This window comes from Acinetobacter nematophilus (assembly GCF_026344175.1).
Taxonomy (GTDB): Bacteria; Pseudomonadota; Gammaproteobacteria; order Pseudomonadales; family Moraxellaceae; genus Acinetobacter; species Acinetobacter nematophilus.
In genome coordinates this window covers 518,901-576,571 of record NZ_JAPKMY010000001.1, presented here as the reverse complement: position 1 = coordinate 576,571, position 57,671 = coordinate 518,901, and the positions used below count along the sequence as shown (strand labels likewise).

54 protein-coding genes and 1 pseudogene (1 of these 55 only partly in view) are annotated in these 57,671 nt (G+C 37.9%); 38 read left to right on the top strand and 17 right to left on the bottom strand.

Annotation, left to right across the window (positions count from 1 at the left end):
* Nucleotides 1-218 precede the first annotated feature (218 nt).
* From OSH00_RS02750 to OSH00_RS02705, 10 genes are all read left to right on the top strand, one after another.
* A complete protein-coding gene (locus OSH00_RS02750; protein ID WP_266129134.1) occupies nt 219-869 on the top strand; it encodes a YiaD family glycine zipper/OmpA-like lipoprotein in 651 nt (216 codons plus the stop codon).
* Between the two features lie 315 nt (nt 870-1,184).
* Nucleotides 1,185-3,224 carry a UvrD-helicase domain-containing protein gene (locus OSH00_RS02745; RefSeq protein WP_004828034.1) on the top strand — a complete coding sequence of 680 codons (2,040 nt, stop codon included), beginning with the start codon at nt 1,185-1,187 and terminating at the stop codon, nt 3,222-3,224.
* Nucleotides 3,225-3,333: 109 nt separating this feature from the next.
* Entirely contained in the window at nt 3,334-3,786 is a 453-nt protein-coding gene (gene dut, locus OSH00_RS02740; protein WP_266129133.1) for a dUTP diphosphatase, read from the top strand.
* Between the two features lie 235 nt (nt 3,787-4,021).
* Nucleotides 4,022-5,461 carry a phosphomannomutase/phosphoglucomutase gene (locus OSH00_RS02735; protein ID WP_266129132.1) on the top strand — a complete coding sequence of 480 codons (1,440 nt, stop codon included), beginning with the start codon at nt 4,022-4,024 and terminating at the stop codon, nt 5,459-5,461.
* Nucleotides 5,462-5,520: 59 nt separating this feature from the next.
* The gene (gene argB / locus OSH00_RS02730) at nt 5,521-6,429 is read left to right on the top strand and encodes an acetylglutamate kinase (RefSeq protein ID WP_196074707.1); all 909 of its coding nucleotides are present in this window, start codon (nt 5,521-5,523) and stop codon (nt 6,427-6,429) included.
* 168 nt (nt 6,430-6,597) lie between these two features.
* A complete protein-coding gene (locus OSH00_RS02725) occupies nt 6,598-7,383 on the top strand; it encodes a GNAT family N-acetyltransferase (protein WP_266129131.1) in 786 nt (261 codons plus the stop codon).
* Between the two features lie 204 nt (nt 7,384-7,587).
* A complete protein-coding gene (locus OSH00_RS02720; RefSeq protein WP_266129130.1) occupies nt 7,588-8,436 on the top strand; it encodes a class II glutamine amidotransferase in 849 nt (282 codons plus the stop codon).
* A gap of 284 nt (nt 8,437-8,720) precedes the next feature.
* Complete coding sequence (locus OSH00_RS02715) at nt 8,721-9,176, top strand: bacteriohemerythrin (protein ID WP_004828043.1); 456 nt, start codon at nt 8,721-8,723, stop codon at nt 9,174-9,176.
* Nucleotides 9,177-9,376: 200 nt separating this feature from the next.
* Entirely contained in the window at nt 9,377-10,459 is a 1,083-nt protein-coding gene (locus OSH00_RS02710; protein WP_266129129.1) for an SLC5/6 family protein, read from the top strand.
* A gap of 5 nt (nt 10,460-10,464) precedes the next feature.
* Complete coding sequence (locus tag OSH00_RS02705; RefSeq protein ID WP_266129128.1) at nt 10,465-10,800, top strand: RnfH family protein; 336 nt, start codon at nt 10,465-10,467, stop codon at nt 10,798-10,800.
* 80 nt (nt 10,801-10,880) lie between these two features.
* Here the strand turns inward: OSH00_RS02705 and OSH00_RS02700 are convergent, their stop codons facing one another.
* Entirely contained in the window at nt 10,881-11,279 is a 399-nt protein-coding gene (locus tag OSH00_RS02700; RefSeq protein WP_004828048.1) for an outer membrane protein assembly factor BamE, read from the bottom strand.
* A gap of 112 nt (nt 11,280-11,391) precedes the next feature.
* Between OSH00_RS02700 and fur the strand changes: the two genes are divergently transcribed.
* Nucleotides 11,392-11,829 (top strand): ferric iron uptake transcriptional regulator, encoded by a 438-nt coding sequence (gene fur, locus OSH00_RS02695; RefSeq protein WP_009585810.1) that lies wholly within the window; start codon nt 11,392-11,394, stop codon nt 11,827-11,829.
* A gap of 72 nt (nt 11,830-11,901) precedes the next feature.
* Here fur and OSH00_RS02690 read toward each other — a convergent pair whose 3' ends face one another.
* Both OSH00_RS02690 and OSH00_RS02685 read right to left on the bottom strand, forming a co-directional pair.
* Nucleotides 11,902-13,020 carry a PilT/PilU family type 4a pilus ATPase gene (locus OSH00_RS02690; protein WP_196074711.1) on the bottom strand — a complete coding sequence of 373 codons (1,119 nt, stop codon included), beginning with the start codon at nt 13,018-13,020 and terminating at the stop codon, nt 11,902-11,904.
* A 27-nt stretch (nt 13,021-13,047) separates the two neighbouring features.
* Nucleotides 13,048-14,085, bottom strand: a complete 1,038-nt coding sequence (locus tag OSH00_RS02685) for a type IV pilus twitching motility protein PilT (RefSeq protein ID WP_005030845.1) — start codon at nt 14,083-14,085, stop codon at nt 13,048-13,050.
* A gap of 447 nt (nt 14,086-14,532) precedes the next feature.
* Here OSH00_RS02685 and OSH00_RS02680 point away from each other — a divergent pair, with 447 nt between their 5' ends.
* From OSH00_RS02680 to OSH00_RS02660, 5 genes are all read left to right on the top strand, one after another.
* Nucleotides 14,533-15,225, top strand: a complete 693-nt coding sequence (locus OSH00_RS02680; RefSeq protein WP_266129127.1) for a YggS family pyridoxal phosphate-dependent enzyme — start codon at nt 14,533-14,535, stop codon at nt 15,223-15,225.
* A 125-nt stretch (nt 15,226-15,350) separates the two neighbouring features.
* On the top strand, nt 15,351-16,184 hold the full coding sequence (locus OSH00_RS02675) for an undecaprenyl-diphosphate phosphatase (RefSeq protein WP_266129126.1): 834 nt from the start codon (nt 15,351-15,353) through the stop codon (nt 16,182-16,184).
* A gap of 177 nt (nt 16,185-16,361) precedes the next feature.
* A complete protein-coding gene (locus OSH00_RS02670; protein WP_266129125.1) occupies nt 16,362-17,147 on the top strand; it encodes a hypothetical protein in 786 nt (261 codons plus the stop codon).
* Between the two features lie 230 nt (nt 17,148-17,377).
* A complete protein-coding gene (locus tag OSH00_RS02665; RefSeq protein WP_266129124.1) occupies nt 17,378-18,133 on the top strand; it encodes a hypothetical protein in 756 nt (251 codons plus the stop codon).
* 91 nt (nt 18,134-18,224) lie between these two features.
* Nucleotides 18,225-18,623, top strand: a complete 399-nt coding sequence (locus OSH00_RS02660) for a hypothetical protein (protein WP_266129123.1) — start codon at nt 18,225-18,227, stop codon at nt 18,621-18,623.
* A 42-nt stretch (nt 18,624-18,665) separates the two neighbouring features.
* On the opposite strand, the gene OSH00_RS02655 is transcribed toward OSH00_RS02660, so the two are convergent.
* The 3 genes from OSH00_RS02655 to OSH00_RS02645 all read right to left on the bottom strand — a co-directional run bounded on the left by OSH00_RS02655 (nt 18,666) and on the right by OSH00_RS02645 (nt 24,168).
* Nucleotides 18,666-22,262 carry an AAA family ATPase gene (locus tag OSH00_RS02655; RefSeq protein ID WP_266129122.1) on the bottom strand — a complete coding sequence of 1,199 codons (3,597 nt, stop codon included), beginning with the start codon at nt 22,260-22,262 and terminating at the stop codon, nt 18,666-18,668.
* 9 nt (nt 22,263-22,271) lie between these two features.
* Nucleotides 22,272-23,525, bottom strand: coding sequence for an exonuclease SbcCD subunit D (locus OSH00_RS02650; protein WP_266129121.1), 1,254 nt, complete (start codon nt 23,523-23,525; stop codon nt 22,272-22,274).
* Nucleotides 23,526-23,790: 265 nt separating this feature from the next.
* Nucleotides 23,791-24,168, bottom strand: a complete 378-nt coding sequence (locus OSH00_RS02645) for a VOC family protein (RefSeq protein ID WP_266129120.1) — start codon at nt 24,166-24,168, stop codon at nt 23,791-23,793.
* A 107-nt stretch (nt 24,169-24,275) separates the two neighbouring features.
* Between OSH00_RS02645 and OSH00_RS02640 the strand changes: the two genes are divergently transcribed.
* Nucleotides 24,276-24,908 (top strand): hypothetical protein, encoded by a 633-nt coding sequence (locus OSH00_RS02640; protein ID WP_266129119.1) that lies wholly within the window; start codon nt 24,276-24,278, stop codon nt 24,906-24,908.
* A 582-nt stretch (nt 24,909-25,490) separates the two neighbouring features.
* Here the strand turns inward: OSH00_RS02640 and ntrR are convergent.
* The 3 genes from ntrR to prs all read right to left on the bottom strand — a co-directional run bounded on the left by ntrR (nt 25,491) and on the right by prs (nt 28,806).
* Entirely contained in the window at nt 25,491-26,237 is a 747-nt protein-coding gene (ntrR, locus tag OSH00_RS02635; protein WP_266129118.1) for an ADPR responsive transcriptional repressor NtrR, read from the bottom strand.
* A gap of 160 nt (nt 26,238-26,397) precedes the next feature.
* Nucleotides 26,398-27,894 carry a nicotinate phosphoribosyltransferase gene (locus tag OSH00_RS02630; protein ID WP_266129117.1) on the bottom strand — a complete coding sequence of 499 codons (1,497 nt, stop codon included), beginning with the start codon at nt 27,892-27,894 and terminating at the stop codon, nt 26,398-26,400.
* Nucleotides 27,895-27,912: 18 nt separating this feature from the next.
* Nucleotides 27,913-28,806 carry a ribose-phosphate diphosphokinase gene (gene prs / locus OSH00_RS02625; protein WP_266129116.1) on the bottom strand — a complete coding sequence of 298 codons (894 nt, stop codon included), beginning with the start codon at nt 28,804-28,806 and terminating at the stop codon, nt 27,913-27,915.
* 908 nt (nt 28,807-29,714) lie between these two features.
* On the opposite strand from prs, the gene OSH00_RS02620 reads away from it, so the two are divergent.
* The 5 genes and pseudogenes from OSH00_RS02620 (at nt 29,715) to OSH00_RS02600 (ending at nt 35,170) form a co-directional block, all read left to right on the top strand.
* Complete coding sequence (locus OSH00_RS02620) at nt 29,715-30,956, top strand: DcaP family trimeric outer membrane transporter (protein WP_266129115.1); 1,242 nt, start codon at nt 29,715-29,717, stop codon at nt 30,954-30,956.
* 517 nt (nt 30,957-31,473) lie between these two features.
* Entirely contained in the window at nt 31,474-32,709 is a 1,236-nt protein-coding gene (gene gltS / locus OSH00_RS02615) for a sodium/glutamate symporter (RefSeq protein ID WP_196074879.1), read from the top strand.
* A 643-nt stretch (nt 32,710-33,352) separates the two neighbouring features.
* A pseudogene (locus tag OSH00_RS02610) lies at nt 33,353-34,171 on the top strand (patatin-like phospholipase family protein); the annotation flags it as partial.
* Between the two features lie 145 nt (nt 34,172-34,316).
* Nucleotides 34,317-34,499 carry a hypothetical protein gene (locus tag OSH00_RS02605; RefSeq protein ID WP_266129113.1) on the top strand — a complete coding sequence of 61 codons (183 nt, stop codon included), beginning with the start codon at nt 34,317-34,319 and terminating at the stop codon, nt 34,497-34,499.
* A 149-nt stretch (nt 34,500-34,648) separates the two neighbouring features.
* Nucleotides 34,649-35,170: an acyl-CoA thioesterase gene (locus OSH00_RS02600; protein WP_004828090.1), complete on the top strand. Its 522-nt coding sequence runs from the start codon at nt 34,649-34,651 to the stop codon at nt 35,168-35,170.
* A gap of 105 nt (nt 35,171-35,275) precedes the next feature.
* On the opposite strand, the gene OSH00_RS02595 is transcribed toward OSH00_RS02600, so the two are convergent.
* A complete protein-coding gene (locus OSH00_RS02595; RefSeq protein WP_266129112.1) occupies nt 35,276-35,617 on the bottom strand; it encodes a hypothetical protein in 342 nt (113 codons plus the stop codon).
* Nucleotides 35,618-35,900: 283 nt separating this feature from the next.
* Between OSH00_RS02595 and OSH00_RS02590 the strand changes: the two genes are divergently transcribed.
* From OSH00_RS02590 to OSH00_RS02575, 4 genes are all read left to right on the top strand, one after another.
* The gene (locus tag OSH00_RS02590; RefSeq protein WP_266129111.1) at nt 35,901-36,479 is read left to right on the top strand and encodes a TetR family transcriptional regulator; all 579 of its coding nucleotides are present in this window, start codon (nt 35,901-35,903) and stop codon (nt 36,477-36,479) included.
* On the top strand, nt 36,472-37,674 hold the full coding sequence (locus OSH00_RS02585; RefSeq protein WP_266129110.1) for an MFS transporter: 1,203 nt from the start codon (nt 36,472-36,474) through the stop codon (nt 37,672-37,674). Before OSH00_RS02590 ends, OSH00_RS02585 begins: the two co-directional genes overlap by 8 nt.
* 11 nt (nt 37,675-37,685) lie before the next feature.
* The gene (locus OSH00_RS02580) at nt 37,686-38,579 is read left to right on the top strand and encodes a LysR substrate-binding domain-containing protein (RefSeq protein WP_266129109.1); all 894 of its coding nucleotides are present in this window, start codon (nt 37,686-37,688) and stop codon (nt 38,577-38,579) included.
* A gap of 114 nt (nt 38,580-38,693) precedes the next feature.
* Nucleotides 38,694-39,302: a glutathione S-transferase family protein gene (locus OSH00_RS02575; RefSeq protein ID WP_266129108.1), complete on the top strand. Its 609-nt coding sequence runs from the start codon at nt 38,694-38,696 to the stop codon at nt 39,300-39,302.
* 124 nt (nt 39,303-39,426) lie between these two features.
* On the opposite strand, the gene OSH00_RS02570 is transcribed toward OSH00_RS02575, so the two are convergent.
* Together OSH00_RS02570 and OSH00_RS02565 are read right to left on the bottom strand one after the other, a co-directional pair.
* Nucleotides 39,427-41,070: a bifunctional 3-(3-hydroxy-phenyl)propionate/3-hydroxycinnamic acid hydroxylase gene (locus OSH00_RS02570; RefSeq protein WP_266129107.1), complete on the bottom strand. Its 1,644-nt coding sequence runs from the start codon at nt 41,068-41,070 to the stop codon at nt 39,427-39,429.
* A 420-nt stretch (nt 41,071-41,490) separates the two neighbouring features.
* Nucleotides 41,491-41,718, bottom strand: coding sequence for a hypothetical protein (locus OSH00_RS02565; RefSeq protein ID WP_266129106.1), 228 nt, complete (start codon nt 41,716-41,718; stop codon nt 41,491-41,493).
* A gap of 446 nt (nt 41,719-42,164) precedes the next feature.
* Between OSH00_RS02565 and OSH00_RS02560 the strand changes: the two genes are divergently transcribed.
* The 12 genes from OSH00_RS02560 (at nt 42,165) to OSH00_RS02505 (ending at nt 53,709) form a co-directional block, all read left to right on the top strand.
* Complete coding sequence (locus OSH00_RS02560; protein ID WP_266129105.1) at nt 42,165-43,178, top strand: CobW family GTP-binding protein; 1,014 nt, start codon at nt 42,165-42,167, stop codon at nt 43,176-43,178.
* 56 nt (nt 43,179-43,234) lie between these two features.
* Entirely contained in the window at nt 43,235-43,765 is a 531-nt protein-coding gene (locus tag OSH00_RS02555; RefSeq protein WP_266129104.1) for a YaeQ family protein, read from the top strand.
* Between the two features lie 109 nt (nt 43,766-43,874).
* Nucleotides 43,875-44,498, top strand: a complete 624-nt coding sequence (locus tag OSH00_RS02550) for an MgtC/SapB family protein (RefSeq protein ID WP_266129103.1) — start codon at nt 43,875-43,877, stop codon at nt 44,496-44,498.
* Between the two features lie 297 nt (nt 44,499-44,795).
* Nucleotides 44,796-45,011: a hypothetical protein gene (locus tag OSH00_RS02545; protein ID WP_266129102.1), complete on the top strand. Its 216-nt coding sequence runs from the start codon at nt 44,796-44,798 to the stop codon at nt 45,009-45,011.
* A 38-nt stretch (nt 45,012-45,049) separates the two neighbouring features.
* The gene (locus tag OSH00_RS02540; protein WP_266129101.1) at nt 45,050-45,388 is read left to right on the top strand and encodes an FKBP-type peptidyl-prolyl cis-trans isomerase; all 339 of its coding nucleotides are present in this window, start codon (nt 45,050-45,052) and stop codon (nt 45,386-45,388) included.
* A 485-nt stretch (nt 45,389-45,873) separates the two neighbouring features.
* The gene (gene pgaB, locus OSH00_RS02535) at nt 45,874-47,907 is read left to right on the top strand and encodes a poly-beta-1,6-N-acetyl-D-glucosamine N-deacetylase PgaB (protein ID WP_420909496.1); all 2,034 of its coding nucleotides are present in this window, start codon (nt 45,874-45,876) and stop codon (nt 47,905-47,907) included.
* 8 nt (nt 47,908-47,915) lie between these two features.
* Entirely contained in the window at nt 47,916-49,181 is a 1,266-nt protein-coding gene (pgaC, locus tag OSH00_RS02530; RefSeq protein ID WP_266129099.1) for a poly-beta-1,6-N-acetyl-D-glucosamine synthase, read from the top strand.
* 45 nt (nt 49,182-49,226) lie between these two features.
* Nucleotides 49,227-49,640 (top strand): poly-beta-1,6-N-acetyl-D-glucosamine biosynthesis protein PgaD, encoded by a 414-nt coding sequence (gene pgaD / locus OSH00_RS02525; RefSeq protein ID WP_266129098.1) that lies wholly within the window; start codon nt 49,227-49,229, stop codon nt 49,638-49,640.
* A 58-nt stretch (nt 49,641-49,698) separates the two neighbouring features.
* Complete coding sequence (locus tag OSH00_RS02520) at nt 49,699-50,841, top strand: acyltransferase family protein (RefSeq protein WP_266129097.1); 1,143 nt, start codon at nt 49,699-49,701, stop codon at nt 50,839-50,841.
* A gap of 123 nt (nt 50,842-50,964) precedes the next feature.
* Entirely contained in the window at nt 50,965-51,882 is a 918-nt protein-coding gene (locus OSH00_RS02515; protein ID WP_266129096.1) for an HARLDQ motif MBL-fold protein, read from the top strand.
* Nucleotides 51,883-52,335: 453 nt separating this feature from the next.
* The gene (locus OSH00_RS02510; RefSeq protein ID WP_266129095.1) at nt 52,336-52,971 is read left to right on the top strand and encodes a hypothetical protein; all 636 of its coding nucleotides are present in this window, start codon (nt 52,336-52,338) and stop codon (nt 52,969-52,971) included.
* A 159-nt stretch (nt 52,972-53,130) separates the two neighbouring features.
* A complete protein-coding gene (locus tag OSH00_RS02505; RefSeq protein WP_266129094.1) occupies nt 53,131-53,709 on the top strand; it encodes a hypothetical protein in 579 nt (192 codons plus the stop codon).
* Here the strand turns inward: OSH00_RS02505 and OSH00_RS02500 are convergent.
* From OSH00_RS02500 to OSH00_RS02480, 5 genes are all read right to left on the bottom strand, one after another.
* On the bottom strand, nt 53,703-54,077 hold the full coding sequence (locus OSH00_RS02500) for a lysozyme inhibitor LprI family protein (protein ID WP_266129093.1): 375 nt from the start codon (nt 54,075-54,077) through the stop codon (nt 53,703-53,705). The genes OSH00_RS02505 and OSH00_RS02500 overlap by 7 nt on opposite strands.
* 48 nt (nt 54,078-54,125) lie before the next feature.
* Complete coding sequence (locus OSH00_RS02495) at nt 54,126-54,680, bottom strand: TetR/AcrR family transcriptional regulator (protein WP_266129092.1); 555 nt, start codon at nt 54,678-54,680, stop codon at nt 54,126-54,128.
* A gap of 40 nt (nt 54,681-54,720) precedes the next feature.
* Complete coding sequence (locus OSH00_RS02490; protein ID WP_266129091.1) at nt 54,721-55,638, bottom strand: alpha/beta hydrolase family protein; 918 nt, start codon at nt 55,636-55,638, stop codon at nt 54,721-54,723.
* Nucleotides 55,639-55,954: 316 nt separating this feature from the next.
* Nucleotides 55,955-56,743 (bottom strand): crotonase/enoyl-CoA hydratase family protein, encoded by a 789-nt coding sequence (locus tag OSH00_RS02485; protein ID WP_266129090.1) that lies wholly within the window; start codon nt 56,741-56,743, stop codon nt 55,955-55,957.
* 273 nt (nt 56,744-57,016) lie between these two features.
* A protein-coding gene (locus tag OSH00_RS02480) for a hypothetical protein (RefSeq protein WP_266129089.1) crosses the window boundary here: on the bottom strand, nt 57,017-57,671 show its 3' portion. The gene runs 896 nt beyond the window's last position; 655 of the gene's 1,551 nt are visible here — the last part of the coding sequence; its start codon lies beyond the right edge, outside the window — the gene reads right to left on this strand; the stop codon is at nt 57,017-57,019.

Below are 57,671 nucleotides of genomic sequence, written 5' to 3'. Positions count from 1 at the left end.
TGAATGTGTGCTCAAAGTACACAATATAGTCGTTACGATTTAATTTAAAAAGGTACATTTAACGACTATGTATAAATTATGATGATCAGTTTTGTTAATATTGTTGCAAATATTACAAAATGTAAAAAAAAATGTGAATTTTAACAAAATGTCTATAGTGGCGCTTTGTTTTTTATACCAAAATTAGTTCAACAAAAAACACAACTTGGAGGCATGCAATGCGTGCACTAGTAATTACAACACTTACAGCTGGGGCTCTCGTACTTTCTGGCTGTCAAACAACTGGCAATAACATTGGCGGTATGGAATACGACAAATCTGCTTTAGGTGGTTTGATCGGTGCGGCGGCAGGTTACGGTTTATCTCGTGGTAATGCGAATTCATCTTCGCAAAATAACCGTGCAGCAGCAATTGGCGCACTTTTAGGTGCGGGTGCTGGTCTTTACCTTGATAATAAAGAGAAAAAATTACGCCAACAAATGCAGGGTACTGGTGTAGAAGTTAACCGTAATCCAGATGGTTCTGTGGCATTGATTATGCCTGGTAGCATTACTTTTGATACCAATAAATCAACAATTAAACCAAACTTCTACGGTACTTTGAATAAAGTTGCTCAAACATTAATGGAAGATAACAAGAGTGTAATTCTTGTAACGGGTTATACTGATAATACTGGTAATGATTCAATCAATATTCCATTGTCTCAAAACCGTGCGTATTCAGTAGCAAACTATCTGAAAGGCAAAGGTGTAGCTAGCCGTATCGATACTCAAGGTTATGGTGCTCAGAACCCAATCGCAGATAACTCAACTGCTGCTGGTCGTGAGCAAAACCGTCGTGTAGAGATCAGCATCTACGCTGCAAACTAAGAAAAATAATCTTTCATTTTTCTAGTTTAAATCTCCAAAAGGAATCATCGTTGTGATGATTCCTTTTTTTATGCATTTGCATTGAAAAACGGCTATTTGCCAGACACTTTTAATTTTTGATGTTGAAACAATGTTTTTCATCATACCAACATGAAGATTGATGAAACTTTAATAAATAGGACAGAACATCGTATGTTCCGATTTTAAAGTGAATCATCTTGACTTGGATCAATAGTCGGAAAAATTCTAATTAAGCGTTTTGCAAGTCTACTTTAGATGACTATAATCGAGCTCGAAGTTTTAAGAGGATGAACAATGTCGAAAGCAAGTCAACTGAATGACAAGCAACTTGAAGCCATGAAATATACTCAAGGACCCTTGTTAGTACTTGCGGGGGCGGGTTCAGGTAAAACCTCAGTAATTACAAGAAAAATTGCCTATCTTGTTCAACAGTGTGGTATTCCTGCTCACAGGATTACAGCGATGACCTTTACCAATAAAGCTGCACGTGAAATGAAAGAGCGTGTAGGGAAATTGTTGGGTAAAGAAGAAGGTAAAGGACTTTCTGTATCTACATTCCATACCTTCGGTTTAAATCTACTGCGTATAGAGCTTAAAAATACCCCACTTAAAAATAATTTTTCTATTCTTGATTCGGATGACTGTAAACGAATCCTCATGGATTTAATGCACCGTGATAACTTATCAGGTGCAGAGAGCAAAGATTTGATTGCCAAAGCCATGAAAAAGATATCAGACTGGAAAAATGATCTGATTGTTCCTGAGCAAGCTCATACAACGTGTGAAACACCCGAAGATGTCCAATTCGCCCATTTGTATCAGTTATATGAGCGCAATCTGCGTGCTTATAATGCAGTAGATTTTGATGATTTGATTGTGATGCCAACACGTCTATTGCAAGAAAATGCAGAAGTGCGCGATCGTTGGCAGAATCGAGTGCGTTATTTGTTGGTAGACGAATATCAAGATACCAATACTGCCCAATATATTTTGGTGAAATTATTGGTTGGCGTGATGGGGCAATTCACTGCCGTAGGCGATGATGACCAGTCCATTTATGCATGGCGTGGGGCAAAACCTGAAAACATGGCATTGCTTAAAGAAGATTTTCGTAATTTAAAAGTGATCAAGCTTGAACAAAACTATCGTTCAACCAGCCGTATTCTAAAAGCAGCCAACCATGTAATCGAAAACAATCCACATATTTTTGATAAAAAATTATGGAGTGATAAAGGACATGGTGAAGTGATTCGAGTCATTACTTGCCGTAATGATGATGATGAATCGGAACGTGTTGTAAAAGATCTGCTTACGCATAAATTAATGAATGGTAAGAATTGGAAGGATTATGCGGTGCTTTATCGCGGTAACTTCCAAGCTCGTGTGTTGGAAACCCAACTTCGACAAATGCAGATTCCCTATAAGTTATCCGGCGGACAATCGTTCTTTGGACGTGCTGAAATTAAGGATGTCATGAGCTATTTACGTGTCATTATCAACCCTGAAGATGACAGTGCATTCTTACGTATTATCAATACACCTAAACGCGCCATTGGACCAGTGACATTGGAAAAATTGGGACTGTTCGCACAGGAAAATCATCTGTCTTTATTAGCTGCAGCCAGCGATCAGCGTTTGACGATGGTGATGCCAAAAAAGGCAACAACACAGTTGGCAGAATTCGCGGGTTTTATCAATGATTTTACCCGTGAGCTTTTGGATGACGATGAACCTGTGCCTAAAATTCGTCAAATGATGAATGAAGCTGGTTATATTGACTATCTCCGTGAAACTGCGGCGACACCAGCGCAAGAAAAAACCAAACTTGATAACGTTGAAATGCTGTATACCAGTATCCAGAGTTTAATCAATCGTGCAGAAGATGTAGATGAAAAGAACATTGAAAGTGTGATTCGTAAAATGGTTTTACTGGATATGTTGGAACAGCAACAGGAAGATGAAGACACAGACAAAGTCAATCTTTTGACATTGCATGCTTCAAAAGGTTTGGAATTCCCTTTTGTTTACATCATGGGCTTAGAAGAAGAGCTGTTGCCGCATAAGAACTCGATTGCTGCAGAAACCATTGAGGAAGAACGCCGTCTGATGTATGTGGGCATTACCCGTGCCCAACAAGGTTTGACTTTAACCTTGGCTGAGCAGCGTAAAAACGGTGGGCAAATGAAGCAAATGACACCGAGTCGTTTTTTAGATGAACTCCCGCAAGACGAATTGGATTGGTTAGGTCGTAAGAAAAAACTTGCTGAAAATGTTGATCCTAAACAACAGGCTCAACAGTATTTACAGAATCTAAAAGCGTTATTAAAGCGCTAATTTTAAAATATGCACTTTGCTTGCCTTGTTGACCTGTTTGTCAATACACAGTCAACTTTGCAAGAAAGCAAAGTGCGTTTAACTTTTTTATTTAAGCAAGGATTTCAATATGAAAGTTCAGGTAAAGGTACTTGATCAACGTTTAGGTCAGGCATGGCCGATGCCTACATATGCAACCACAGGTTCTGCGGGTTTGGATTTGCGCGCATGTGTAGATGAGGAGATTCAAATTGAACCGGGTCAAACCGTTTTAGTGAAAACAGGAATGGCTATCTATATCGAAGATCCTCAATTTGCCGGCTTAATTTTACCGCGTTCGGGCTTAGGTCATAAGCATGGGATTGTATTGGGTAATTTAGTTGGATTGATTGATTCAGATTATCAAGGTGAATTGATGGTTTCGGTGTGGAATCGTGGTCAAACAACCTTTACTTTAGAACCAGGTGAGCGCTTAGCACAGTATGTGTTGGTTCCTGTGATTCAAGCACAATTTGATATTGTGGATGAGTTTGAGGCGACAGAACGCGGCGCTGGTGGCTTTGGTCACACAGGCAAAAACTAGCCGTCTTAATAATTGTTTAAAAAGCCTGAGTGATCAGGCTTTTTAAGGTGTTTTTTTGATATGTAACAAAAAGTATGTATAAAACCCTGTAGAAAACTGAATATATTATGAAGAATTTGTGGATAAATTGCATAGAACCCTATAATAAATTCTTAAATAAATGAATTGTTTACTCATCATGACCCAAATGGAAGTTGAGTAATAATAGTGGGCTGGCAAATAGAAGTTTTTGCTTATGATGAAAATGAATGATTTTCCTTTTCAAATTTTCCGTGCATACGACATTCGTGGAAAAGTTGAAACGATGAAGCCTGAGTTAATTCAGGGCATTGCTGATGCCTTGGCAAATCAACTCATTGAAAAGGGTCAATCACAAGTGGCTTTGGGCTACGATGCACGTTTAAGCAGCCCAGTTTTTGCTCAAATTATCAGACAAGTATTTCAAAATAAAGACATAGATGTAACGGAAATAGGCTGTTGTTCCACACCGCAGTTGTATTTTGCCGCACGTGATACGCAGGGAAATGGCATTATGGTGACTGCCAGTCATAACCCTAAAACGGATAATGGCATAAAATGGATTATCCAGTCTGAGCCACCATCTCCAGAAATGATCCAACATATTGGGGTTCAAGCCGAACAATATCTGCAAAATTTGCAGTCTGTGGAATTCGTGCAACAATCACAGTTTCCAACCCCATCGCATCAAATTAAATCCGAGTTCTGTTTATCTTATCAATCTACATTACTGAACGATATTCAATTAAAAAGACCTTTAAAAGTGGTAATTGATGGCTTGAATGGTTCAGCTGGATTTTGTGCCAATCTTGTGTTGAAGAAACTCGGCTGCGAAGTGATTGCATTGCGTTGTAACGCAGATGGCAACTTTCCCGATCATGCACCTGATCCATCACAAGCGACACATCTGGAATTATTACGCCAGAATGTACTCAATCATCAAGCTGATATTGGGATTGCCTTGGATGGTGATGGAGATCGGGTTGTTTTACTCGATGAAAATGCGCATATCATTTCGGCTGATCGACTCTTGGCATTATTTGCACAAATGTGTTTAAAAGATCATCCGCAACATGAAATTGTTTTTGATGTGAAATGTTCTTCTATGGTACGTCAGGCTGTTGAGTGCTTGGGTGGACAAGCGAAAATGATTCGTACAGGCAGTAGTTTTTTACGCAAGTATATGTCTCAGTCCAAAGGACATGCCGTGTTCGGTGGAGAATATGCGGGTCATTATGTGTTTAATGACGGGCGTGGTCTTGGCTATGACGATGGTTTATATGCGGCTTTGCGTGTGATGGAATACTTATGCCATTTTCCGCAAGCCACATTGTCAGAAATTTTAGCATCTTACCCTGATCGTTTTTATACTGAAGATACCTATATCAGTACCCATCATACTGATCCAAAAATTGTCCTGAATGAAATTGAGCATCTCAGTCATCAGTTTGGTGCTGAATTAAGTAAAATTGATGGAGTTCGACTTGATTTTGAACATGGATTCGGCATTATTCGCGCATCCAATACGGGGGAATATTTTACCGTCCGTTTTGATGCGGACTGTCAAAATCGTTTAGATGAGATCCGTCAGACATTTGCGTCTATGCTCAGTCATCGCTATCCTATGATCGCCCAAGATATTTTACAGGCGCACTGATTTCTTATACGATCCGTATCCATCGGTCTAGTCGCTATAGCTCATTTAAGGAGAGACGAATGCCACACCAGCACACTGGCATCGACAAAGCACAAATTTTGACAGAAGCTTTGCCGTATATTCAACGCTTTTCAGGTAAAACGCTAGTGGTGAAGTATGGTGGCAATGCAATGACTGACCCGGCATTGGAAAGTTCATTTGCACGCGATATTGTTTTGTTGAAGACTGTCGGTTTAAATCCGATTGTTGTACATGGCGGTGGTCCGCAAGTGGATTCCTTATTAAAACAGTTGGGGCGTGAGTCTGATCGTATTGATGGCATGCGTGTCACTGATCCAGCGACCATGGAAGTGGTTGAAATGGTTTTAGGCGGGAGTGTGAATAAATCAATCGTCAACCTGATCAATAAGCATGGCGGTCGCGCAATTGGTTTAACCGGTAAAGATGGCAATTTATTACGTGCCAAAAAGCTGTTGATGGAAAAAACCAAAGAAGATGGTACAGTGGCTCAGATTGACTTAGGTCTTGTTGGAGAAGTGACTGGCGTAAAGACGGATGTCTTGGAAATGTTCACACAAAGTGATTTTATTCCTGTCATTGCACCACTTGGTGTGGATGAGGATGGTCAGACTTATAACATCAATGCGGATTTGGTGGCAGGTAAAGTGGCAGAAGCTTTGGGCGCTGAAAAACTGATCTTGTTGACCAATATTAGTGGTGTTTTAGATGAAAATAAAAATCTACTGACTGGCCTCAGTACGCAAGAAGTTGATCGTCTAATTGAAACAGGGGTGATCTATGGCGGCATGATTCCAAAAGTGGGATGTGCTTTAGATGCTGTGAAAGGCGGTGTCGTCAGTGCACATATTGTTGATGGGCGAGTGCCTCATGCAACCTTGTTGGAAATCTTTACCGATCATGGTGTAGGGACTTTGATTACCAATCGCTCAAAGCCCAATAAAGTATAAATTTAGTTTTGATATGAGCAAAGCCAGTGTTTCTACACTGGCTTTTTATTGGTTCATGGATTTATCGCCTATTGACCATTTGTACTGTGTTTTAAAATGGTCATTTTTTCGTCATATAAGTGTCATGTGGATTGCCTAGTGTAAGTAAAAGCTCAAGGAGTCTAAAATATGTTCGCAAAATTAAATCAGTATCGCCAGAACTTCCAGAACTTCAATTTACCTTTACCAAAACCTAAAAAAGCACAGTCACAATATAAATTTGAATGGGTTGAAGACCTTAAACAGCTTAAAGAAGTACAAAAATTCCGAGCAGTTCAATTTGCAGATCAGTTTGGTATTCAATTTGAAAACGGTTTAGACCAAGATCTTTATGACCTTGATTGTGAACATGCCGTACTACGAGACAAGTGGAGCAATGAAATTGTGGCTTATACCCGTTTAAAATTGATCCAAGGACATGAACTTGCGCGTAGCTATAGCGCGCAAGAATTTGATGTTTCACAGTTCTCAGACTTATCAAATATTGTTGAAATTGGGCGTACCTGTGTCCACCCTCGCTATCGTAATGGACGTGCACTGTCGATGTTATGGTTAAATTTAGTTCCTACGGTACTTTGGAAAATGAAAGCCAAACATCTGATGGGCTGTGTCAGCATCCGCTTGGAAGACAATAAAGCACGCGCTTACTACACACATCAACATCTTAAAAAAATGAATGCCAAACAGTCGATTGATGTTAAGGCTAAACCCGCTTTTGAACCCAGCCATCCAGAATATAGTTTTCCGCAAGATGAAAGAATTCCAAAACTATTTGATGTGTATTTAAAAATGAATGCGCGCTTATCAAAACAGGCATATCATGATGAAGCATTCAACTGCCTGGATTATTTTGTATTTCTAGATGTAAATGAAGTCGCAAAGAAATTTGTGCTCAATAAAATGGTCAATCGTTAAGCTTAATTCATTGGGATATTTTTTAGTTTTTATTGGGGCAGGATTGGGGTGGAAACTGAATACTGTCCCTTTTTTGCCATTAATGGATTTAATTTATTGGTCTAATATCCGCTTGGTTGCTGTTATTTTCAGTTATTGAGATTTGCAAGCCGAGTCGGAGTCATGCACAATATTCTTATAAATAAAACGCTGTATGAATACATTATGTGCCAATTGCTTGGAATGAACTGTGCTACACCTACCGATATTACATTTTCGTTTCGTGGGTTTTCTCAACGTGCAGGAATTACCTCCGATCATTCTGATGGTTTTGGTATCGCATTTTTTGAAGATAAAGCCTGCCGTCTATTTGTAGATAATCAATCGGCAGTGGTATCACCGATTGCTGAGTTGGTACGTAATTATCCGATTAAATCGCGAAATGTGATTGCGCATATTCGTAAAGCAACACAAGGTAAAATCACCTTAGAAAATTCACATCCTTTTATTCGGGAACTGTGGGGAAGACAATGGATTTTCGCACACAATGGTGACTTACATAATTTTCATCCACATTTATCAGGGCGCTTTACGCCTGTAGGCAGTACAGACAGTGAATTGGCATTTTGCTATTTACTTGAGCAATTGGTTTTAAGATTTGGTTATTTTGAACCGAGTTTAAATGATATTTTTGCTTTGCTTGAAGAAATCTCTCCTAGAATTGCTGAATATGGCACTTTTAATTTCTGTCTTTCAAATGGGCAAGCTTTATTCAGTTATGCGACCACAAAATTGCATTGGATTGTTCGAGAGTATCCATTTAAATATGCACGTCTAATTGATATCGATGTCGATATTGATTTCAGTCAATTTACCACCAAAGAAGATCGTGTTGCTGTTATAACGACAGAACCATTAACTCAAAATGAAGTATGGACAGCGTATAAACCCGGTGAAATGATTTTATTTAAAGATGGTAGGGTGATAAAAACAGCAACAACCCATGTGGAGCGTTTGGCGCGAGAAGCTGATGATCCGAGTTTGATCAGAATAACCAAGGCAGATCAATATTAGTTTAATATTAATTGATGAATTGAAATAACTATGTATTTATTCTAATGAATTAAACCTGTAAATATATAATTGAATAATTAATATAAATCATTTAAATTTTAATATTGGTTAAAAAATATCTTACTCTTTTAGTTTGATTAATAATATATATTCAGTATAAACAATAGCTTAAATAATAATGCGTTTTTTTTAATGAATCCCGAGTAATACAGTTCATTTTTATTTGACTTAATTCTCGTTAATATGAATTTTAAAGGTCAAGATATTATTTTTAAGGTGATCGTATGAAGATGAAATGGATTCCAGAATATAATACTGGTATCGATGTGATTGACGATCAGCATAGAAGGATTTTGGATTACATCAATGAGATTGATGAAATTGGTATCGCAACGGATCGTGTTCGTATTAAACAAATACTCGATAATATTATCGACTATACGCAATCACATTTTACATTTGAAGAAAGTTTACAAGAAGAAGCGGGGTATAAATATCGTGTGCCTCATAAACGTGTACATGATTTATTTATTAAACGTATTGAGAGTTACCGTGAAAGTTTTGAACAAGGTCATTCAATCGAAAAAGAATTACATGAAGTCTTGTCTAAATGGTTAATTAATCATATTCAGCACGATGATGCTGATTATGTTGGGGCTGTGAAATTAAATATGATGGGAATCATCAAGGAAAATGAAAAGAAAAAAGGCAAAAATTGGTTTGCACGATTTTTTTCATAGCCTCATGCTGATTTCAGCCTAAGTTATGAAAATGACCAGCTCTCTAATTAAAAAAATTCAGAGGGGATAAAAAGAAATAACAGCGATTATAAAAAAGTCTAGCGCAGCAAATCATCGAGGGGTGGTTTGCTTTTTTCTTTTAAGCTTTGATTTTCAGCATCGACAAAGGCAAAATAGCAGAACTTTTTACGAAACACCTCATGCAGGATAATTCTATGTCACGATGGTTATCGCCGCTCATGGCATTTTGTCTATCATTTATGATTATTGCAGGCTTAGCACCAAGTTTGGATATTCAAATTGATCGACAAATTGATTTTTGGATATTGTGGTTAGTGTCAATGCTGATTTTGGCATTGCCGATTACCTATTTAGAAGTAGCTTTAGCAAAACGCTCTAAAACAACCGCACTTAATGCCTTGTCTAGCTTAACTCGTGACGCAGATGCATCACAATCCTGGCGTATTGTTGGGTGGTTGGCAGTCATTTTTATTCCATTCCTTGCAGGGGGCATACTTTCAAATATTAGCGCCAGTGCTGTAAATATTGTGCAAATTCAAGTTGCTCCGCATTTGCTTTTTATTGGCAGTGCTGTGGTTGCTTTTGCCTTATCTTTTATTCCGCGGCAGTTTTTAGTTGGTTTAACAACAGTCGGTGTACTGGTTGCTTTGGTTATGGCTCAGGTTTTTGGAACAGGTTTACAAACTTGGCATGTGACACCTGTTGAGTTCAAAGAGTGGGGTAATGCCACAATTTTAGCTTTGGTTGCTACAGGGTTGGGCTTAGGATTGTATTGGCAAACAAGTTTACTCAATGTACAACAGAGCAATGAGGCGACCAAAACGGCCATACCGATCTGGATTGCGCAATTGATTGCAGTGATTGCATTTGGTTTCTTTGCGGTTTCATCACAAATTCCTGCTTATACCTTATTGTTGACTGCGATTATTTCCGCTGCTCTATTATTACAATTGGGCAGAGAACAGTTAGTGCAACGCCAAGTGGCTGTGGTGATTCAATTTGCAGTGCTTTTGGTGGCATTATTTATTTGGGCGATTCCAAACATTGTGGTGATATTTAATCCATTGCTAATGGTCTGGGGCTTGGTGATTTGTTTGATTTATTCAATTTTTGTGGGTTGGATGATGAAAATTAGCCACTTACGAAAAGCGATTAATTTTAGTTCAGAAGCCTTTTATAATATTTGGCGTATTGCTGTGCGGATTATTTTACCTTTAGCCATTTTACTGGCATTGGTTGCTTATATCGGACAATTTATTTAAGGGCAATGGTGAATCAAGTGGATAAAATTTGGGTGGCTTATGCAACCGAAAAGCAACAATTTCACATTGAGTTACAATTTTCTCAGGGGATGAGTATTGCTGATGCAATTGCCCAAAGTGGTCTGACTGAGCAAGTAGAACTGCCTGAAAATTTTAATTTCGGCATCTTTGGTGTCAAGATTAAAGATCAATCCCATCTGCTGCAAGCAGGCGATCGCGTTGAAATTTATAGAGCTCTAACCATTAACCCCAAAGACATTCGTCGTAATCGCGCCAAAGCCAATCCTGTTGGACGTTATTGTCGCGGTAATCGTTATCAGCAGCTGTTATTCAAATCTTAACTGGTTAAGCTTATCGCTTTAAACAATTGAATGCATATGAAAAACCCCTCAATGAGGGGTTTCTTTTTATGACAAAGTGTCTATAGTGGGGGCGCATTCAATATCGCTTCTTTAGAAGCGGGTAAACCAGGTTGTGACTCAGGAATGGTTTCCAAACCTTCGATTTTGTTTACAATGCCTGATTGATCAAAATAAACCTTTAAGTGTTGACCATGTGCTGCTGGAATTTTTGCTTTTTTTGCATAGGTTCCAGGGATATAGTTGTAAATGTAATCCCAACGTCCAGGATTCATTGGATCTGAAATTGTTGGGCTACCGAGTAAGAATCTCACTTGCTGGTAGGTCATACCGACTTGAATTTTTGAAGCTTGAGCTTGGGTTAATGGTGTTCCTTGAGGAATATCAACTTTGTATACTCCAAATACAGAACAACCACCAAGTAAAGAAGCGACGAATAACGTCAGCATGATTTTTTGCATTTTGCTACACTATCCCAAATTAATTATGATGCAATTGATCCAAGGATAGATCATACTGCATCTCAACTCTGTTGCATATTCCAACTTAAAATTTGTTGAGAGACCTTTTTATATGCCTATTTCAAATCAAGATTTACGCAAAGCTGGACTTAAAGTTACCCTACCACGAATCAAGATTTTGGAATTATTAGAAAATTCAAGACAACACCACTTGAGCGCGGAAGACATTTATAAAACATTACTCGAACAAGGTGAAGATGTTGGTCTAGCGACCGTATATCGTGTGTTAACACAATTTGAGGCTGCTGGAATTATTCAGCGTCATCATTTTGAAAACAATCATTCTGTTTTCGAAATTATGCAAGAAGATCATCATGATCATTTGGTTTGCCAAAATTGTAATAAAGTCGTTGAATTTACTAATGATACCATCGAGCATGAACAGCATGCAGTTGCTGAGAAGCATGGCTTCCAGTTGACTGGTCATTCTCTAAATCTATATGGTTACTGTGATGAGCCTGAATGTCAGGAAGCTTATCGTAAGCGTTAAAATCACATAAATACAACAAATGAAAAGGGAGCTTTTAGAAGCTCCCTTTTTATTTTAAAGATTTTGTCGCGTTTATTGACCATCAAAAGTCAATTTGCTGTTGGCATTCAATAACTGTGCACCACCTTCTTCATCCAGTTTGATCTGTAAACGTAAATCGTTGGGTGAATCGGCATGTTTTAGCGCATCTTTATAGGTAATCTGACCTGCTTTATAAAGATCAAATAAGGCTTGGTCAAAAGTTTGCATGCCCAATTCGCGAGAACGTTTCATCAAATCTTTAATTTCATGTACATCACCTTTACGAATCAGATCTGAAACAAGAGGGGAGTTGATCAGAATCTCGATCGCTGCACGACGTGAGTTGCCATCAGGTGTTGGAATTAACTGCTGTGCAACCATGGCTTTAAGATTGAGCGATAAATCCATAAACAATTGACTATGACGGTCAGATTCAAAGAAGTGAATAATACGGTCAATGGCTTGGTTGGCATTGTTGGCGTGCAGAGTGGCAAAAACCAGATGTCCTGTTTCAGCGAAAGCGATCGCATAATCCATTGTTTCACGTGAACGAATCTCACCAATCAGAATAACATCAGGGGCTTGACGTAAGGTGTTCTTCAAGGCAATTTCAAAAGAGTCGGTATCTATACCGACTTCACGTTGAGTGATAATACAGCCTGCATGTTCGTGGACAAATTCGATCGGATCTTCAATGGTAATGATATGACCTTTAGAGTTCTGATTACGATAACCAATAATTGAGGCGAGCGATGTCGATTTACCTGTACCTGTTGCTCCAACAAAGATGATAATTCCACGTTTTGTCATGGCAAGATCTTTGAGAATAGGCGGCAACTTCAGCTCATCCATGGTCGGAATTTTGGTTTCGATACGACGTAAAACCATACCTGGCATGTCACGCTGTTGAAAAGCGCTGACACGGAAACGAGCCGTTTTATCCCGGTTGGTAATCGCAAAGTTGCATTCGCGCGTATCGGCAAATTCTTTACGCTGCTTTTCACTCATGATTGAGTTAAGCAACTGCATGATGATTTCACCGTTTAACTTGGTTTTTACTACCGGGACAATTTGACCATTAATTTTCATGGATGGTTCAACATCTGCGGTAATAAATAAGTCGGATGCTTTCTGCTCAATCATCATGTTGAGCAAGTCATTAAAGTCCATCTTCTAAGCCTCAATAATCCATCTTATTTATAGGAATGATTCTGGTTGTTTTGCGACATTTCGTGCCACTTGAGGACTAATCACGCCTTTGGCAACCAGTGCTTTCAGGCTCTGATCTAGCGTTGTCATACCATAATTTGCACCTGTTTGAATTGCTGAATACATCTGTGCAACTTTATTTTCGCGGATTAAGTTACGGATTGCTGGAATACCAATCATGATTTCATGCGCAGCAACACGCCCCCCTCCATTTTTCTTTAACAGAGTTTGAGAAATAACGGCCTGTAAAGACTCTGAAAGCATGGCACGTACCATGTCCTTTTCTTCAGCAGGGAATACGTCAATCACACGGTCAATGGTTTTTGCCGCAGAAGTGGTATGCAGGGTACCAAATACCAAGTGACCTGTTTCTGCTGCAGTAAGTGCAAGACGAATGGTTTCAAGGTCACGCATCTCACCGACCAGAATAATGTCTGGATCTTCACGGAGTGCAGAACGTAGTGCTTCGTTAAAGCCATGTGTATCACGATGTACTTCTCGCTGATTGATCAAGCACTTTTTAGACTGGTGTACAAATTCGATTGGATCTTCAACAGTTAAAATATGGTCATAACGATTGTCATTGATGAAGTCAATCATTGAAGCCAACGTGGTGGATTTACCAGAACCTGTTGGGCCGGTAACCAAAATCAAACCACGAGGCAGGTCGCAGAGGTCTTTAAAAATTTGCCCTAGACCTAAATCTTCCATCGTCAGAACTTTGGATGGAATGGTACGGAATACTGCACCCGCACCGCGGTTTTGGTTAAAGGCGTTGACACGGAAACGGGCAACGCCGGGAACTTCGAAAGAGAAGTCCGTTTCTAATTGTTCCTCAAAATCACGGCGTTGTTTATCGTTCATGATGTCATAGACCAGTCGGTGAACTTCTTTATGTTCCAACGCTGGTAAATTGATACGGCGGACTTCACCATCAACACGAATCATCGGTGGCATACCTGCTGAAAGATGTAAGTCAGACGCACCATTTTTAACGGAAAACGCCAATAATTCTGTAATATCCATAATGTCCCCGAATAAAAAACTATTTGCCTAGGGTGAAGATGATTCATCTATGTCTGTGATTCAGCATATTCTTTAGTGTTACTCTGCGTGCAGGAGCAAATTTAGTTATTCTAAATGATGAGAAACTACATTTCGCAAAGTAACAATGCAACACTAAAAATATCCAAACTTCTGGTTTTGTCGTGCATGAAGAACAAAGTAATGCTTTGTTCTTACACTGGTTATGGCTAAAATTATTTCAAACTGTGTTATGAAATTTTAAAATAGTTTTGCTATTCTTTATATTTCACTCATGGTTTGATTAATTTTTTACCTGCCACATACAAGCCATTGATGTACAGTCAACATACCCTGATTATTTTGTAGAATAATAAGGCTTTTCACTCAGCATAACCAACAATTTAATTGCTTGGAAGCTGAAATTTTTATGAAATGAGAACCCCGTCAATGAATGATCTAAATCAAGCTCGAAATCATGTATTAGCGCAAATTCAGGATGCCTGTTTGGCTGCAAATCGTGATCTGGGAGAAGTGCAATTATTGGCGGTTTCTAAAACACATCCGAGTTCATTATTACGAGAAATGTATAGCACAGGGCAACAGTCGTTTGGAGAAAACTATTTACAAGAAGCTTTGGATAAAATTGAAGATTTAAAAGATCTGAATATCGAGTGGCATTTTATCGGTCATGTACAACGCAACAAGACCAAACATCTGGCTGAAAAATTTGCATGGGTACATGGGGTAGATCGTTTTCTTATTGCCGAACGTTTATCAAAACAAAGAGAAGCAGCTCAAGCTCCTTTAAATATCTGTTTGCAAGTGAATATTGATGCGCAAGACAGCAAAGATGGTTGTCAGCCTGAGGAGGTCGTTGAGTTGGTAAAGCAAGTCAGTCTGTTGCCTCATCTAAAGTTAAGAGGGCTTATGGTGATTCCTGCACCGCATCATACTCAGGCATTTCAAGATGCCAAGCAGCTATTTAATCAAGCTAAAGTTCACCATGCTCATCCTGAAGACTGGGATACCTTGAGTATGGGAATGTCAGGGGATATGATTGAAGCCATCGCAGCGGGCTCAACTTTGGTACGGATTGGTACGGCATTGTTTGGTGCACGAGATTATTCAAATAAAAAATAAAGCCATATCCAGCGAAATGCTTGAAGTAGAACACTGTATTTGTGATGGTTTTAAGTCTATTTTAATTTATTTTTAATGCTGTAACCGTATAAGGCATGCATCATTTTAAAAAACTGAGAGCATTAATGACGATTTTTCATGTGCTTATTCTTGCCATCATACAAGGCTTGGCCGAGTTACTTCCTGTATCGAGTTCTGCTCATGTCATTTTGGCCGAAAAATTAATGGGCTTTGATCCCTCTGCACCTGATATGACTTTTCTGTTGGTCATGCTACATACAGGAACAATGTTTGCTGTGATTGTCTATTTTTGGTCATCTTGGCGTAAAACATATTTTTCATCAAAGGCTGATTTTAAGAAACAAGCTGGTTTTATTATTCTTGCCACAGGCATTACCTGCGTACTTGGATTGACTCTACAAGCCGTGATTAAACATGTCTTTTTTGCAGGCGCAAATCATTTTGAAATAGAACAGCTATTTAGCAATTCAAAATTAATGGCCGTTGCCTTGGTTTCAGCAGGGATCTTGATTATTTTATCTGCGCGTTTAGATCGTGGACAAACAGGTGTAATCAGCGGGAAAAGTGCGGCATGGATTGGTGCGATACAGGCATTATGTTTGCCATTTCGTGGATTTTCTCGTTCAGGTGCAACCATTTCAACAGGATTATTCTTGGGGGTTACTCGGCAAAAAGCGGAAGAGTTCAGTTTTGCGTTGGCTGTCGTGCTTACCCCTGCTGTGGTTGTTAAAGAATTCTATCGTCTCATGCATGCGGAAAACTTTCAAAATATGCATTTAACTCAACTGCTTTTACCAAGTGTACTTGGTATGGTGTTTAGCTTTATTGCAGGTCTTGCTGCTTTAAAATGGTTATCCAGTTGGCTTGAACATGGGCGTTGGCACTTGTTTGGTTTTTATTGTATTGGTTTTGCCAGTGTCGTTTTAGTTTTGAGTTAAAGGGAGTTCGAGCATTACAGCATCATCATAGACAGTTTGTTGAGGACAAATGCAAGGCGTTATTTGTCCCAGACAACAGAATCCGTTTTTTAAAATATATTCTACAATTCTCAATGCACAGCTGTTCTCAAGTTGACTATACTCATTAAAATAAAATTTATAAACTGGGAATAAAATATGAATAAATCCAAAATATTATTGTGGTTAAGTCTTTGTGCTTTGATCACTGCTTGTAGCACGACAAAATATACGCCATCCAATGATACTGTGAGTTTAGAGACGCAACCTGCACCTTCAGCCAAACCCGCACCTCGACCTGCTAGTATGACATCCAAACAAAACCAGGTTCGATCGGACGAACGTTTGGGGACAAAATGGGGGGATGATCTAAATTCGTATGTCACCCAAGTGGATTTAAAACGCTTAAGCAATCGTCCAATGGATGAAACTCAAGTGCGCTACGCCAATAAGCAATTCTCGGGGCGTAGTATCAACAGTATTTCTTTGGCAGCGGGGAAAGTGAGTTTTTCGATTGTTGATGATCGTGGTCGAATCTTGCCACTTTATCGTGATGGGCAAAATTATTACCTTTCAGCGATAGATGGGCAAAGCTATCAACTTCGCTATTCAAATACCAGCAACCAAACATTCGAAATTGTTGCAAGCGTAGACGGTTTGGACGTTTTAGATGGCAGTCGAGCTTCACGATCGAATAGTGGCTATGTATTACGTCCATACAGTTCATTCGCAATTGAGGGATTTAGAAAGAGTAATTCTTCCGTGGCCTCATTTACTTTTAGCCGTCCCAAAGATGCATATGCTGCCAATTCTGCAAATGGATCTGTTCAAAATACAGGTGTGATTGGAACCGTGGTTTATGAATTAAAAGCACCTCAATATCAGCCAGCTAAAAACTCAAACAAGGGTTATGCACCTGCTCCAAATGCGTTTCCAGCAGATTAAGACATTGAGTTCAGAAGAGCTATGGATTTATAGCATTCTAGAATACTCTGGGATGTTATAATGTTACACAATTGCAATAATTAAAAAATAGTACACTCAGTTGCACTCGGTTATGATGAGCCCGATAATAATCTCAGGACTCATCTTTCTAATTGTTCAATGTTATTGAATAGATACAAGACATTATAATGATTGGATTGCAACTTATTACTTTAAAATAGGTTTTTATAATGAAAAATATAAATATATTTCTCTGTCTTTTGTTGTGTATTTTTCTTGCTGCTTGTTCGAAAAAAGCAGATGAAAGTTCATCCAACTCTTCCGTTGAAACGACCAATACCGATGCTGCTGCTGAAGCTGCCAATAATCAAGTCTCTGCTGATGAAAAACTGGGAACCAAGTGGGGCGATGAAATTGATTCCAAAGTGACAGAAGTGCAGTTAAAACGTAAATCTGACGAATCTTTGGCTGAAACAATTGTGCAATATGCTGATAAAAATTATCAAGGAAAAGCAGTGAATTCTATTTCAATGGCGGCAGGGAAAGTGAGTTTCTCTGTGGTCGATGATCATGGTCAATATATTCCGATGCATCGTGTTGGGCAAAATTATTATTTGTCAGGACGAGAAGGACAAAGTTATCAATTACAGTATGAAAATAATACAGGTAAGACCTTTGAAATTGTGGCCAGTGTTGATGGTATTGATGTAATCAATGGCAGTGAAGCTTCCCGGGCCAATGCTGGTTATGTATTGCATGCACATGACACCTTGAAAATTGAGGGTTTCCGTAAGAGTGATTCGGCTGTTGCGTCTTTTACCTTTAGTAAACCGAAAGATGCCTATGCTGCAAATTCTGATCAAGGCTCTATCCAGAATACAGGTGTAATCGGTACAGTGGTCTATGAGTTGGAAGCGCCAGAAGAAAAAGCTAAACCAGTAAATAAATATGCGCCTCCACCGAATGCATTTCCAGCAGACCGATAAATCATCTTTTGAGCAAGCATAGCGTATTTATGAAAACCATCTATGCTTTTAAAAAACTTAAATCCATTAAAAACAAAAGAGTCAAGATACAATGAAATTACTCAAAGTTTGTGTGATCACTTTACTGGGCATGGCTTCCATACCAGCATTTGCCAATCCAATAGAAGATCAATATAAAGCTCTTGTTGCTCCTCAGCCGAGTTATGCTAAATTTCAAAAGAACTTTAATACGATTTTGGGAAAAATCGAAGAAATCACTGAACGTGCAACTCAGACTCAAGATCGAGCGGAACTTTATCCGATGTGCGTTGCAATTCAGAGTTCAATCACGGTATTGAAAAACAACCAAAAATACAAAGCGCAGTACGATCGTGACTATAAACAGTTTGATACGACCTTTGATGAAACCCTTGCATCGGCAACACAAGGTTTGAGCGATAAAAAAGCAATTTGTGATCAAGCCAAAAAAGAATATTTAGCGCAGCACTGAATGCGTTAAATCGAGTTTAGAGGAGGTCACTTCCTCCTCTTTTTAACTGACCACTTCTATGGTACTGGCACCAGCACCTAAAGGTTTGACCTGAATCTGTACGGGAATACGTTCATGCATGTCCTGTATATGTGAAATCAATACAACTTTTCGTCCTTGGTTCTGTAGTTGATCCAAAGCATTCATCACCATATGTAATGATGAAGCATCAAGTGTTCCAAAACCTTCATCAATAAACAAGGATTCAATTTTCATTGAACCGGAAGCCATGTTGGCAATTGCAAGAGAAAGTGCAAGTGCGGTCAAGAAAGACTCACCACCAGACAAAGACGCAACAGATCGGGTTTCTCCATCCATATCATGGTCAATTATGGCTAGGCTGAGTGAGTTTTCGAGACGCTTTAGGGTATAGCGTTGAGACAGCATTGCCAATTGTTGATTGGCGTGTTCAAGTAAAATATCCAAATTATATTGTTGTGCGTAATCACGGAATTTTTTACCAGTTGCATCCCCCATTAAACCAGAAATTTTCCCCCAACGATGTTCCTCTTGCTGTACGCTTTGAATCTGATCGGCGAATTGTTTTTGTTTTATGAGGTTTTGCTGATGAAGTTCAAGTTTAAGCTTAAGTTGATCACGAATCTCAACTTGAATTTTAAGTGCATCAATATTGTCTAGGAGTAATTGTTGCAACTGTCCACTCTCTATTTGTGGTTGCAGTGTTTCATGCTCTGTGAGTTGTTCTTGAATGGTTTTAAGTGCTGAATTGGCTTCATTCAAGGTACGTTCGGCTTGCTGTAACTGCTGTCGGATTTGCTGTTCCTGTAGCGGTGTAATTTGAGCTAATTTTTCCAAATCATCAGACTGAAAATCTGGATGTTGTGTTAACCATTGCTGAATTTCTAGATTCACTTGATTCAAATGGTTTAAATTTTGTGTGCACTGTACTTTAAGCTGTTCAAGTTGACTTTTTTCTTGTTCGAATTGGTTGCGCAGGTGTTCAAAGCTTTGCTTGAGTTGCTGATAATGCTGTTGGCATTGCTGACGTTGCAGGTCATGCTGTAATAACCATTCATTTGGTTTGACCTCACTTAATCCGGTCATGCGATAAATCAATTGATTCGCAGTTTGGGTATTTTGTAGTCCTTGGAGCTTAATCTCAGCCAAGCTTTGAGAGGTTTCAGTAATATGTTTGAAGATATTGTCTAGATTGAGTTGAATGTTAAGCTGTTGTTGAGTGTAGAGATCTAATTGTTTGCCGTACTGTTCCTGTTGATCAAGTTGTTGCGCACGTTGTTTTAAACGAATACAGACATTTTCTGCGGTGGTGATCGTCTGCAGTTGCCACATGTCTTGTTCTTTCTCAGGCAAGCATAAAACGATATGCTGAATTTGCTGCTGTAAACTTTTGGCTTGCTGTAATAAATTGACCGCGTGTTGAGTACTTTGCATCAATTGCTGCTGCATTTTAATGGTTTGCATCCATTGTTTGGACTGTAAATCCATTTGCTTAATCTGCTGTTGGAATTGTTCAGTCAACTGCCGTAACTGCAACATGATTTCAGACTGCGTTTGAGTAAGATCAAGCTTAATTTTAAGCGCATCGATTTGTTCGGTACACGTCTGTTGAGTCGCAGTAATTCGTTCAACAAGTCGTTTTAATAAAGTCTGCTGCTGCTGTTGTTCGGCATTTAATTTGGTTAAATGCTGTTGGTTGAGTTGCCAGATTTTAAGCATATCTTGTTCTTGAAGCGTGGCTTTCTGTTCTTGTTGCAGCTGTAAATCAAACAGCGCTTTAGAAACAACGGAGTCACCCATTTTATAAGGATGCGTGGTACTTCCACAGACCACACAAGGTTGATCTACGGTTAACGCTGCTCTTAAATTTTCGATATTTTCTGCATGCAATAAACGTTGTTGTTGAAGGATATCTTGAAGCTTGATTCGAGCCTCTTTTGCTGTGTGATAGTCCTGTTCAGCTTGAACGGTCGCTTTTTCAAGTTGCTGACATTGTGTATCACGCTGATGAATTTGAGCTGTAAGTTGTTGAGACTCTGACTGCAACTCAAAAAATTGCTGTAATTTTTGTTGAAGGACATCAAATTGATTGAGTTGGTAGAGTGTTATTTCACGTTGTTGACGAGTTTGTTCAAGCAACGTTTCTAGCTGGTCTATTTTGCCAAATTGATCAATTAAAGCTTGTAATTGCGTACTTTGCTCAGTGAGTTTAGCTTCGGCTTGGTTCAAATTTCCAAGTTGATTTTCGATGCTTGGATAATGCTGGATAAATTGGCTGAGTTGTTGTAAATGTGCCGTTAAACCTTTGTCCAGACTTGAAAATTGTTCTGTCTCAACAAGTTTTTGACTTAAATGTATCTGTTGTTGAGTAAGCTGTTGAATATGCTGTGCAACGTCCTGTTGCTGACTTTGCAAAGGGTGTTGTGATTGTTCTAATTGATTAAGTTTAGATTGAATTTTTTTAAATTCTGTTCCAATAAAGTCACGTTCTTGAATACATTTGCGTACCTCTTTTAATGCTTCAAAATGTGTAGTTTCAAAATTCTGTATATCATTTAAAGTTGCTTCCACTTGAGTAAAATTTTGCTTTTGCTGTTCAAATTGAACATTCAGCTCATCAAACAATTGCTGTTGCTTCTGCAGTTGTGGCGTAAGCTGCTGTTGGTTTTTGAAGAACTGTTGCTGTTGAACAACAATTGGGCGAATTTCAGAAAACTCTTCTAAACGATTTAAACGTTTACGTTCAGGCATTAAGTCATGTTGTGCTTTAAGCTGTACATCGACAAATTGCTGTTTTAGAATCATTTCATGTTCTAATTTCTGTTTGCGTTCAAACCAGAGCCATTGTTTTTCAAGTCGCGTTTTTTCCGCTTCTAATGTTTGATAGGTTGATTCGATGTGTTGAAATTGAGCCGATAGTTCGGCCAGATCTTCATCAGACAACAGGTCAATGTGACCAAGTAGATTTTCCAGTTCTTTGCGTTTTGAAGCCACCAATTTGGTTTTCTCATACGCCAATTGACCAATTTTTCCAAAAATTGCTGAATTGGTTAAATATTCAAGTAGCTCTCCACGTTCATTATCACGTGCTTTTAAAAAGGCTGTAACCTCAGATTGAGCCAAAAGTACAGCACGGGTAAATTGCTCAAAACTTAATTGCGTAATTTTATAGATACTGCTGTCTACGGCTTTGGCTTTATCCGCAATCACCGTTGCATCAGTCAGACATTTTAAATAGCGTTGTACGCTTTGCAGTTTCCCATCTGCTTTTTCTCGTGAACGTTTTAGTTCCCAACGGGCCAAATAATGTTTTTGATCCTGTGCAACAAAACAAAGTTCTGCAAAACCATGCGCCGTACCCCGACGAAGTACTGTCAGCGGGGAGTTTGTTAAAAGCTCTGAGCCATCTACATCTTGTAACTTGCCATCACTGTCTTTTAAGCGTGGAATTTTATTAAACAGGGCAAGACACATTGCATCCAGAATCGTTGACTTCCCAGCCCCCGTTTTTCCAACAATTGCGACTAAACCAGCTGAAGCCAATGGTTCGGATTCAAAATCAATAAAATGTTCACCAGAAAGCGAGGCTAAATTTTTAAGTCGTATGGATAAAATTTTCACAGCAAACTCCTATGCTTCAGGTTCATTTTCGAGTGCCTTCTCCGCTTCTTGCAGCAAATTTAAAAAGTCTTTGAAAACAGCATCATCATTTGCATAACCATTTTTTTCCCAAAGTTGTTGGAACAGTTTCTCAGGGGTAGGTGGCTCTAGATGGATTGTACGCGGTGCATTCCCATCATTTTCATTAGTTAAGTATTGTCGCGAAATACGGACCAAACGGTAACGGTCTTTGGGCAAAGCTTGTTCAAATTGTTGACGCAAATTTGGTGGTGGGGGAACATCAGTATGATATTCAATATCGACATATTCACGATGGTCAATATTGTCAATTTCTCCGCTTGGCAAAGCATTTAACTGAGCGAAGATCGCGTTCAATTCACCTTTGATTTTATGGAGTTGTACACTTCGAGGAATATAGACACTTTCAAACTCAAAACGGGATTCATCTGTGTTTGATGGGTCAATCCGTACGTCTATAATTTGATGTTTGTAGTGGATTTCACTAAATGACAGTGGAATTGGCGAACCACTGTAACGGATATGTGCTTGCTCTACTTTTTGTGGTTTATGTAAATGTCCAAGTGCCACATAATCGAGAATATCTTCAAATAATGCTGTTGAAAGCGCTTCTTCATTGCCCACAATAATTGGGCGCTCGGAGTCGGAAGTTTCACCACCCTGTATATGCGCATGCGACATTAAAATCAGCGCTTGCTCATCAGTTTTTCTTTTTCTGGCTTCTGAGATCAACTGTTGATGTAAATAGGCAATCGCATTTTGACTGTTATGGGTTTGCTCATTAAATCCTGTAATTTCAGCTGGGCGTAAAAAGGGCAGACTGAGACACCATGCTATAATATTGCGTTGTGGATCATAAATCGGAATGAGTAAACGATCTAAGTCAATTTGACCCTGACTATTTTTATGGATAACCCCCACTGTTTTGGCGTGATATTTCTCAAGTAAAGGTTCCACTTGCTCAATGCGGTAACCTGAATCATGATTTCCTGCAATCATGAGGGTTTGCATATGCGGTGCAAGATCATGTGCATCTGCAAGAAATTGATATAACTGTTTTTGAGCCGATGAGGCTGGATTAATCACATCAAAAATGTCACCAGCAATCAACAAGGCATTGGGTTGTCTTTCTTGAATCTGCAGCAATAACCACGCTAAAAAATGTTCATGTTCATACTGGCGCGAGTGGTTATAAAAGAATTGTCCCAGATGCCAGTCTGAAGTATGAAGAAAGCGTACAGTCATGTGCGTGTTTGATCTTAATGCGTTGTAAAATAAGGTAGCATAAATTCAGAGATGAAAGAGATAAGAAGTTTTTTTGTGTTGATTGAATAAGCATATATTTTATTGCTCACCTCGACTGAAATTGATTGAGTAAACAGCCACTCGTCCCTTGTGTTCAACTCAATCAGCAGTTTCGTCAAGCTGTGAAAAACAGACACACGGCAATATAAAATCTATTTATTCATTACCTGAGTTGATTTTAAAAATATCTTTCATGTTTTGAAAATCATTGTGCATTTGGATCAACTTGAACCAAGCCAAATGTATTATGGTCTGCATCTAAAAAGTAGCCTTGCCAACATTTGTTGGGAATGGCGAATTTTTCCATGGCAACACGACCACCCAAGGCTAAAATTTTTTCAGCTGTTTGATCAAAATCTTCTACTTCAAAAGAACAGGTAAAAGCATTGGTTCCGCAGTGGGTAGGTGGTGTCTGGGCTGGACGTTCCAGTAAACCCCCATGGAGTGTTGCTGTTTCAATTTGATAATATTGAATCGGTAAACCTTCAATTTTGCTAAACTTCCAGCCGAAGACTTCATGATAAAACTTAACTTCACGTTCAGGGTTTGAAGACTGAATTTCAAAATAGCATAGGTTATTCATTATTATTTTCCATCGATGTTTGATCGAGTTATTAACATAAGATAATTTGATCAACGACGATGTATAAATATTGAAAATGAGAGCAAGAATAAATAAAAGAGAGTGCTATGAATAAGGAAAAACTTAAGGCATTTCGTGAGAAAGTGGACATTCCTTTGATAGAAGCATTGTCGTTACTTAAACAAAATAATGACGATATTGAACAATCGATTGCAATGTTTCATCAAAATAGACTCAACGAAATTTGTTTAACAACGGGGTGTAATGAAACGCTCGCAAAAGCATATTACACACATCCTGTATATCAGCAGAATGTTGAAAAAATTATTGAAAAGATTGATGAATTTAATCGACGTCCAATTAAATTGACCATAGCGGAAAACCCCAAATATGTTAATAAAGTGGGTTTCTTTATTTGGGCAGAAGATGAAAACTTAGTCGAGGTCCAACATGAAAAGAATAGAACTTATTTTATTCCACAGGATGATTTTGCTTATGTGATTGAAATATTTAAATCTATATTTCCATTGTGGAGCCTGCAGAGAAATGAATTCGAAGGTCGTTTTGATCCTTGTTCCGTTAATTATTTTGATTACAATGCAGTACAGAAAATTGTTTCAGATCTTAGAGATTTGTCTTTTGAAGATATAAAAATAATGAATTTTTTAGAGCATCTGGCATGCTGCTTAGAAGAAAAAATACAGATTGGAACTTATGTGATTGTTTTTGGTAACCAATAAATCAAACTTAAATTATAGATTTCATTTAAATCGTGATTCCTCATATTTTTTGAGCTTGGTTAAAATTTGATGACCAATATAGTTTTAAAATCAGGATAGCTTGACCAATAGTATTCATTCCAATAACAGACTATTCTGCTTTGTGTCGTTTGAAAATACTGACAATTTTCTAATATAAAATCACTCCATTTGTTTTGATTATCTTTATTGAGATGTGGCTCAATGATTTTCAAAATTTCACCCCCACATTCACCAATCAAGTGAAAGATAGATGGTGTCATAAAGTATTCAAATTTTGTTGAAATAGTTTTTCCAGTGCTTTTTGCCGGACATAGCCATCATGGTGACATGTAAAAATAAACTACAAAATCTATCGTTGTCTCAATCGGAAATTTTGAAACTCAACAGATTGTACAGCGTTGATATAGATTCTGGCAGGTATCTTGATGAACGCTTGATGAACCATCACTTCACATTGAGTATTGTCATGAAGCTGGATTTTCTGGTTTTCGAGATATTGAACTACCGTAATAACATCCTCAATGAGTTCTCGTGGAAAAGCTTGAACTCATCGTAGGGCTATCATGATGGACTGGATTCTCGTGGGTATTCCAGAATTCTTGGAAAATGGAAATCATAATTCTCCAAAGCATATTTATACAGTTGGGCAGGGCGTTTACCTGCAATTTTAGATTGATCTGTTTCTTCAACTGCACCGGCTTCAATCATACGTCGTCTAAAGGATTTCTTTTCTAGGCTTTGACCCAAAATTATTTCATAAATCTGCTGTAATTCAGTCAAGGTAAATAGTTTTGGCATCAAACTGACCGGTAGAGCGGTGTAACGCGCTTTACTGCTCAAACGTTCAATTGCCATGTCTAAAAGCTGTAAATGATCAAAGGCCAAATCCAGTTTTTTTGCTTCTGTAACGGAAACCCATTCACTATATTCTGTTTGTTCGGTAGCGACTTGCTGAAATTCTTTGAAATCAATCAGTGCAAAGTACAAGGCAGTGACAGCCCAACCACGAGGATCACGCCTTGCATTACCCACTGTTGCAACTTGCTCTAAATGGGGAGATTGAAGCCCCGTTTTTTCAACCAATTTACGTTGCGCAGAAGCCATTAAATCAGCATCTTGGCTTAAATCAACAAAGCCACCTGGGAGTGCCCATTTATCTTTTTGCGGAAAATTTGAACGTTTAATCAATAAAACCTGTAGTTGTCCTGCATCCACAGAAAAAATAGCCATATCGACTGTGAAAAGGGGAGCATCGAAGTCTTTTTTATTATAACTTGACAGAAATTCCTGTTCAGCATTTAAAGTCATAATAAGGCTCACTTAATTTTATGAAAGTCATGGATTGTCTTTGATTATTGCAGGGTGAAGGCGTTTCTCCAAGTAGAAAATTTCTTGATTAAAATGAGAGAAGTCTTCTAAGTGTGAACGCATATAAGCCCTACAGGAAAGCAGGGCTTATACCAAATAGCTATAATTCATTCTGTAATCGCTCACGAATTTCATTCAATGAGCATTCTTGAATCAACTGACCGTTTTCAAACACTGTGTTTAGCTCTCCTTGTTGTTCTTGCTCTACTGTTTGTTGATCAAACATTACAAAGCCTGTTTCAGTTTTTTCAACACGAAGTAGCCCCTTGGCTGATTTTTTTGTTCCAGAATCAGTGATAGGATCTTTAAACAATTCACGTGGAACACCATTCACTTGTCCCCAGGTTGCTTTAACCGCAAAGCCAAAAGTGTCACGAGTTAAATAGTTATAAGTATAACTACCAATTCCAAACACAAGATTATTGGAAGCAAAGCCTTTGGCTTCTAATCCTTGCAGGATGTTTAAAGCACGTTCCAATGTAATTGAATCACCATAGATTAGACCAACACGTTCATTGAGGATTTTATAGCCTTGGTCTGTTTCAGTCCCTCCGAAGATTTCCCATAAACATTCCACCGCACCTTTATAGGCAGGGCTGCCAACTTCTGCATCAGGATCACCACAAATGATTTTTACAGGATCTCCTGAGTCAGGTCGGAAAACCAGTTTGGCCAGTCCTAAAGCATTTGGCTGACGAGCAAGAATTTCATCTTTTAATTCAACAGTAAACTCTGTAATGACTCGCCAAAAGTCCCAAGTATCAGACACAATACTGACCACGCCAGATGGATAAAGTTCAGTGATTAGACGTTTGAATGTTCCAATTTCATCATCTTCACTGCCCATACACATCACACTGTGTTCTGTTGCAGGAACAGAAACACCAATAACACCGTCTGCATTGTAATACTCTTCAGCGTAATCTATAGCTGAAACGGCATCTGTACCGATAAAGCTGGTTAAGTGACCCATGCCATTCTGTGTAGCATCATAAATTCCACTCATTCCACGACTACTAAAGTCATGACCTTGCACTGGAACGAAATCCAAAGCTGCGCCAGTTTTGATCGCATACGCTGTGAGTAGACGTTTATATTCAAAAGCGATTGTTGCCGTGGTACAACTCTTCCATAATTCTGCACTGAGTACAGTTTCCAAGTAATTGGTCAACCAAAAGAATTCAGGTAAAGTATTTACAATCGTCAGCACAGGAACTCTCATATTCACTCGACTACCTTCAGCTAAAGCTTTGATCCGGATCGGTAAATAGCCTAAATCATATAAGGCTTCAATATGATCGACTGGGATAGAACCTTCACCTAATGCATTGTCCATTCGACGTTTATAGGCAGTGATCACTTTGTTTTTATCTTGTTGGAAAAAGCCTTCGTTCCATGTCTCGATTAAAAAATGTTTGATAAAACCCTGCAAACCAAAAAACACGATCTTATCGTCAAAGTCCGGTAGCATTTGAGCTAAACGTGAAGAACGCGGAGTAAAATTGGCATAAACATATTCAGTACCAGCAGGGTATTGACGTCTGTGGTCTGCTTTATAAAAATCGATGGCATTGAGTGGATTAATTTTTAAGCTCATTATTGTTCTCCTGGATGATTAAAATGTACTGAATCGGCTGAATTCAATGATGTTGAGTTTTGGGTTTTCGATTTGAGGGAAGCTGTTTGTTGTAAAAATTTGATCGACTAAACCATCAAAAACCTTTAAACCTTTACTAAAAATGCCGTGTGTGACGTATAAGATCACCTGCTGACAATTTAATTTTTTTAGCTCTTGTGCAATACCAATAAAAGTTGCGCCACCATCACAAATATCATCTGTGATAACCGCTGTTTTACCTGTTAAATCTTCTGCGTTGACTTGAGCATTCTGGATTTTGCCAGTGATCGGATCACGTCTTTTTTCACAGTAAACCATGCCAATTTCATCATCACGTAACCGATTCACAGCATTGGCGATCGCTTTTGTTCGCTGTTTTGCACCTGCATCTGGGCAAACCAAAACACTTTCTTGTGCTGTTAAATAAGCTTGCAGTGATGCATTTTTTAAAATCATTTCACTGGGCTGGACATTTTCAATTTCAAAAAAGTGTGTGTTTTCCTGTAAAAGTTTTTCAGTCACACCACTATGAGCATCCCAGACCTTGATAGATTTGCGTTGCTGCGGAAACTTTTCATGGTTGATATTTAACAGTCTGGTCATAACTTCTAATGAAAAAGCTTGTCCAGTGGCGCAAATACGGTCTTGACGTGCATAGGGAAAATAAGGGATTTCTAAATCAATTTCTAAACCTTGATGGAGCAATACATTTTCGAGTAATAGGTAATCCATCAAATCTTGGCTATTGGCAATTTTTGCTTGAACTTGAACTGTACCTTTCAAAGAATTCAAAATATCTGCCGGAACTTGGATATGTCTTTCACCCCCTGCAAATTGAATATTCTGTATAGGTATCACTTTCTGTTTTGAATCTTTAACTTGGATAGGCATTGCATAGACTCCAATAAAGTGGCTTATTGCCAATACATATATAGTGTCATAAAGCCTATTTAATTAACAAGTGCCACTTACAAAAGATTACAATGAGATGGGTTGAAGTGATTTGAGTTTATTTTTTTGTTTTAAATATTTGTTATATAATAATTTTTAAAATTATTTGCTGAATGTGCTTAAAAAGTATCAATGATCATGACAATGCTGAATACAAGATCAACTCCAGCAGAAGATTGATTTACTAAAATTTCCTTCAATTTTAAAATAAGACTTGGAGGAGGAAAGTATGATTTAAATTAAGATAAATATGATGAATTGAATTGCACAATTTTAATTTTGATTAATTCCCACATCGTAAGATATTGGTGAATGCTCTTTAGCATCTTTTAAAATTTAGATAAAAAGTCTGTCATCTTAGAGGTACAGTAAGATGATTAAAGACATAAAATAAGGAAAATATAATTTAAAAGCGGTTCATTGTCCTTTCAATTTCTCTAAAAAGCTTGGTTTTCCATCAATTAGACTATATACGATAGTCGTATATTGAGTGATGGGCATTTGTCAAGATTTCGCTAAGCCCCCGATTATATAATAATTATAGAAATGTTAATCTGAAAAAAGAATTGAAATCAAAGTCTTATTCGGTAAAACTGATTTTAACTAAGGGGTTGAGTTAGGCTAGATTACAACAGTGTAAGAATTATACACAAATTGTTACTTTTGGGTTTTAACTTAGTTTCAACGCTTTCATAATTTAATAGCAAGCATATATGTGCAATGTTTTTTTAATGTGGTGTTTGAGAGACTACTGAAGAAAACAAGAAAAATTGATTTTTTAGCAAAGTTCTGGGGTTAAAAGGTCAAATTGTACGGATGCACATCATAAATAAGGCTAGGAGTATTTCATGAGTCTATTCACAAATCGCAAGTCATTTATTATCAAAAGCTTAGCATTAACAGTCACTGCTTTGATGGTAAATACAGCTCAAGCTGCTTCTGACAGCCAAGAGATTCAACAATTACGCAACGAAGTTCAAGAATTAAAAGCATTGCTTCAACAGCAGCAACAGCAAGTTCGTTTAGTCGAATCTAAAGTTGAATCTGCACCTGCATCATCTTCAGGTTTAAAATCAAAATCTGGTGCTGATATTAACATTTATGGTTTTGTACGCGGTGATGCGAACTATATCATTGAAGGCGGTGACGACGATTTCAACAAAATTAGTTCAACCAATGGCGAAGCGAAGGACAAACTTCGTGCTACAGCAAAAACAACACGTATCGGCTTAGATTTTAATACACCAGTAGGTGATGCTAAAGTTGGCGGTAAGGTTGAGGTTGACTTTGCGGGTAATGGCGTAAATGAAAACCTTCGTATCCGTCATGCTTACTTAACCTATAACAACTGGTTATTCGGTCAAACAACATCTAACTTCTTATCTAGCCATGCGCCAGAAATGATTGACTTTGCAACGAATGCTGGTGGTGGTACTACACGTATTCCACAAGTACGTTATGCATATAATCTAGCGCCTACAACAAAATTACTGGTTGCAGCTGAAGAAGGTAACAGTGCTGGCGCTACAGGTACAGCTGTTAAATACAGTCTTCCTGTGTTAACTGGTAAAATTGTACAATCATATGCTGATGGTAACGGTAATGCATCTGCACGTGTTTTAGTAGAAAACTACAAAGACAATAATGTTGGCAAAGACAAGACAGGTTGGGGTGTTGCAGTTGGTACAGACTTTAAAGTTGCTGATCCTTTAAAGCTTTTTGCTGATGCTTCTTATGTTGTAGGCAATAGCAACTACCTATATGGCAGTAACAATGCTTACTCTGTTGTAAATGGTGATATTGAACAGAATGAATTCACAGCAGTTCAAGTGGGCGGTACTTATAAAATTTTACCGAACCTACGTTCAACTTTAGCGTATGGCGCATTGTTTGCTGACAATGGTACAGACTTCGCAAAAGCCAACCAAACTGCAAATGAAAAAATTCAACAAGCTTGGTTAAACGTAATTTACTCACCAGCTAAGCCAATTGATTTAGGTATCGAGTATATCAACGGTAAGCGTGAAACTTTTGCAGGTCAATCGTATAAAGATAACCGTGTTGGTTTAATGGCTAAATATAACTTCTAATTTAGATTTTTATTTAGTTTAAAAGCCGAGGATTTTCCTCGGCTTCTCTATTTTTATTGCATCCATAAAGTTTGCCGAAGATAGATTTTGATAACAAAATTTTTTAAATGTTTCGTTAGACATTTGTCAAAAAAAATGCATAATTGACGCTCTTTTTTTTGCATGTTGATGCTGTCAGATAGATGAATCACATGTTTTGGCCTGTTCTGTAAAGTGAATGACTTATCAGGACTGTATTTCTCATTGTTTGATGAAATGATCTTTTATCAATAATAGGAGTAACATCATGACCATTTTCTTTCCAAAATTTCTACAACATTGTAATTCAGTTTATCTCTAAGCTTATTTTTAGAGAAAACTTTGGATTTTCAAGATCGAAAATCTGCCTTTTATTTATTTTTTGTTGTGTCTATCAAGTGATTCAGTAACTGCTAAGCGTATCTGATTACAAAGTTTAGTAGGATAAAATTGCATCACTTTACAGCAAAAAAATATAGCCAAAGCATGGATAATTATTATGGAATTTTCTTTCAATGCCTTTTATACCTTGATTGCTGCAGTCATTGTATTGTTATTGGGGCGCTTCCTTGTTAATAAAATTGAGTTTTTGCGCAAGTACAATATTCCTGAGCCTGTCGCAGGTGGTCTGGTTGCTGCAATATTGTCGTTGTTGGTACACAATTTCTGGGGTTATAGCATTACCACCAGTAGTGAACTACAAACCAGTTTTATGTTGGTATTTTTTGCTTCAATTGGTTTAAGTGCCAATTTTGCTAAATTAAAAGAAGGTGGCTTGGGCTTAGTCATTTTTCTGGTCTGCGTTGCTTCATTTATCGTGGTACAAGACTTTGTCGGAATGGGCTTGGCCACTGCACTGGGCTTAGATCCGCTTGTTGGTTTGATTGCAGGATCAATCACGCTTACAGGTGGTCATGGTACTGCGGGTGCTTGGGGTGAAATTCTTGAAACCCAGCATGGCATACAAGGTGCATTGGCATTGGGTATGGCAAGTGCGACTTTTGGTTTGATTATTGGGGGAATTATCGGCGGTCCATTGGCAAAATTGTTGATCAACCGTTATCAGTTATCCAGTCCTAAGACACAAAAAGAAGTGGATGAAACCAATCAGCAGGCAGTAACTGAACTGGGTGAATATGTTCCATTTGAGTACCCGCATCAGGTCCGCTTAATCACTGCTGACAATGCAATTACCACGCTTGGTCTTTTTGCTGCGTGTTTGGCTTTTGCAGAATTTATGACAGGGTACAGCAAAGGACAATGGTTTGAGTTACCGACATTCGTATGGGCACTTGCAGGAGGAGTTATCCTTCGTAATGTACTGGAAGGTGTTCTTCGCATTAAAATGTTCGACCGTGCGATTGATGTATTTGGCAACGCAGCATTATCACTTTATTTGGCAATGGCTCTGTTATCGTTAAAACTTTGGCAATTGGCAGATCTAGCGGGTCCTTTAGTGGTGATTCTTTCTGCCCAGACACTAACAATGGCCCTGTATGCTGCATTTGTGACATTCAGAGTCATGGGGAAAAACTACGATGCAGCAGTGTTAGCAGCAGGTCATTGTGGTTTTGGTATGGGAGCAACGCCAACAGCGGTTGCCAATATGCAAGCAATTACCAATATGTATGGTCCTTCCCATAAAGCATTTTTGATTGTCCCTTTATGTGGTGCTTTTTTTGTCGATTTAATTAATGCGACAGTGATTCAATTGATTCTTAAATTTATTGCTTAATCTGATTGTATTGTTGAGCCAGTGAATCACTGGCTTTTTTATGTCAATGTATTTCCCACATCACACAGTAAAAAATGATAGCAGCACAGACAGGCACTGAAATATTTATTTTGAACGAGATACCCTCAACACTGTATTGAATATCTTTGATCGCTTATCCAGGTTTTTCTCTGGCATCAGCATAATGATTGGGAAGAACAAAGCCAACTACAATTGCATTGATTCAGCTGATTGAGTTTTGAAGCGAAGGCGTGCTGAATAATTTTGCCCAGTAAGGCAATGCTGAAAAATTAAAAATGTTGTAATCAATACCTTGAAGAATAGAAATGTGCTGATTTCAGCATGAGTATTTTGCACTCAAAAATTTTGATCACATAGCCAGAAATGATGACAGTTTAAATAAATACAACAGCAAAATCATAAAAAATATGCTTAGATACATGCACCTTTGGATTATACCCTGATCTGATAATATATGTCATTGTTAAATAAAGCTTTAATTCCTCTGCTTTGTAGTCTTTCTTTAGCTGCATGTACGCATTCACCTATAAAAAATTTACAGACTAAGGGAGCATCCATTCATCCGGTTTCTGAAGCATCGTCTAGATTGGATAAAAGCTTTTATCAGTATCAACAGTCCCCAAAGAAAAAACCAGTGATTGCACTTGTTTTAGGGAGTGGCGGCGCGCGTGGTTATGCCCATATTGGTGTGATTGAAGTATTGGAACAACATGGTATTAAACCTGACTTTATTGTGGGGACCAGTGCGGGCAGTATCGTTGGTTCAATTTACGCCAGTGGTAAATCAGCTGAACAATTACGTCAAATCGCCTTGGATATGAAAGTAGGGGATGTGCGTGACTTCAAGATTGGTATGAAAGGTTTTTTTGATGGGCAAAAAGTTGAGGACTATGTCAACAAGCAAATCAATCAAGTACCTTTAGAAAAGATGAAAATTCCAATGTATGTTGTGGCAACTGAATTACAACATGGAGAAAAAACTATTTTTAATTATGGTAATACAGGGCAAGCAGTACGGGCTTCTGTCTCGATTCCCAGTATGTTTATTCCGACCAAGATCAAAGGCAAAGAATACGTAGATGGTGGTTTAGTCAGTCCTGTACCTGTCAATATTGCCAAGGAGTTAGGTGCGGATGTGGTCATTGCTGTCGATATTCTGGCACAGCCTGTAAATACAGAAACAAGCAATGTTTGGGGCTTGTTTAATCAAAACATCAATATCATGCAAAATAAACTGGCTGCAGAAGAATTAAAAAATGCAGATATTGTGATTCAACCCGATTTAAGGGAAAAAGCACATATCTTTGATGTAAAAGGTCGTCAAGATACTATGCAGGCAGGTATTGATGCCGCAAACCAGCGCATTCATGATCTGGAAGTGGTGATTGCAACTAAGCATGGTTCTGAAAATATCCAGCAGCAATATCAAGTACAGAATTAAAAGTATTTTTAAAGTAGCTTATTTCGTTTCTGGATCCATCTGCTACTTAAAACAGCGTTTACCTGTAGATTTTTAAATACTATACTTTTATCGTTTAATGATAATTTTAATTAATTATACTCAAATTTGAGTATCGAGTTAGATGATGAATAAATTTAAGATTGGCGAAAAAGTAAAAATCGCAACACAGCCGAATACAATTTTTGAAATTGTAGAAATCAATCCAGATCATTCATATGAAATTCAGCATTATGTGTCAGATCGGCAAATTTTTAAATATGGCAATATTGCAGCGGAGATGCTCAAAAAGATTGAAAAAAGTGGATAAAACAATAAGCTATATTCCAAATAAATGATTATATTGGTAATCATAAATTGAGAGAATGGTCAATTGCCGAATTAAGCATGTTTTTTATTAGAAAAGATATATAATAATAGCCATATAAATGTCCTGCCTAAAATAGAGTCTAGTATACGATGTCTCCATTAGATCAATTGATCCCAGCTACAGATGACCAATCAGAATTAACCATGTCTGTTTTAATGACCCCAGATATGGCAAACTTTTCAGGTAATGTACACGGTGGAACCATCCTCAAGCTTCTTGATCAGGTCGCCTATGCCTGCGCGAGTCGTTATTCTGGGAGCTACGTTGTTACGCTTTCTGTCGATAAAGTGAATTTTAAAGAACCGATTCATGTCGGAGAAATGGTGACATTTCTTGCCAGTGTCAACCATGTAGGCCGTACCTCAATGGAAATCGGTATTCGTGTTGAAGCACAAAATATTCAAAAGCGAACCGTCCGCCATACCAACAGCTGTTATTTCACCATGGTTGCTGTTGATGAAAATGGAAAGCCAAAACAAATTCCTGCATTGAATTTGGACAATGATTGGAAACGTTGCCGTTTTGAAGCTGCTGAGCATCGTAAGGTGGCACGTTTACAAGAGAATCATCATCCTTCATGCAGTATTTATAAAAAGTCTTCGCACAATTAATTGTCTTATAGTTAAAGAAACCCTCTTGTTGAAAGCGGGTTTTTTTCAAGGGTTAAAATGTTTTAAAACGAGAGTGTGAGCAGATCACTCATCTTCAAGCATAGATTAATTCACTTTATTGAGGACATGGCCATCTACGGTCATTGTCCATGTTCCTTGTTCAGTTTGTTTTGGTGCTTGAGAAACTTTAAATTCGGTGGAAAGTGGACCAACACCAGCACTAAAGTTCGTGCCTTCAAATTTAGAAATCGGGGCGGATACAGACGAACTTGAATTAGGTTGTTTGTTGCTATATTCAACGCGCCCTTCAGGAGTAATTCTCAAATTTACACGACCATCCTCGCTTTGCCATGTACCTGAATAATCCTGTTTATCAACAGGTAAAGGTTTTCCACATGCAGTCAGTAGGATGGTCAATAAACCAAGACCCATCAATTTTTTTAACATTGTATTTTCCTCTTTAATCTTTATATCACAAATTTTATTTATAAATTTCCCAAATTGAAGCGTGTCATTTGAGGCTAAAACATTATAGCCGAATTATGAACCGAGCTCAGTCAGAATAACAAAGTGTAGCACTTTACAGAAAATGAACTTGGTAAAGGGCTATTACGGAACAAAAGATTGATCGTTTTAAAGTCTCATACACAAGAAAATAACGATTTAGGGAAAAATCAACCGCGCTCTACAATAAAACGCGACATATCGTTTTGTTGAGAAAGCAGGGATGATGGATATTGCAACGGAAGCTTGTCGTAAACAATATATCTTAGACAGAGACATAGGTATATTGGCATATCAGGACGATTCTCAACTCACAATTGATGCGGTTGTTATGCGTGTACGGAGCGCAAAATCAACCATTTATAGATGGTGGGAGTATAAATCCGATTTGCTATTGGATGCTTTTAAGGTACATGCAGATGACGTGCTTGACATGGATTTTGAGCAAAATCTTGAACATAATTCAAGACAGCAATTGCTCGAATTGCCTAAAGTCTTACCACATCAAATCAGTCGTGCTTTATTGCTGGTACAGGCTGAACGTCGTGAGGCTGCGGGTGATTATATTAAGCAACATTTTTTGCCCTGCCGTGAACGAAGATGGAAATTAATCCAGCTCGTGATCCAAGCTAAGGAAAGTAGCATTAATGATGCTTTTGAATTGTTGCTTGATACCTTATACGCTCCAATTCACTATCAGACCATCTCATTTAATTCTATTTCAACTTCGACCAATATTGATGGGCCCTTTACACTGGTTTTAGCTCCTGTTCGCTATGCTGGAAGCGGAGAATCATATGTCTAGTGCTGATGATTCAAATCATGGAATAGATGTTTTGTGGAATAGATTTTTTATTCTTTGTATGGTCAATAATTTATTTTTATTTACTTATTATTTTGCACTTTTAACTGTACTGCCTATTTATATCATGAAGTCGTTAGGCGGCTCGATAAGTGAAGCCGGGTTGGCTTTAACCTTATTTCTGATGTCTTCAATTGCAATTCGTCCTTTCTCTGGTTTGCTCATAGAAAAGATTGGTAAAAAGCGGCTGTTTCGGGGTTCTGCATTGTTCTTTGTGTTGATCGCTTTTACTTATTTAATCGCAGATCAATTATGGATTCTGTTAGTAGTACGTTTCATTCATGGGGTGTGGTTTAGTATTTTAACCACCGTGACTGTTCCGATCGTACATGCATTTATTCCTCATCGTCGTAAAGGAGAAGGGATGGGATATTTTGTAATGTCGACCAATCTGGGAGTTGTTTTTGGACCATTTATTGCACTGACCATTTTGCAATACTTTGACTTTATGACCTTATTTAAAGTTTTAATATTGATGATGGTGATTGGCTTGATTTTTTGCTTGATTTTGCCTGTATATGAGGATCGACTGGAAAAAAATTTAACACCCGATAAGAAATCAACGCTTTCCATTCACGATATTGTCGAATTTAAAGTGATTCCAATCGGCTTGGTGGCTTTACTTACCGCTTTTGCATACTCCAGTGTCATGAGTTTTATCAGCACCTATGCTGAGTCTAAACATTTAATGAGTGCCGTCGGTTTATTCTTTATTATCTTTGCCATGTCGATGTTGCTTGTTCGCCCTTGGGTTGGTAAATTTTTTGATCGCAAAGGCGCAAATTTTGTTATTTATCCATGCTTTATTTTCTTCATTATCGGACTCGTGATAGTGGCTTTAGTCTCGAGTCAATGGACTTTGTGGTTAGCTGCGGTTTTTATTGGGGTAGGTTATGGGTCGCTATTTCCATGTTTTCAAACTGTTGCAATTCAGTCTGTTTCTGATGAGCGAATGGGGCATTCAGTTGCGACCTTTTTTACTTTATTTGATGTGGGGATGGCAGTAGGTTCAATCGTAATGGGAGTATTGATCGCTCATTGTGGGTATTCATTGACTTATTTATTTTGTGCCTTCGTGATGTTGATCACGATGCTGTTTTATACAACCAAAGTTGCACCACAACTTACTCCGCGCTAGAAGGAAATACTATGGAATTACGTCATTTAAGGTATTTTGTTGCAGTGGCTGAAGAATTAAATTTTACCAAAGCTGCGCAAAGAATGTTTACAGTACAACCCTCTTTAAGCCAGCAGATTAAAGATCTTGAACATGAAGTGGGCGTGCAGTTACTGATTCGATCAAATCGTAAGGTTGAACTGACAGAAGAGGGGCGTGCTTTTTTAAAGCAAGCATTATTAAGTTTGGAACATGCAGAAAGAGCAATTTATGAGGCGCGTCAAGTTGCGAATATGCACAAAGATCAATTAAAAATTGGTTTTGTTCCTGTTGCTGAAATGAAGGTTTTTCCATATATCATGCCCAATATTCGAGCTCACTTTCCTAAGCTCAAAATCGATTTTCAAAGTCTGACAGATCATGAGCAGTTTATCGCACTGAAAAAAGGTGAGATTGATATTGCTTTTACGCGTTATACCGAAGATTGTGAGGAATTTGAGCATGTTCAAATTTTTCAAGAACCTTTAGCATTGATTATTCCTAAAAGTTCTTCTTTAGCAGATCAAAGACATATCAGTATCAAAGCATTTGATCAGCAAGATTTCGTGATTAGCGATGAAGCAGCATCTCCACAGTTATACAAAATTATTCAGGCATTTTTTAGACAGTCTAAATTAGCCATCAATGTGGTCCAGAAGTCGACCAATATTTTACTTAATGTAAACTTAGTGGGAATGGGGGTAGGCTGGAGTTTAGTACCTGCTTATGTTATTCCATTATTGGGAGATAAAATTGTTGTCAAAAATACACTTGAACCTTTGCCAGTGATTGGATTGTATGCGAGTTATCGTAAGCAACAGAAAAATGAGGTTATCAGTATGATTTTAAAAATTTTAAAAGAACAGTTTTATACAGAGATGTTCTGATCAGGAATATCGAGAACTTTCCCATATCAAAAATAAACTGAAATGGTCTAGATTGCTTTGCTTAGCAAATTCAATTTGGCTATATTTAAAACATAAAAAATGGGATTGAACATAATGAAACTTTATACCAATGCACATTCTCGTGGAAATACTGTTTTACCCTTATTAAAAGAGTTAGAAATAGAAGATCAAGTTGATATTATTCAAGTTGATTATGCAAATTTAAATCAACCAGAATATTTGGCTTTAAACCCAATGGCAAAGCTACCGTTTTTAGTGGATCAAGGTTCAGTGATTTCAGAAACGCCAGCTATTTTTGCTTATTTGGCAGATAAATATATCGAAAAGGGCTTTGCTCCGACTTTAAATGACCCAAAACGCGGGGAATATTTGAAGTGGCTATTTTTTTGTCATGGACCTTTAACTGAATTTATGGATATAAAAAGCTTGGGTGTTTCAGCAGAACAAATCCAGGAAAAACGGAGAAGTCTAGCTTTTGGAACAGAACAAAGTGTCTATCGGTTTATTCAATCTGGTCTAGGTCAAGCCAATCCTTATTTACTCGGAGATAGGATTTCTGCCGCAGATCTTTTTTTGGCATATTGGTTGATCTATGCGATATCCTTTAAAATTGTACCCTATTTAGATGAATTCAAACCGTTTATTCAGATGGTTCAAAAGCGTGAAACAGTTAAAGACATCGCCTGGATTCAGATGATTTAATGGAAACTGCGAAGCTTATTGGGGTTGTTTCAATCTGCTGAATCTTCAATAACAATGTTCAACAGTCAATAAAGTTGGGTATTTATACAGCACACCACGCTTGAGCGTGGTGTGCTGAGAATATTTATTTTGCATGGAGCTGGGTAAATAATTGCTGGCTTATTGAATTCACGGTTTGCGGAATAGCCAACGCAGCAACAAATCGATCTGGACGCAAGATTGCAATCGCTTGATCTGTTTGACTAAACCACGATCGAATTTCTGTAGCCGGGTCTCCAATCGTAATCACATTTTCATACAGTTTACGTTTTTCATTATTGAGCTGAACAACGGGAAGTACCTGAATAAATTTTACTCCTAAAGCATGCCATTTTTTGATATTGGTTTCATCTAGTCCCCATTGCGGATCAACACCCCAAGCAATTATGGCAAAGTCATTTCCAATGACTTCATCCAGTAGGCATGTTTGTCCGTTCTCAAGTTGTACCATGGGTTGAATAAACATTTTGCCTACAGGAGAGTTTTTATAATGGTCTTTGACCAAAGCACCTGCATGATATTTAGGCATTGGCTTAAAACGCATTTCTAATAAATATTGTTGGACTGGTTTTATATAGTTCAGCATGTATGCGATACCATCACGCACGAATCCTTGCCATTTTTTGGGTGGCGCGAGAACATGGCCAGCCATCACCGATAGATCAATCATTGCTTTGGCATGATCTTTACGTTCGATCTGGTATGAATCCAGTAATTCTGGGCTTGCCTTGTTTTGAACAACGAGTGCCATTTTCCACGCCAAGTTAAATGCGTCGCGCATACCACTATTGTAACCTTGACCTTGCCAAACGGGCATAATATGGGCTGCATCACCTGCAAGTAAGATACGATCTACTCGAAATTTATCTGCAATACGTGCATTGTGGGTATAGACTCGTTGACGAATGACTTCGATACCATCTGTATGGGGTAAAACCTTAGAAAGTAATTTTGTTATATTTTCGGCTTTACTTAACTCTTCCTGTGTTTCTCCAGGCATCACCATAAACTCAAATCGACGAATTCCATGAGGTAGGGCTGCCGATACATAAGGGCGTACAGGATCACAGCACAAATAAATATGTGGTTTGGCAAGAGGATCATTTTCAATGTCAATCACAATCCACTGATTGGGTGCTGTTTTGCCTTCAAAGCCGATATTTAGGCGGCGACGTACAATTGAATTTCCTCCATCACAGGCAATTAAATATTGGGCATAAACTATTTCTTGTTTTTGATCTTTATTTTGCAATATTAGGGTAACACCCTGATCATCTTGGCTAAATGTACTCAACTCACGAGCAAACAGGACTTGTGTTTTTGGATATTGATTTAAACCTTGTAAGAGGACTTGATCAACTTGGGGTTGAATAAATGCATTACGTCGTGAAAAGCCAAATTCACGTGTTAATGGCTGAATATCAGCAAAGCATCGTCCTTTGGGCGTTAAAAAACGCATGGCATGATAAGGTGTTGTGTGCGGAAGAACTTTGTCCACTAAGCCCAACGATTGGATGGTACGTAAAGATTCATCATCGATACCGATTGCACGGGGGTAATCAATTAAATGATCTAACTGTTCAATCACAGTGACTTGCACCCCTTGCTTACTGAGATAATTGGCAATGGTCAAACCCACTGGTCCCGCACCCAAAATAGCCACTTGTGTGGTGTAATCAATCTTTGAACTCACAGCAATTATTCCATTCCAGTCACAATAATAAGTCATTAATGACTGAAAACATGGCTTCTTCCAAGCTATGCCATAGTGGATAGATTGAGATTCTGTAATGGGGTGGCTGCTTAAGGTATAGTGTAATACATTGTTTTTTATGTTGATCTGATAAATTGAGGTATATGGAAATAGAACTCAATGATTGTTTTTTACTATTATTTAGCTCAATATTCTGAGATTTAGAATTATTCTAAATACGCTTGGTGCGATTTGGGGGCGACAAAGATGCTTAGAGCAAGATTTTTTTGAATTGATCTCAGCAAATACATTTAGACAAGACTGAAAAGATTCATCAATGAGTGCAGATTAGCTTAAAAAGTAAATAAAAAAGACTGAATCGCAGCATGATTCAGTCTTTTTGTTTTAAATTGCCATAAATGGCAATTTAATTGTTTACTCGGGAGGAGTTAGATCTTATTGACCAGCTTGTGGTGCTGAAGTTGCAGGTGCTTCAGCAGCACTTTCAGTTGTTGGCTGAGCAGTTGGTTGTCCAGCAGCTTGAGCATCTTCAGTAGCAGCTGGTTGCTCTTGAGTTGATACGACAACTTTTTCTGCTTCAGTAGCAGATGTATCTGTAGCGGCAAAAGTTGAGAAAGCAGTAAAAGCAAGCGTAGTTGCTAAAAGTGTTTTAACAAGTTTCATTTTGGCATCCTTAATTCATAGAATTGATCATAAAGCGACCTGTGAAAACAGTCAGTTGTTAAATGCGTTGCAGTTCACAGGGAGTAGAATCATGCTAAGTGCAGATGAAAAATTGGGCAACCTCAGCAACAAAGCATAACAAGGTCAATTACACATTTAAAACAAATCATTGTATTGTGTTGTTTTTTTGTGATTATTATACTTTTTTTACAATGCTAAAATGTATGTAAATATGAAAAAATGATTAAAAAACATACCGATTGGTTACTGTAATTAACATTGATTATGTGATCTGAGTGAATGGTATATTGAACTTTTGAATTGTTCTTTTAATTTTAATTTAAAAAATAGATTTAAAATTTGAAACTCTTGGCAAATTTTACGTGATAATAGAAAGAGTCGAGTATAACTATTCATATATTTATTTTATTAGGTCGGGTGATATTTTGAAGATTTTTACTGAGAAAGCAGTTAAAACTCACATTATTTCTGGATTTTTAGGGGCAGGAAAAACAACCCTATTACAGCATTTACTGCAACAAAAGCCTGAAGGGGAAATTTGGGCAGTTTTAATGAATGAGTTTGGACATATTGGTATTGATCAACAGCTTTTACCACAAGACTCCGGCTATGAAGTGAAAGAGTTATTGGGCGGTTGCTTATGTTGTGCTGGTCAACTTCCCATGCAAATTGCATTATCTCGCTTAATTTTTGATAAGCGTCCAGACCGATTATTTATTGAGCCTACAGGTTTAGGACATCCCGCGCAACTTTTGGAACAATTGATGGAGCCACAGTGGCAGGTGCAAATAGATATGCGTGCGTTAGTGACGGTGATCGATGGTAGCCGTTTACATGATGCTGCATGGGTGAATCAAGAACTTTATCAAGATCAATTAAAAGCTGCCCAATTGGTTGTGGTATCTCATGTCGATACCATGTCGGAAATGGATGATTTGGTATTGACCCAATTTAAAAGTGACTATTTTGTTTCTATCCAAACATGGCTATTGGCGAAACAGGGGCATTTGAATATTCAACAATTGGATATACCACATCAAGCAACTCAGCGAAAAGTTGTACCCTTAATCCAAGTCCAAAAAAAATTAAATTCCACAGAACAGCTTCCTACTGTAAAACAGTTGCCTTATCACTATGTTGAAACTTCGAATGGTTATACTGTGGTTGGTTGGAAATTTTCAAAACGGTGGCAATTCGATTTTTATGAACTCTTGGATGTGTTGTGTGAACAAACAGATTGGTTAAGAATTAAAGGTATTTTCAATACCGATCAAGGTTGGATGGTTTTTAATTTTAATCCTGACCATTTGAATTATAAATCAGGGGAACAAAGTCTGGACAATCGTATTGAGCTTATTACGCTGCATAACCGCGATTGGGAAACGTTTGAAATGGCTTTATTAAACTGTCGGATTGACCAATCAGAAAAAACGCAGTAATCCGTTCAGAAATCTTATAGACTGTGCGCCAAATTGAAGAACTTTTTGGAACTTTCATGGCATTAAAAGCAACAATTTATAAGGCTGATCTTAATATTGCCAATATGGATGTACATCAATATGAGGATTATCAGTTGACGATGGCTTTACATCCATCTGAAACAATTGAACGTTTGATGGTTCGAGTACTGTCTTTTGCTCGTTTTGCAGGTGAGCAACTAGAGTTTACCAAAGATTTGTTTGAGACAGATGAGCCTGCACTATGGGAAAAGGACCTGACGGGGCAATTGGTCAAATGGATTGAGGTGGGGTTACCTGATGAAGATAAAGTCAAAAAAGCAGCAGCACGTTGTAAAGAGGTAGCCGTAGTGACTTATGGTTCAGCTGTTGCAGAGTGGTATAAAAGAAGTTCCAAGCTAAAAACTTTGTCTAACGTTCAAGTTTGGCAATTGTCTGAAGCAAGTACAACTGCGGTCCAAGCCTTATGCCAACGGACCATGCAATTACAGTTAAACGTAATGGATGGTGAGTGGACTTTAATTGGTGATGATGCTCAAGCCGTGATCGAATGGACGCAACTTCAGTGATCCATTGCATAAAATAAATTTACTGAGAAAAAGCAGGCGAATCGCTTGCTTTTTTTTGCCTAAATTTCGTATATCTAGATTGATCAAACCTCAGCAAGTTGACTGCCGTATGAACAACGACATTTATCATTTACTTATGGCTTTGGCAATTGGCGCAATCATTGGTGCGGAACGTGAGTATCGCAGTAAGTCGGCTGGTTTAAGAACCATGATCATGGTGAGTCTTGCGTCATGTTTATTCACCATACTTTCGATTAAAATCGGGGTGGAAAATCCAGATCGTCTGGCTGCCAATATTTTGACAGGGTTAGGCTTCTTAGGTGCAGGTGTCATTTTTAAAGATGACAATCGCATTTCAGGAATTACCACAGCGACCACAATATGGATGGTGGCCGCTTTGGGTATGGCTGCTGGTGCAGGTTATGAATATTTAGCATGTATTGGAACAATATTGGTCCTGATAGTTTTGGTATTCTTGGTGTATTTCCAAGATAAAATTGAAGCCATTCACCAATCTCGTAATTATCGAATTTTGTGTGATTACCAACAAGAAACTTTGGATAAATATGAAGAATTATTTAAACAATACAATATGAAGATTTTACGTGGGGTACAAAATAAAACAGAAAAACAAATCATTGGGCGTTGGGTTTTAATTGGATCTGCCCAAAATCATAAAAAATTAACCCATTATTTATTATTAGATCAAGATATTAAGGAGCTCAGTTTTTAACTGAGATGAAAGATAGGGCAGCGATTAGATTTATTCATCGAACATTCAGCTTAACCGAGTAGTTTAATTTTTATTAAAACACCGGATTTGACTGATGCGAGATCCTTTTGAACGTATTTTTAGTTTTAATCAGTCACGAGATGTTCAATTTACTGCGATGAAATACCTGCTAAATTATCTAGGGTTGATTTTGATGATCAAACTTATATTGTCAAAGTCTTACGGCCAGAACAGGATTAAATTGATTTTAAACAGTACGTAAATAAACCCAAAAGATTTACAGATGCTTGCTATAAAATGGCACGCTTACTTGCCTATGCTCAATTGTGCTCTGTTGGGCGTAAAGGTTCACCAAATGCAGATGAATTAATCAATTTTGCACAACATGTAGAACTTTTGAAAACGCAATTGTTGAAATACACGTATAATTATCCACAACAAGTTGAGCAAGATTATCAACACTTTTGTCAAAGTTACGCTGGTATGGCGAACCCAAACAAACTGTCTAAATGATCATTTAATCATGAATTAATGATGAGTAGGAATAATGTATGTCAAATGAATTAGAAATCATTGATCTAAAAGTTGGTGAAGGTAAAGAAGCAGTAAAAGGTGCTCTGATTACCACACATTATACAGGTTGGTTGGAAGATGGAACGAAATTTGATTCTTCAATTGATCGTGGAAATTATTTTGAAACCGTGATTGGTACTGGCCGTGTAATTAAGGGTTGGGATCAAGGTATTCTTGGTATGAAGGTTGGAGGAAAGCGTAAGTTAATCGTTCCTTCTCACTTGGCCTACGGTGAACGTAAAATGGGTAAAATCATTCCAGCAAACTCTAATCTAATTTTTGAAATTGAACTTTTTGATGTTAAAACACGTGACTAAATGAATTAAATATCCAGAGTTCTTGGATCATCAAAATTCAAGCCAACTTTAGAGGTCAATTGACCTCTATTTTTGTATTTAAAATGAACATAGATTCACTGATATCTATATGATGAGAAGAGTAAACAACGCTCCATTTTTTCTTCATATTTCAATGCTATAAAAATACAATGGCAAAGCTGTTTAAATGAGCTTAACCTTGCTAATAGTGTGATTATAAACACAATTTAAGTTATTTATTGTTTGTTAATTGATCGGTGTTTAACAATCCTCTACAATACTTTAGTGCTAAAAGTGTTTAAATGATGCAAATAAATAATTCTGTTCAGAGTTATTTTTTAAGATTCGTTTCAGTTTTATTCTTTTAAATCATCGCTGTAAAACGTCTGTTTTAATTCGCCTAAAAAAAGGATTTTAGTGTTTCAGAAATGAAGTGCTATGGGTGGATTCAGATTTAAAACAATGATGATTGAGTATTTAAATATATGCTAAGCCGTTACTTTTCTCCTTCAGCGATGATATGCGTAACACTATTGTTTTCATCCTTTTATAATAGTGCTATGGCAGAAGTAGACCAAGTTGCTACTGAAACGCCTATTGAGCATGAATTACCTAAAATTGACTTAAATACGCTGACAATTATTGGCTATCATGAAATTACACCAAATCATGATGCGGTGATTCCTGACTATGCCGTAACGACAAAGCAATTTGAACTGCATTTAGATTGGTTACAGAAAAACGGTTATCACTTTGTCAACGTTGATCAAATCATTAAAGCCAATGAAGGTAAGTTTAAATTACCGACCAAGCCTGTTTTATTGACTGTAGACGATGGTTATCAGTCTTTTTATCAATATGGCTTTCCTGTGATTAAGCAACGCAAGATTCCAGTTGTATTGGCGGTTGTTGGTTCTTGGTTAGAGCCTAAAGCCAATGAAATGGTTCAATTTGGTGATGAAAAATTATCACGTAAAAAACTCTTGTCATGGGATGAGCTTAAAACCATGCAAAAGAGTGGTTATGTTGAAATTGGCAGTCACAGCTATAATTTACATCGTGGTATTTTAGGCAATCCCCAAGGGAATTCTGAGCCTGCTGCGGTAACACGTGAATATTATCCAAAAACTAAAACCTATGAATCTGACAAAGTCTATGCAGATCGTATTTTCAATGATTTAAAAAAGAACAATAAAGTATTGCAATCACATGGTTTAAAAGCACCACGGGTGATGGTGTGGCCATACGGTCGTTATAATATGGAAACAGTGGCATTGGCTAAAAAAGTCGGTATGCCAATTACCATCAGCTTGGATGACGGTCCTGATCATATCGAAAAATCTTTAGGTCATTTAAATCGTATTTTGGTTGAAGGCAATATGACCACAGATGCTTTGGCTCAAGAAATCCAAAGCCGTCAAATGAATTTTACGGACAATAACCGTCCGCAAAAAGTCATGCATGTCGATTTGGATTATATTTATGATCCAGACGAAGCTCAGCAAGAGAAGAATTTAGGGCATTTGTTAGATCGTATTCGTGAAATGAACGTGACTACAGTTTTCTTGCAAGCATTTGCTGATCCTGACGCAAATGGTTCAGCTGACATGGTGTATTTCCCGAATCGCTATCTTCCGATGCGTGCGGATTTATTTAATCGTGTTGCTTGGCAAATTCAAACCCGTACTCATGTGAGTCGTTTATATGCTTGGATGCCGTTATTGGCTTGGGATTTACCGACATCCAATCCTGCATCGAAAGATGTGGTGGTGACGCAACAAGCGAAAGACAGTGATCATTTAAATATGGGGTACCATCGTTTAAGCCCATATTCTCCTGAAGCACGTAAAGTGATTGAAGGTTTATATCAGGATTTGGCAAAGTCGACGACTTTTGATGGGATTTTATTCCATGATGATGCAACATTATCCGATTATGAAGATGCAAGCCCTCAGGCCATTCAGGCTTATCAAAAAATTGGCTTACCTGCGGATTTAGAAGAAATTCGTAATGATGATGCAAAATTGCAAAAATGGACCGATTTTAAAACCAAAACAATTGACAGTTTTGCAATGGATTTGGCACAAAAAGCTCGTTATTACCAGCCATTTTTATTGACAGCACGTAATCTGTATGCGCAGGTTGCGCTGTCTGCATATTCTGAAAACTGGTATGCACAGTCTTTAGAACAGTCACTTAAAAATTATGACTTCACTGCAATCATGGCGATGCCTTATATGGAGCAAGCTCCTGATGCAACTAAATTCTATAAAGATTTAGTGCAACGCGTGAAGAAGCAACCCAATGGGATCAAAAAGACAATTTTTGAGTTGCAGGCAGTCAACTGGCGCAATAATCAGAAAATACCAACATCGGAAATTACTCAAACAATTCAATCCTTGTATCAACAAGGGGTGATGCATGTGGGGTATTATCCAGATGATCCAATTGAAGATCATCCAAACACAGCTGAGATGCGTAAAGTATTTGATTCTAAACCACAACGATTGGTTCCTTAAGGTTTGATATGAGCGCAATCCAGCACCTGTGGCAGTCCTTATTAAATTTTATCTTCTATTATCCATTGTTTATGTCATATCTCTGGATGATAGGCGCTTTAATTTTCTATTGGAAAGAGCGTAAAGAGCCTCCATATACTCAACCCGCAGATTTAAAAGAATATCCTTTAGTTGCAGTGCTTGTTCCTTGTTTTAACGAACAGGATAATGCTGATGAAACGATCAGTCATGCATTGAAGTTGAATTATCCCAATTTTGAAGTCATTGCAATCAATGACGGAAGCTCTGACAATACAGCCGAGATTCTCAATGAATTGGCTTTGAAGTACGACAAACTGCGTGTTGTTCATTTGGCAGAGAACCAAGGTAAAGCAATGGCTTTACAAGCAGGAAGTTTGCTGACAGAAGCTGAGTTTTTGATCGGGATAGATGGTGATGCTTTGCTTGATCCACATGCTGCGCAATGGATGATTCGCCATTTCCTGAATAATCCAACTGTGGCAGCAGTGACAGGTAATCCGCGTATCCGTACTCGTTCAACCTTGCTTGGGCGAATCCAAGTGGGTGAGTTTTCCTCGATTGTCGGGATGATTAAACGTGCGCAAAGAACTTTTGGGCGCCTGTTTACTGTTTCTGGGGTGATTACTGCTTTTCGTAAAAGTGCAGTGCATGAAGTCGGATACTGGTCACCGAATATGTTGACCGAAGATATTGATGTGACTTGGAAATTGCATCGGGCAGGTTGGGATGTCAAATTTGAACCCAATGCATTGGTGTGGATTTTGATGCCTGAAACCTTTAATGGTTTATGGAAACAACGGTTACGTTGGGCAATGGGTGGTGCGCAAGTTTTAATTAAGAATATAGATGTATTATTCAAACCGAAACTGAATTTTTTATGGCCTTTGATTATTGAGTTGATTTTAACGCTGGTCTGGTCATATTTAATGTTGATCATGGTGATTTTGTGGATATTACATTTGGTTCTCCCATACGCAGGTTTCCCGGCAATGAGTTCACCATTATTACCTATGGGGACAGGCATTCTGCTCGGTACGACCTGTTTATTACAGTTTGCAATCAGCAAATGGATGGACAGTCGTTATGAGTCAAGTTTGGCAAAAAACTATTATTGGATGATTTGGTATCCTTTTGTATTTTGGTTGATTACCGTAACGGCAAGTATTGTGGCTTTTCCCAAAGTTCTTTTACGTGGTGAGAGTAAGAGAGCACGTTGGGTGAGTCCAGACCGTGGAATGCGACAAGATGATTAAGAGGTTGAATGACTTAAGCCAAAACAGTGCTTTTGAGATATTTAAATGAAAACAGAATCTTTGATTATTGATGTACGTAAACAATTACCGTGGCATCGCCGTTATTTTTCAACAACAATCACTGCCATGTTATGGGCATTTTGGTTGTTGCTTTGGAGACCTATTGTTATTTTGATTGGCTATCTGTCTCTAGAAAAGCCACAATTGGTACATTACTTTTTTAATGCTTTTGCGAAAGCTTTAGAAAGTGGGTTGTTTGCTTTAATTGCTTGTGCAATTTCATTGTGGTTGTGGAGTAATTTTGTGCCTGCTAAGACAAAGAAAGAAGCAGAAGCAAAATCTACCCAAGAATATGCGGATTATTTTAGCTTGAATGCTGATGCACTGGTTCATGCACGTCAGCAAAAAGTGGCGACAGTTCACCATGATGCAGATGGTCGTATTACATACATTGACTAAGGGTTGAGTCAATAAAAGTCCCACATGTTGGGGCTTTTGTTTTAATAGGGAAAAACAGATGTCCGCAAAAATAAATTCGGCAGAAAGCATCCGAGGCTTAGCCTGTTTAGCTGTGGTATTTTCTCATCTTGCCATGAGTTTTTTTCCATATCTACACCATTTTGATCCTCAGGAAACAACTGATCTCAAGTGGGTATATCATGTCCATCATTTGCCATTTGGATTTTTATATTCGGGCGATGCTGCTGTTTTTGTATTTTTTGTGCTGAGTGGATATGTTCTGAGTTACGCGATTTTAAAGAGTCCTCAGCAGTTTCATTCAAAAATTAAAAATATGATGATTAAGCGTTATCCACGTTTAATGATTCCTGCCCTGACATCATGTTTATTGATCTGGTCCGTCTTTAAAATCATTCATATCGACGGCAGTCATGTAGGTGCATGGCTACACGCCTTTACAGTACAAAACTTTAGTTTTACCCATGCACTCTATGAAGGAACGATTGGCGCGTTTTTGTTTTCAGAAAGTGATATCAATTGGGTATTATGGACAATGACTATCGAATTGATGGGATCTTTTGTCTTATTCTTTTTACTCTATCTCTATCACTATAAAAAAGCCGCATTCTGGTTGGCTTCACTCCTGATCCCTTGTCTTGCATTTATCTGGCGTGGACAAGGATTTAGTTTTGGAATATCAAGTTTTATTATCGGAATTTATATCTATCTATATGCAAAAACGTTACCCAACCTCGTAGCAATCATCATGCTACTGATCGGCTTATACTTTGCCGGGGCGCATAATACCAGTACAGCCTATGTTGGACTACATCATATTTTAGGGGAAAAAACTTATGATTATTGCAATTTTATGGCGGGAATCTTGATTGTTTATAGTGTATTGATGAGTCCTCTTTTATCGCGGCATTTAGATCATCCTATTTTGGTTTGGCTTGGGAAATTATCTTTTTCTATCTATTTACTGCATTTGTTGATGTTGTATTTAGTCTGTATTCCTCTGTTTAACTTATTTTTGAGTTGGCATTGGAGTTATTCGGCATCTGTGCTTGTTTCCGGTCTAAGCGCAATTGGTATGACTTTAATCGTGGCCAATTTTTATAGCCGCTATGTTGATCAATTTGCGATTGATACCAGCAATCGGATTGCCAGTAAAATCTTAAATCCACCTCCACAGCATTAAGATATGACTGTAAAGGTTTTTTACAATTGATAATGTATTTAGCTGTTTTTTAATCAGTTAAAGTTTGAATAATATCAGGATTTGAGAAAGTATAGCGACTCTTTATCAGCATGGATCGCTTATATGCGTCTGATCAAATTAATCGTTGTTTCATTGATGACAATGAGTCTTCAATTTACCCAAGCTGCAACATTAAACGCACAACAAGCACTGACTGAAGCCCCACCGATGAGTCTGTTTGAGCGGTGGAATGCTCCAATTGAGCCCTTTGAAATTTTTCATCATGTTTATTATGTTGGTACAGACAATCTATCTTCAATTTTATTTGATACAGGGGCAGGCTTGGTTTTGATTGATAGTGGAATTGATCAATCTGCCGAGCAGATCAAAAATAGTATTGAAAAACTGGGTTTTAAAATCACAGATGTTAAGTATTTATTGAATAGTCATGCACGTTTGGATCAAGCAGGTGGTTTTGCCAAATTAAAACAATGGAGTGGGGCAAAATTGATTGCGAGTGCAGAAAATGCTGAAATGCTGGCAAATGGCGCAAGAACTGACTTTGCTTTGGGAAATCAATTGCCATTTCCTTCTGTAAAAGCAGACCTGATTTTTAAAGATGGCGAACAGTTGAAGCTAGGTAATCAAGTATTTACTGCGCATGCCACCCCAGGTCATTTACCTGGTGCAACTTCTTGGACAACCGAGATTCATTATCATTTTAAAAATTATAAAGTTGTTTATGCCGATAGTTTATTTACGGGAGGATATCATTTATTGAATAACAAAAATTATCCTCAGATCGTTCCAGACATGCGCCATACATTTCAAACTTTAAATGCGATTCATGCGGATATCTTTCTGGCGAATAAAGCCGATCGTTTCAATATGAAACAGAAATTGGCCAGACTGAAATCAGGCGATCAAAATGCATTTATTGATCCGAATGGACTACAAAACTATGCCGCTAAAGGCCAAATGGAATTTGAACAACAATTGCAGGAACAGCAACGCTTAGCACGGTTAAAGACTTTACAATAGTTAATTTAACGTGAGTTCGATACAGCCACATTTTTGACCTGTTGAAAAAATAAAACTGTGCTGAGTCTTACTGAGTTTTCATGCAATTTCAGGATCAGCCTGCGGGTTAGCCCTACTTTTTTTCGGGATGAAAAGCAAAGCTTCGCAAGAGCAACCCTCTTGCGCAGCGGCATCGCTGCTCACCGCAAAACTCGTCAACCACCAGCAGCACATTTAATTGGTCGCATAAACAATATCTTATAAAAGCAGTCCTGTCCCAAACAGTTGCGGATGACGCTTCCGAATATCATGTTTTATCAAGATTTCTATATAGAATTCAGGTTAATTTAAAGCATTCTATTTCGATAGGATGTTGTATGATTTAAATATTGATACAATGATGGTTGAATTCATCATTTCTTTGCTAAGATACTGAAGTAATCATCCTTTATTCTAAAAATACAGAAAGTCGACATGAAAATACGATCATTCCCATCCTTTTTACTGATGTGTGGTTTAGTGACAACGGCACAAATCCACGCCAAACCTTTTGAACAATTAACTGTGCAAACCAAGCTCTCTAAGGAATGCACCCAAGATGAGAGCGAAATATTTACAACACAAACTTATCAGTTGCATTCGGAAAAAGTCGGATTAAAGAGCTATTCATGCCAAACTAAAAAGCAAAATAAAGAACAATATTATTCAGCGTATGGATTACAGTTTAATGGCAAAAAATCCGTCTATTTTGTCGATGATGATGTTGATGCAATTGGTTATGTTGGATTGAAAGCAGAAAAAATCGATGCAGATACGGTTTATTTTGATGGTATGTATGAACGTGGTGGTGATCTAATTATAGTATGGGTAGAAGACTTACAACATATTCATCATCTAAAAGTTCATTATATGGCATCCGATGAAGGAGGAGTAAAACTCTATAATCGAAACAATCAAATATACATTCAAAAGATTGATTTAAAAGAACTTGATGGTGATAAGCCGATTTATAAAAATGTAGGGAAACCCATTACTTTAAAGAAGATTCCAAACAAAGGGCTTCAATTTTCAGCCGGAAACTTAAAGTTATTTCAAACAACAGCCGATTAAACATTTTAAAGAAAGAAATTGTTACGTTTAAAGCTGACCTGATGATTTTGATCGTTATACAATTTAAAAAGTTTATCACTAAAAAACAATCAAAAGATCTGGCTTTAAACTTGGCAAATACGTCTGAACGAAGCTGTATTTTATGTTTGAGATGAGTCTATGTTGAAATTAATCATTGTTTTACTCATTTTGATTACACTCTATGTGTTATGGCGTTTGGTTGCCAAACATAAAATCAATGCGGCTTTTGAACAACAACGACAAGAATTATCTAGATTAATCAAAAATCCATCTGAAGAGAATGATTTGCCTGAAAAAACCAAGTTAATTAAGCAAATGATTGATGAAGAGCGTCAAAAGACCAGTACAGTTTTAGCGACTCCGTTAGACGTCCAAGAAGTTCAACAACCCTCTATAACTGAACTTGAGCGTGTAGAAGAATCGCAAATTACCGATGAAGACCAACGCCTATTTGATGCCGCAGCACAATTATTTTTTGAGCAAGCTTTGCAGACCAAAGATTTTTCTCAAGCGGGGCATATCCAGTATGAGGTATTGAGTAAGATGCCAATGAATACACAAAGTCAAGTGGGTTCATTTGACTTTGGTGAATGGTCTATTTTTTGGAATTATCATGACCAATCACTTGAATATTATGTCGGACGTTACGGTGTATTCTATGCCCATGTCGATCATCAGGGCATAGAACATAAAGCCGAGTTCAAAGATCGTTATTGATCTTCCAATAAACTGGTCAATTCTTTAAGTCGGTAGAGTGTTGCATTGATTTCACAGTCTAAATGTGCAAAACCTGAGGCTAAGCCCATTGCACCATAATATAAGTTTCCAGTAAGTTCAGTGCATTGTGTATTTCGATAGTTAAGCCAAGCTTTTTGTGATTTCTCCAACAATACTTTATTTTGAGCATCGTACTGTTGGTAAACCCGTTGGTAGATTTTATTCATTTCTGCCTGATCTGTTTTAAGCTGCTGTTCCATGCAGCGATAGGTCTGCTGTTGGTCGTTCTGGCTACATTTTGCATAAGCGATGCTACAGATACTGGTTGTAAGAAAGGTGTAAAAAATTAAGCAGGTTAAATATTTCATTGTTTGAATCACTAAAATTATATTTGGTTAAAGACGAGGTAAAATATTTTATAGTTGTTGCAGAATACGTTTTTTGACTTGATCTAAATAGAATATATCCTGATTGAGACGGTACATTAAAATTGCGCCTTCATAATCTGCCACACTTATTTTGGCTGCATTTAGAGCATCTGGTTCATTGAGTTTCTGCTTAAATAATTGATATAAAACATGCTGCCAATCCTGAAAAATCGTGCGAATCTTTTGTAGCACAGCTTTGGATATATCATTGGCTTCTAAGGAAAGTATGCCTATGAGACAGCCTTTTATTTCATAACTAAAAAAAAGCACCGCTTTTTCATGTATGACTTGAAACTGGGTGGAGGCATCAATGACATTAAAGTCCTCAAGCTTAAATAAAGAGTGATTTAGAAATTGATGTGTATGTTCTAAAACCTGTATCAATAAAGCTTCTTTGTTTGGGTAATAATAATAAAAAGCGGCTTTACTCAGTCCGCATGCCTTAGCCAACATGTCCATACTTGTTCCTGCATAACCATGTGCTTTAAATTGTAAAGCACAGATGTTGAGTATTTGTTCAGGAGAGAGTTTTGGAGGACGCATAACTTACCTTGAAGATATTTAGATTTATATTGCTCTGCATTTATGACGAATGTGGTATTAAACTTTCGAAAGTATCTAACATTTTATCCCAAATCTGTTCTGAACCTTTACGGAAATATCCCATGTGTCCTATGTGTTGAAGTCCGAACTCGTCTGCTGAAATATTGATAAAATGCATGGGTGCATTTTTGTAATGCTGCATAAAAGCATAGCGAGAATTCGGTAAAGCCCAATCATCATCCAAAGCTGCGACAGCATAAATGGGTGTTTTGACTTGTGCATATAGGTCATGTAGTACCTGTTGTTCAGGGTCAGCAAAAAAATAAGTTGGATTTTTACACCATTTACGCCATTGCTGATAGACACCTTTCGGAAGATCAGTTCCCATCTTCAGCTTACTCCAAGGTAAATACCCAGCGATGGCGACCATTGGCGGAAACACGATATTCCAAATTACTTGGACTTTAATTTTTTCTTTCAATGGCATATAGCCATGCCATCCTGCACCTGTACCAAAACAAAACATTGCGGTGACTTTGTCATGATTGGGCGTCAGCCCAAGCGCTTGCCCCCCATAGGAATGTCCAACTAAAAATAAAGCTGTATCGGCTTTAAAAAAGTACTCAATTGCGCCTGCGAGATCCAATTTTCCCCAGTCCAGATAAGACATTTTAAATCCTTTTAGCTGTCGGGGCGCCGACCTGTCTACACCACGGTAATCAAAGCAAAGTACTTGATAGCCTAATTGCGAGGCATATTCAGAGAATCGACGATAAAATGCCTGTGGAACACCTGTTGCACTGGAAATCAATAAATTGGCTTTAATCGGATGGATAGTTGGCGTGTATAGAGTGCCAACAAGTGTATAACCATCCAAGGCTTGAAAAGTAACGGACTGGCATTGAAAACCATTTTTATTCGAGGTCTGCGTTTTTGCAAGAGGGGGTAAATTTGGCATCATCTCATCTCTAGAGTAAAAATAGCTTAAGCATTCATTCAAGCTATTATTTTTTAAATGAATTTCAAGCTTTACATGAATTTTTAAAAGCTTTACTTCAGCAAGGATTTTTTGTCACTTTTCATCTCTGAAAAGTGAGGTATCGCCTACACAAAATGATTTAAACTTTAGATGTAAAGCGTGGCATTGAAAGCTTCATATCAACAAGTAATATATTTAACACATTCATTTTATTGATCTGGAAACTATATTTACTGTCGTTTTTTCAAAAGATTGGCTGCACTTTTTGGGCATTGCTAAATTTAAAAATAGTGATTTATTTTCCCTTGAATTGTGGAGCACGACGTTCAATCATCGCCCTTACGCCTTCTTGTGCATCTTCAGATCGGAGTAGGGGGCTAAGCAGATTTTGTAAATTGCCAAATGCAACCTCAGGACTGTGCAAAAAGGCCTGATGGGCTGAATGCAGTGCTGCTTGAACAGCGAGTGGTGCCGCACTGGCAATACGTTCAGCCAGTTCCAATGCACGAATCAATTGATTGTTGCCTTCAACGACTTCGGTGACCAAATTCATTTCATAGGCGGTTTGTGCATAGAACAAATCACCAGTGAGTACATATTTCATGGCTTTTGCCCAGCCTGCAGCTTGTACAAAACGGACGGTCGCCCCCCCAAAAGGCAAGATACCGCGTTGCACCTCAATCTGTGTAAACTGGGTATTTTCATTGGCCACTACGATATCTGAATTCAACATCAGTTCAATCCCTGCGGTATAGCAATAACCTTGTACTGCGGTGACTAAGGGTTTAGTTCTTTGACGACCCACAGTTCCCCAAGGATTCACAATATCATCATTAAAACTAAATACACCATCAGCTAATTTAGGTTGTAACTCAACCAAATCTAAACCTGCTGTAAAATGATCCCCATGCGCAAAAATCACTGCGCAGCGAAGTTCAGGATTGTTTTCATATTCTGTGAGTGCAAGTGATAGATCATGAATCATATGGCTATCAAAAGCATTACGCTTATCAACACGATCTAGACCGATCAAGAAAATATGATTACGGATTTCCCGGCTAACCTTTCCTCGTGAATTTGACATGTCATTGTTCTCGCATGGGCTGTTTTAATTGTTTTTAAACGATCGTTAGAAAACTGTCAATTGTTTAAAAATGACGCTATCGTCTAACTTTGTATAACATATTTTTTAAGCATTGAACTGATCAAATTTATTTAAACCAAGTCAGCTCAGCTTGTAAACCCCATAGTCATGTGATCAATGCTTTGAACAGTGAAAGATTTTTATATTTTAAAGAAATGCCCATTTATGGTAAAAAAAATGGGCATTGCCTGAAAACTTTTAAAAGTTGATAAACTACTTTTTGATTTTCCCTAAAAGCTTTTGGATGGGAAGTTTATCTGTAGCAAAGCCATAAATTGCTGCAAAAGGAAGGGCTGTGCGGGCAAGGTAGGCAACACGCCATAAACCACCATGATTCGCACCTTCCATCATTAACTCTAATGGGTGTTCCATATGTGTTTCAGGGTTGGCTATCGAGTTTGGATTTTTTAGATCATGAACCCATAATGCCGCCATGATTGAATTGGTGGTTTCTGGGCTAAATGCTTCAACATCGAATAAACTTGCACCATTAAACGCGGCTTTAAGTAATGGATTTTTAGTGACAGAGTGAGTCGTGGTAGAAGGGGCAATATTGATACTGACATGTTGTCCTTGATGCCGTGCAAGCGTAGCCCGCCACTGCTGAATACGTTTTGCCAAGGCATAGTTCGGACCTTGTTCAACCACTAGACAGTCTGCAATGCCATAAGCTTTTCCATTTTCAGAATCTATCAATCGTTGATTATTATTTTTAAAAAACTGTTTTAGAGAAAGCATTGAGATACTTTGGCTGAGTATTGTTTCAAATTTTGATCGTTGCTTAAATTTTTCAGTTGAACCTTCAATGACTGCCTTGGGTACAGCATAAACGTCAGTTGGTGTACACATATACATCAATGATGAGTCC

Coding starts and splice junctions, on each gene's coding strand:
- OSH00_RS02690 (WP_196074711.1), bottom strand. CDS start 13,020: ATGGACTTTAATGACTTGCTCAACATGATGATTGAGCAGAAAGCATCC.
- OSH00_RS02620 (WP_266129115.1), top strand. CDS start 29,715: ATGAGTCTATTCACAAATCGCAAGTCATTTATTATCAAAAGCTTAGCA.
- OSH00_RS02515 (WP_266129096.1), top strand. CDS start 50,965: ATGCGTCTGATCAAATTAATCGTTGTTTCATTGATGACAATGAGTCTT.
- OSH00_RS02630 (WP_266129117.1), bottom strand. CDS start 27,894: ATGAGCTTAAAAATTAATCCACTCAATGCCATCGATTTTTATAAAGCA.
- OSH00_RS02685 (WP_005030845.1), bottom strand. CDS start 14,085: ATGGATATTACAGAATTATTGGCGTTTTCCGTTAAAAATGGTGCGTCT.
- OSH00_RS02645 (WP_266129120.1), bottom strand. CDS start 24,168: ATGAATAACCTATGCTATTTTGAAATTCAGTCTTCAAACCCTGAACGT.
- OSH00_RS02680 (WP_266129127.1), top strand. CDS start 14,533: ATGAATGATCTAAATCAAGCTCGAAATCATGTATTAGCGCAAATTCAG.
- OSH00_RS02605 (WP_266129113.1), top strand. CDS start 34,317: ATGAATAAATTTAAGATTGGCGAAAAAGTAAAAATCGCAACACAGCCG.
- OSH00_RS02575 (WP_266129108.1), top strand. CDS start 38,694: ATGAAACTTTATACCAATGCACATTCTCGTGGAAATACTGTTTTACCC.
- argB (WP_196074707.1), top strand. CDS start 5,521: ATGCCACACCAGCACACTGGCATCGACAAAGCACAAATTTTGACAGAA.
- OSH00_RS02485 (WP_266129090.1), bottom strand. CDS start 56,743: ATGTCAAATTCACGAGGAAAGGTTAGCCGGGAAATCCGTAATCATATT.
- OSH00_RS02705 (WP_266129128.1), top strand. CDS start 10,465: ATGGTGAATCAAGTGGATAAAATTTGGGTGGCTTATGCAACCGAAAAG.
- dut (WP_266129133.1), top strand. CDS start 3,334: ATGAAAGTTCAGGTAAAGGTACTTGATCAACGTTTAGGTCAGGCATGG.
- OSH00_RS02735 (WP_266129132.1), top strand. CDS start 4,022: ATGATGAAAATGAATGATTTTCCTTTTCAAATTTTCCGTGCATACGAC.
- ntrR (WP_266129118.1), bottom strand. CDS start 26,237: ATGACTTTAAATGCTGAACAGGAATTTCTGTCAAGTTATAATAAAAAA.
- OSH00_RS02505 (WP_266129094.1), top strand. CDS start 53,131: ATGTTGAAATTAATCATTGTTTTACTCATTTTGATTACACTCTATGTG.
- OSH00_RS02580 (WP_266129109.1), top strand. CDS start 37,686: ATGGAATTACGTCATTTAAGGTATTTTGTTGCAGTGGCTGAAGAATTA.
- OSH00_RS02500 (WP_266129093.1), bottom strand. CDS start 54,077: ATGAAATATTTAACCTGCTTAATTTTTTACACCTTTCTTACAACCAGT.
- OSH00_RS02745 (WP_004828034.1), top strand. CDS start 1,185: ATGTCGAAAGCAAGTCAACTGAATGACAAGCAACTTGAAGCCATGAAA.
- OSH00_RS02720 (WP_266129130.1), top strand. CDS start 7,588: ATGTGCCAATTGCTTGGAATGAACTGTGCTACACCTACCGATATTACA.
- OSH00_RS02725 (WP_266129131.1), top strand. CDS start 6,598: ATGTTCGCAAAATTAAATCAGTATCGCCAGAACTTCCAGAACTTCAAT.
- OSH00_RS02495 (WP_266129092.1), bottom strand. CDS start 54,680: ATGCGTCCTCCAAAACTCTCTCCTGAACAAATACTCAACATCTGTGCT.
- OSH00_RS02540 (WP_266129101.1), top strand. CDS start 45,050: ATGTCAAATGAATTAGAAATCATTGATCTAAAAGTTGGTGAAGGTAAA.
- OSH00_RS02675 (WP_266129126.1), top strand. CDS start 15,351: ATGACGATTTTTCATGTGCTTATTCTTGCCATCATACAAGGCTTGGCC.
- OSH00_RS02490 (WP_266129091.1), bottom strand. CDS start 55,638: ATGCCAAATTTACCCCCTCTTGCAAAAACGCAGACCTCGAATAAAAAT.
- OSH00_RS02710 (WP_266129129.1), top strand. CDS start 9,377: ATGCAGGATAATTCTATGTCACGATGGTTATCGCCGCTCATGGCATTT.
- OSH00_RS02555 (WP_266129104.1), top strand. CDS start 43,235: ATGGCATTAAAAGCAACAATTTATAAGGCTGATCTTAATATTGCCAAT.
- OSH00_RS02715 (WP_004828043.1), top strand. CDS start 8,721: ATGAAGATGAAATGGATTCCAGAATATAATACTGGTATCGATGTGATT.
- fur (WP_009585810.1), top strand. CDS start 11,392: ATGCCTATTTCAAATCAAGATTTACGCAAAGCTGGACTTAAAGTTACC.
- OSH00_RS02595 (WP_266129112.1), bottom strand. CDS start 35,617: ATGTTAAAAAAATTGATGGGTCTTGGTTTATTGACCATCCTACTGACT.
- OSH00_RS02510 (WP_266129095.1), top strand. CDS start 52,336: ATGAAAATACGATCATTCCCATCCTTTTTACTGATGTGTGGTTTAGTG.
- OSH00_RS02570 (WP_266129107.1), bottom strand. CDS start 41,070: ATGACTTATTATTGTGACTGGAATGGAATAATTGCTGTGAGTTCAAAG.
- OSH00_RS02700 (WP_004828048.1), bottom strand. CDS start 11,279: ATGCAAAAAATCATGCTGACGTTATTCGTCGCTTCTTTACTTGGTGGT.
- gltS (WP_196074879.1), top strand. CDS start 31,474: ATGGAATTTTCTTTCAATGCCTTTTATACCTTGATTGCTGCAGTCATT.
- OSH00_RS02750 (WP_266129134.1), top strand. CDS start 219: ATGCGTGCACTAGTAATTACAACACTTACAGCTGGGGCTCTCGTACTT.
- OSH00_RS02520 (WP_266129097.1), top strand. CDS start 49,699: ATGTCCGCAAAAATAAATTCGGCAGAAAGCATCCGAGGCTTAGCCTGT.
- prs (WP_266129116.1), bottom strand. CDS start 28,806: ATGCCTATCCAAGTTAAAGATTCAAAACAGAAAGTGATACCTATACAG.
- OSH00_RS02550 (WP_266129103.1), top strand. CDS start 43,875: ATGAACAACGACATTTATCATTTACTTATGGCTTTGGCAATTGGCGCA.
- OSH00_RS02585 (WP_266129110.1), top strand. CDS start 36,472: ATGTCTAGTGCTGATGATTCAAATCATGGAATAGATGTTTTGTGGAAT.
- OSH00_RS02640 (WP_266129119.1), top strand. CDS start 24,276: ATGAATAAGGAAAAACTTAAGGCATTTCGTGAGAAAGTGGACATTCCT.
- OSH00_RS02650 (WP_266129121.1), bottom strand. CDS start 23,525: ATGACTGTACGCTTTCTTCATACTTCAGACTGGCATCTGGGACAATTC.
- OSH00_RS02565 (WP_266129106.1), bottom strand. CDS start 41,718: ATGAAACTTGTTAAAACACTTTTAGCAACTACGCTTGCTTTTACTGCT.
- OSH00_RS02545 (WP_266129102.1), top strand. CDS start 44,796: ATGGCACGCTTACTTGCCTATGCTCAATTGTGCTCTGTTGGGCGTAAA.
- OSH00_RS02590 (WP_266129111.1), top strand. CDS start 35,901: ATGGATATTGCAACGGAAGCTTGTCGTAAACAATATATCTTAGACAGA.
- OSH00_RS02660 (WP_266129123.1), top strand. CDS start 18,225: ATGAAATTACTCAAAGTTTGTGTGATCACTTTACTGGGCATGGCTTCC.
- OSH00_RS02600 (WP_004828090.1), top strand. CDS start 34,649: ATGTCTCCATTAGATCAATTGATCCCAGCTACAGATGACCAATCAGAA.
- OSH00_RS02665 (WP_266129124.1), top strand. CDS start 17,378: ATGAAAAATATAAATATATTTCTCTGTCTTTTGTTGTGTATTTTTCTT.
- pgaD (WP_266129098.1), top strand. CDS start 49,227: ATGAAAACAGAATCTTTGATTATTGATGTACGTAAACAATTACCGTGG.
- OSH00_RS02670 (WP_266129125.1), top strand. CDS start 16,362: ATGAATAAATCCAAAATATTATTGTGGTTAAGTCTTTGTGCTTTGATC.
- pgaC (WP_266129099.1), top strand. CDS start 47,916: ATGAGCGCAATCCAGCACCTGTGGCAGTCCTTATTAAATTTTATCTTC.
- pgaB (WP_420909496.1), top strand. CDS start 45,874: ATGCTAAGCCGTTACTTTTCTCCTTCAGCGATGATATGCGTAACACTA.